At 45.6% G+C, this 57,671-nt stretch carries 51 protein-coding genes and 2 pseudogenes (2 of these 53 cut by a window edge); 19 read left to right on the top strand and 34 right to left on the bottom strand.

Annotation, left to right across the window (positions count from 1 at the left end; genetic code table 11):
* On the top strand, positions 1-135 hold the 3' portion of the coding sequence (radC, locus tag QHH26_08360; GenBank protein MDH7481967.1) for a DNA repair protein RadC. Its footprint begins 561 nt before the window's first position; the window shows 135 of its 696 coding nt (coding positions 562-696); its start codon lies off the left edge, out of view; its stop codon occupies positions 133-135.
* A 7-nt stretch (positions 136-142) separates the two neighbouring features.
* Here the strand turns inward: radC and QHH26_08355 are convergent, their stop codons facing one another.
* The 4 genes from QHH26_08355 to QHH26_08340 all read right to left on the bottom strand — a co-directional run bounded on the left by QHH26_08355 (position 143) and on the right by QHH26_08340 (position 6,087).
* Entirely contained in the window at positions 143-2,959 is a 2,817-nt protein-coding gene (locus QHH26_08355) for a hypothetical protein (protein ID MDH7481966.1), read from the bottom strand.
* A 271-nt stretch (positions 2,960-3,230) separates the two neighbouring features.
* On the bottom strand, positions 3,231-4,415 hold the full coding sequence (locus QHH26_08350) for an MFS transporter (protein MDH7481965.1): 1,185 nt from the start codon (positions 4,413-4,415) through the stop codon (positions 3,231-3,233).
* The gene (locus tag QHH26_08345) at positions 4,416-5,045 is read right to left on the bottom strand and encodes a nitroreductase family protein (GenBank protein ID MDH7481964.1); all 630 of its coding nucleotides are present in this window, start codon (positions 5,043-5,045) and stop codon (positions 4,416-4,418) included.
* A gap of 139 nt (positions 5,046-5,184) precedes the next feature.
* On the bottom strand, positions 5,185-6,087 hold the full coding sequence (locus QHH26_08340; protein MDH7481963.1) for a pseudouridine-5'-phosphate glycosidase: 903 nt from the start codon (positions 6,085-6,087) through the stop codon (positions 5,185-5,187).
* Positions 6,088-7,111: 1,024 nt separating this feature from the next.
* On the opposite strand from QHH26_08340, the gene QHH26_08335 reads away from it, so the two are divergent.
* Positions 7,112-7,816, top strand: a complete 705-nt coding sequence (locus tag QHH26_08335) for an N-acetylmannosamine-6-phosphate 2-epimerase (protein MDH7481962.1) — start codon at positions 7,112-7,114, stop codon at positions 7,814-7,816.
* Between the two features lie 111 nt (positions 7,817-7,927).
* Here the strand turns inward: QHH26_08335 and QHH26_08330 are convergent, their stop codons facing one another.
* Genes QHH26_08330 through QHH26_08320 form a run of 3 tightly spaced genes read right to left on the bottom strand, consistent with a single transcriptional unit; the run spans position 7,928 to position 10,965 of the window.
* Positions 7,928-8,503: an SAM-dependent methyltransferase gene (locus tag QHH26_08330; protein MDH7481961.1), complete on the bottom strand. Its 576-nt coding sequence runs from the start codon at positions 8,501-8,503 to the stop codon at positions 7,928-7,930.
* Complete coding sequence (locus tag QHH26_08325; GenBank protein MDH7481960.1) at positions 8,504-10,249, bottom strand: glycosyl hydrolase; 1,746 nt, start codon at positions 10,247-10,249, stop codon at positions 8,504-8,506.
* A gap of 5 nt (positions 10,250-10,254) precedes the next feature.
* On the bottom strand, positions 10,255-10,965 hold the full coding sequence (locus QHH26_08320; GenBank protein MDH7481959.1) for an SIS domain-containing protein: 711 nt from the start codon (positions 10,963-10,965) through the stop codon (positions 10,255-10,257).
* A gap of 128 nt (positions 10,966-11,093) precedes the next feature.
* Between QHH26_08320 and QHH26_08315 the strand changes: the two genes are divergently transcribed.
* Positions 11,094-13,532: a glycosyl transferase family 36 gene (locus tag QHH26_08315; GenBank protein ID MDH7481958.1), complete on the top strand. Its 2,439-nt coding sequence runs from the start codon at positions 11,094-11,096 to the stop codon at positions 13,530-13,532.
* 112 nt (positions 13,533-13,644) lie between these two features.
* Positions 13,645-13,839: a DUF6485 family protein gene (locus tag QHH26_08310; GenBank protein MDH7481957.1), complete on the top strand. Its 195-nt coding sequence runs from the start codon at positions 13,645-13,647 to the stop codon at positions 13,837-13,839.
* Between the two features lie 103 nt (positions 13,840-13,942).
* Here QHH26_08310 and QHH26_08305 read toward each other — a convergent pair whose 3' ends face one another.
* The 16 genes and pseudogenes from QHH26_08305 to QHH26_08230 all read right to left on the bottom strand — a co-directional run bounded on the left by QHH26_08305 (position 13,943) and on the right by QHH26_08230 (position 37,106).
* Positions 13,943-14,959 carry an AIR synthase family protein gene (locus QHH26_08305; protein MDH7481956.1) on the bottom strand — a complete coding sequence of 339 codons (1,017 nt, stop codon included), beginning with the start codon at positions 14,957-14,959 and terminating at the stop codon, positions 13,943-13,945.
* A 47-nt stretch (positions 14,960-15,006) separates the two neighbouring features.
* Positions 15,007-16,860: an ABC transporter permease subunit gene (locus QHH26_08300; protein MDH7481955.1), complete on the bottom strand. Its 1,854-nt coding sequence runs from the start codon at positions 16,858-16,860 to the stop codon at positions 15,007-15,009.
* Between the two features lie 72 nt (positions 16,861-16,932).
* On the bottom strand, positions 16,933-19,479 hold the full coding sequence (locus QHH26_08295) for an extracellular solute-binding protein (protein ID MDH7481954.1): 2,547 nt from the start codon (positions 19,477-19,479) through the stop codon (positions 16,933-16,935).
* Positions 19,480-19,481: 2 nt separating this feature from the next.
* Complete coding sequence (locus QHH26_08290; GenBank protein ID MDH7481953.1) at positions 19,482-20,504, bottom strand: zinc-binding alcohol dehydrogenase; 1,023 nt, start codon at positions 20,502-20,504, stop codon at positions 19,482-19,484.
* A gap of 5 nt (positions 20,505-20,509) precedes the next feature.
* Positions 20,510-21,526: a Gfo/Idh/MocA family oxidoreductase gene (locus QHH26_08285; protein MDH7481952.1), complete on the bottom strand. Its 1,017-nt coding sequence runs from the start codon at positions 21,524-21,526 to the stop codon at positions 20,510-20,512.
* A gap of 97 nt (positions 21,527-21,623) precedes the next feature.
* Positions 21,624-22,889, bottom strand: a complete 1,266-nt coding sequence (locus tag QHH26_08280) for a DegT/DnrJ/EryC1/StrS family aminotransferase (GenBank protein MDH7481951.1) — start codon at positions 22,887-22,889, stop codon at positions 21,624-21,626.
* A 78-nt stretch (positions 22,890-22,967) separates the two neighbouring features.
* Entirely contained in the window at positions 22,968-23,669 is a 702-nt protein-coding gene (locus QHH26_08275) for a PIG-L family deacetylase (protein MDH7481950.1), read from the bottom strand.
* Between the two features lie 66 nt (positions 23,670-23,735).
* Positions 23,736-25,115 carry a cysteine--tRNA ligase gene (gene cysS, locus QHH26_08270; protein ID MDH7481949.1) on the bottom strand — a complete coding sequence of 460 codons (1,380 nt, stop codon included), beginning with the start codon at positions 25,113-25,115 and terminating at the stop codon, positions 23,736-23,738.
* 71 nt (positions 25,116-25,186) lie between these two features.
* Positions 25,187-26,002, bottom strand: coding sequence for a sugar phosphate isomerase/epimerase family protein (locus QHH26_08265; protein MDH7481948.1), 816 nt, complete (start codon positions 26,000-26,002; stop codon positions 25,187-25,189).
* A 168-nt stretch (positions 26,003-26,170) separates the two neighbouring features.
* Positions 26,171-27,112: an aldo/keto reductase gene (locus tag QHH26_08260; GenBank protein ID MDH7481947.1), complete on the bottom strand. Its 942-nt coding sequence runs from the start codon at positions 27,110-27,112 to the stop codon at positions 26,171-26,173.
* Positions 27,113-27,189: 77 nt separating this feature from the next.
* Positions 27,190-29,418: a tetratricopeptide repeat protein gene (locus QHH26_08255; GenBank protein MDH7481946.1), complete on the bottom strand. Its 2,229-nt coding sequence runs from the start codon at positions 29,416-29,418 to the stop codon at positions 27,190-27,192.
* A 50-nt stretch (positions 29,419-29,468) separates the two neighbouring features.
* Positions 29,469-31,742 (bottom strand): glycosyltransferase, encoded by a 2,274-nt coding sequence (locus QHH26_08250; protein ID MDH7481945.1) that lies wholly within the window; start codon positions 31,740-31,742, stop codon positions 29,469-29,471.
* Between the two features lie 84 nt (positions 31,743-31,826).
* Positions 31,827-32,939, bottom strand: a pseudogene (locus QHH26_08245) (glycoside hydrolase family 99-like domain-containing protein).
* Positions 32,940-33,752: 813 nt separating this feature from the next.
* Positions 33,753-34,517: pseudogene (locus QHH26_08240) on the bottom strand (CDP-glycerol glycerophosphotransferase family protein).
* 258 nt (positions 34,518-34,775) lie between these two features.
* The gene (locus tag QHH26_08235; GenBank protein MDH7481944.1) at positions 34,776-36,545 is read right to left on the bottom strand and encodes an NTP transferase domain-containing protein; all 1,770 of its coding nucleotides are present in this window, start codon (positions 36,543-36,545) and stop codon (positions 34,776-34,778) included.
* Positions 36,546-36,611: 66 nt separating this feature from the next.
* On the bottom strand, positions 36,612-37,106 hold the full coding sequence (locus tag QHH26_08230; protein MDH7481943.1) for an HAD hydrolase family protein: 495 nt from the start codon (positions 37,104-37,106) through the stop codon (positions 36,612-36,614).
* Between the two features lie 235 nt (positions 37,107-37,341).
* Here QHH26_08230 and QHH26_08225 point away from each other — a divergent pair, with 235 nt between their 5' ends.
* The 15 genes from QHH26_08225 to QHH26_08155 all read left to right on the top strand — a co-directional run bounded on the left by QHH26_08225 (position 37,342) and on the right by QHH26_08155 (position 49,692).
* On the top strand, positions 37,342-38,022 hold the full coding sequence (locus QHH26_08225; protein MDH7481942.1) for a flagellar hook-basal body protein: 681 nt from the start codon (positions 37,342-37,344) through the stop codon (positions 38,020-38,022).
* A gap of 12 nt (positions 38,023-38,034) precedes the next feature.
* Positions 38,035-38,823: a flagellar basal-body rod protein FlgG gene (gene flgG, locus QHH26_08220; protein MDH7481941.1), complete on the top strand. Its 789-nt coding sequence runs from the start codon at positions 38,035-38,037 to the stop codon at positions 38,821-38,823.
* Between the two features lie 6 nt (positions 38,824-38,829).
* Entirely contained in the window at positions 38,830-39,804 is a 975-nt protein-coding gene (gene flgA / locus QHH26_08215) for a flagellar basal body P-ring formation chaperone FlgA (protein ID MDH7481940.1), read from the top strand.
* Between the two features lie 2 nt (positions 39,805-39,806).
* Positions 39,807-40,388 (top strand): flagellar basal body L-ring protein FlgH, encoded by a 582-nt coding sequence (locus QHH26_08210; GenBank protein ID MDH7481939.1) that lies wholly within the window; start codon positions 39,807-39,809, stop codon positions 40,386-40,388.
* Positions 40,389-40,421: 33 nt separating this feature from the next.
* On the top strand, positions 40,422-41,525 hold the full coding sequence (locus QHH26_08205) for a flagellar basal body P-ring protein FlgI (GenBank protein MDH7481938.1): 1,104 nt from the start codon (positions 40,422-40,424) through the stop codon (positions 41,523-41,525).
* Between the two features lie 27 nt (positions 41,526-41,552).
* Complete coding sequence (locus tag QHH26_08200) at positions 41,553-41,846, top strand: rod-binding protein (GenBank protein MDH7481937.1); 294 nt, start codon at positions 41,553-41,555, stop codon at positions 41,844-41,846.
* Between the two features lie 148 nt (positions 41,847-41,994).
* Positions 41,995-42,291, top strand: a complete 297-nt coding sequence (locus QHH26_08195) for a flagellar biosynthesis anti-sigma factor FlgM (protein MDH7481936.1) — start codon at positions 41,995-41,997, stop codon at positions 42,289-42,291.
* A gap of 14 nt (positions 42,292-42,305) precedes the next feature.
* Positions 42,306-42,749 (top strand): flagellar export chaperone FlgN, encoded by a 444-nt coding sequence (gene flgN / locus QHH26_08190; protein MDH7481935.1) that lies wholly within the window; start codon positions 42,306-42,308, stop codon positions 42,747-42,749.
* A gap of 13 nt (positions 42,750-42,762) precedes the next feature.
* Positions 42,763-44,154, top strand: coding sequence for a flagellar hook-associated protein FlgK (gene flgK / locus QHH26_08185; protein MDH7481934.1), 1,392 nt, complete (start codon positions 42,763-42,765; stop codon positions 44,152-44,154).
* Positions 44,155-44,159: 5 nt separating this feature from the next.
* Positions 44,160-45,074 (top strand): flagellar hook-associated protein FlgL, encoded by a 915-nt coding sequence (gene flgL, locus QHH26_08180; protein MDH7481933.1) that lies wholly within the window; start codon positions 44,160-44,162, stop codon positions 45,072-45,074.
* 26 nt (positions 45,075-45,100) lie between these two features.
* Positions 45,101-45,565, top strand: a complete 465-nt coding sequence (locus tag QHH26_08175) for a flagellar assembly protein FliW (GenBank protein ID MDH7481932.1) — start codon at positions 45,101-45,103, stop codon at positions 45,563-45,565.
* A 341-nt stretch (positions 45,566-45,906) separates the two neighbouring features.
* Entirely contained in the window at positions 45,907-46,722 is an 816-nt protein-coding gene (locus QHH26_08170; GenBank protein MDH7481931.1) for a flagellin, read from the top strand.
* 110 nt (positions 46,723-46,832) lie between these two features.
* Positions 46,833-48,806: a flagellar filament capping protein FliD gene (fliD, locus tag QHH26_08165; GenBank protein ID MDH7481930.1), complete on the top strand. Its 1,974-nt coding sequence runs from the start codon at positions 46,833-46,835 to the stop codon at positions 48,804-48,806.
* Positions 48,807-48,835: 29 nt separating this feature from the next.
* Entirely contained in the window at positions 48,836-49,246 is a 411-nt protein-coding gene (fliS, locus tag QHH26_08160) for a flagellar export chaperone FliS (GenBank protein MDH7481929.1), read from the top strand.
* A complete protein-coding gene (locus QHH26_08155) occupies positions 49,243-49,692 on the top strand; it encodes a hypothetical protein (protein ID MDH7481928.1) in 450 nt (149 codons plus the stop codon). Before fliS ends, QHH26_08155 begins: the two co-directional genes overlap by 4 nt.
* An 11-nt stretch (positions 49,693-49,703) precedes the next feature.
* Here the strand turns inward: QHH26_08155 and QHH26_08150 are convergent, their stop codons facing one another.
* The 11 genes from QHH26_08150 to QHH26_08100 all read right to left on the bottom strand — a co-directional run.
* Positions 49,704-49,985 (bottom strand): hypothetical protein, encoded by a 282-nt coding sequence (locus tag QHH26_08150; protein ID MDH7481927.1) that lies wholly within the window; start codon positions 49,983-49,985, stop codon positions 49,704-49,706.
* A gap of 6 nt (positions 49,986-49,991) precedes the next feature.
* Positions 49,992-50,282, bottom strand: a complete 291-nt coding sequence (locus QHH26_08145) for a hypothetical protein (protein MDH7481926.1) — start codon at positions 50,280-50,282, stop codon at positions 49,992-49,994.
* 16 nt (positions 50,283-50,298) lie between these two features.
* Positions 50,299-51,072, bottom strand: coding sequence for a FliA/WhiG family RNA polymerase sigma factor (locus QHH26_08140; protein MDH7481925.1), 774 nt, complete (start codon positions 51,070-51,072; stop codon positions 50,299-50,301).
* A gap of 25 nt (positions 51,073-51,097) precedes the next feature.
* Positions 51,098-51,319 (bottom strand): hypothetical protein, encoded by a 222-nt coding sequence (locus QHH26_08135; GenBank protein MDH7481924.1) that lies wholly within the window; start codon positions 51,317-51,319, stop codon positions 51,098-51,100.
* A 12-nt stretch (positions 51,320-51,331) separates the two neighbouring features.
* Positions 51,332-52,360: a flagellar brake protein gene (locus QHH26_08130; protein MDH7481923.1), complete on the bottom strand. Its 1,029-nt coding sequence runs from the start codon at positions 52,358-52,360 to the stop codon at positions 51,332-51,334.
* A gap of 8 nt (positions 52,361-52,368) precedes the next feature.
* Positions 52,369-54,459 (bottom strand): flagellar biosynthesis protein FlhA, encoded by a 2,091-nt coding sequence (gene flhA, locus QHH26_08125; protein MDH7481922.1) that lies wholly within the window; start codon positions 54,457-54,459, stop codon positions 52,369-52,371.
* A gap of 67 nt (positions 54,460-54,526) precedes the next feature.
* Positions 54,527-55,603 (bottom strand): flagellar biosynthesis protein FlhB, encoded by a 1,077-nt coding sequence (gene flhB / locus QHH26_08120; protein MDH7481921.1) that lies wholly within the window; start codon positions 55,601-55,603, stop codon positions 54,527-54,529.
* Positions 55,604-55,625: 22 nt separating this feature from the next.
* Positions 55,626-56,408, bottom strand: coding sequence for a flagellar biosynthetic protein FliR (fliR, locus tag QHH26_08115; protein MDH7481920.1), 783 nt, complete (start codon positions 56,406-56,408; stop codon positions 55,626-55,628).
* Positions 56,409-56,678 (bottom strand): flagellar biosynthesis protein FliQ, encoded by a 270-nt coding sequence (gene fliQ / locus QHH26_08110; GenBank protein ID MDH7481919.1) that lies wholly within the window; start codon positions 56,676-56,678, stop codon positions 56,409-56,411.
* Positions 56,679-56,688: 10 nt separating this feature from the next.
* Entirely contained in the window at positions 56,689-57,435 is a 747-nt protein-coding gene (gene fliP, locus QHH26_08105) for a flagellar type III secretion system pore protein FliP (GenBank protein MDH7481918.1), read from the bottom strand.
* Positions 57,422-57,671, bottom strand: partial view of a flagellar biosynthetic protein FliO gene (locus QHH26_08100; GenBank protein ID MDH7481917.1) — the 3' portion only. It continues 677 nt past the right edge of the window; the window shows 250 of its 927 coding nt (coding positions 678-927); its start codon lies beyond the right edge, outside the window; it ends in the stop codon at positions 57,422-57,424. Before QHH26_08100 ends, fliP begins: the two co-directional genes overlap by 14 nt.

Raw genomic sequence — 57,671 nt, 5'->3', positions numbered from 1 at the left:
ACTCCTAGCCAGGAAGATATAAACGTAACTAAAAGACTCGTGCAAGCTGGCGATTTCGTAGGCATCGAAGTTCTTGACCATCTCATTATTGGTGATGGAAGATGGGTTAGTCTCAAAGAACGCGGGTTGATGTAGGGGGAGCCTATCGTTGGCTGGGTTTGACTGAAACATGAAGTGGTTTTGTGCCATTGCCGAGATTAAATGCGATAGCTTGACGTCCCAAACCATCAGCAGTAAAAACCATAGACAGCTCTCCGTTTTCCCTAACACTATAAATTGTCATTGGTTTCAATTCGAACAAAACTTCAACTTTTCCCACGCCAATTAATTCACATTCCAATCCACCTTCAGAAGTGGGCTTGCAGACTATAGATACGCCTGGCGCTCGAACTGCTGCTACTTTGCGAAGCACTTTAACCCCATATGGCTCGATAGTAAAATCCCTAATCTCTGCTTCACCATTTGGGCTGAATGCTGTTGTAGTACCTTGGTATATATTGCCCGATGTATCATTTAATTTAAGGACAACTTCGGTTTTTCTGCCAAATCGCTCTTTTAGCAAAATTGCTGACCTGTCATCCGAGACATATACACCCAGGTTGTCTGGCGCGCTGAGCGTTGGCTTCACATCAACAAGGCTCATCATTCCCTGATAGAGCAATAGCAGGGCATTGTTTGGTGTCTGTTCCTTTTCCGCACCCCATACCGGGTCATATGCGATGCCCAATGGAAAACCGCACGTGTATATTGAATTGCCATTTACCACATTGCGGACGACGACAGCTTTTTCGTTTTCGCCCAAAGTTACTATTGGTTCGGCGCTCACTTTATTCGCGTCAAAATAGCCAATTTCAGCGTCTTGCGGTAACAAGATTTCAAGTTCATCTCCTCGAGCCGCCGAGCCAAAAAATCTTGCATACCTAAGGCACAACTTTCCCGACGCTGAAACCCTCGAACTATACCCATGCGTTCCTGTCAGGGCACCAAAGGCAGGATGAACCTCCTCCGGCTTTATTGGATTAAAATAGCAATCTAGATCGCCAAACCATCCCAGACAAAGACCACGCCGTCCGGCATAGCGGGGGTCAGTTAACCAATCAAACAGCATTTGCCATGTTCGACTGGGAAGCAATTGGTATTGGCATGGAACAAAAATAAATCGATATTTACTGAGATTGACCTTCCCTTCTTCAAATGAACCAGGGGTTATGTCTGAATCGGGCAAGATATCAAAGGGGATATGCAACTGATGGAGGATGCTAGCAAGGTAACGCGCGTTGCCGTAGTCGTAACCTGCACTCATCCCATAGGCTGCATGCTTATTGCGAAGTATGAGCACTTCGGCATTTCGATTGAAACTAAATGGAACATTTTTTATCTCAGCTAGAAAATTCTGAATTGCATCGAGTGTTTTTGAATCATAATCCGTTGGTTTCTCAGTAGACCTACCGGCAATGTGGTTCCAATGGTAGCTTTGGAAGAATGCGCCGCCTCCTCCAACGATATCCGTCAACCACCACGGATAGTATTTTGCGGTACCATCGCGAGTTCTACCACCCTCGCCTTCGCCGCATGCAAAACCTCTCGGAAATCCTTTTTCAATACAGATGTAGGGTCCATATGACGCAACATTCTGGACATATTCCCTGCAAGTCGCCCATTGAGGGACTTCGGGGGGATCTAGACTTGAGTCATGTTGTCCAACCCCAATCACGTCGAACCGAAGCCGTGCCCTGTCAAAGCAGTGTAGAAAATGCCAAGCTGGATTAAAGTCGTAGGGATTCGAGTAATAGAGAATATGATTTGGGTCTGCCTTGCGCAGTGCATCAGCAAGCTGATTTAAGCGCGCAATCAGTATCTCTTCCTTCATCTGCATGAAGTCTATCCAAATTGGGTCTTGTAGGAGGTTCCTTTGATAAGTCGGCATATCTTGAATAAAAGTATTCGGCGAATCTGGTGAGCGGTAGTAATCCAACAAAGGCAATCTTACATCGTCAAAAGATTTCCAGGAATCGAATTTTCCGGATACCAAGGGATATATTGGATAAAGTACTTTTTTGCCGCCAACCGTCTGTTCTTCTAATTTTGGATTATCATAATCATAGCCCCAACGCCAAACTCGCTGAAGGTTCGAGATAGTGCCATAGGTCCTTCTTAGGTATCTTTTGAAGCGCTCAAGCATCATTGGTTCGCTTAAGCAATGGTCGAAAACCAAATCTTCCTCACCAATCATCACTGCAACAATAACAGTTCGACGGCTAAAATAATTCAGTATCTTGGAATAAGCTTCAACTGAAGCATCCCAAAGCTCATCATAAAGGAGTATCTTTCCTCGATATTCGGGCGGTATAACTTCTGGTGCCAAACCCCAGTAAAATGAGGGCTCAATGTTTACATAGAGTCCATGGGCTTGTGCTCTGTCAAGAAAGTAATCATAAATTTGGAAAACATACTTGAAGTAAGGCAGACCTCGTCCCTTTGGCTGCTTATTGACTTTTCGCCATGTACCATCGGGGTTCAGCAACTCCGACCAGCTCCAAAATCTCGGCTGAACATTGATGCCTGCTTGCTTCATTCGAGCGAAATCTTTCTCCAAAAGATCGAAGTCTAAATCTGGGATATTTAATATCCAGCCACCACCAGGTTTAGGCTGGCTATAGACGGTAAAGAATGGCCTTATTACCTTTCCCTCATACTCAAGGAGGCCAGTTTGAGGATTCAGCTTTATAAAAGATCGATATTGAGAAGCATACTCCGGTCGAAGATACTTACCTTTAAACTGTGAGAACCCTGGGGAGGCATTTGTATCGGCCATGGTCTTCATGGTTTTCTGGCGTTCGGCGAGCTTTGCTTTAAGTTCCTGCCAAGAAATACCTTCTTCGCTCCATGCAAGAGCACACGTGAGACAAAATAATACAACCGAGGCAACCAACACCAAGAATCGTGAGAATAACCTCAATGTCATAATCCTCCTTGGCAAGATGCCGACTAGCAATCTTAGAGGCGGTCAAATACTAAGCATACGTTAGTCGTGAAAAAGATGTTGTCCTGCATTTTAGATGCAAATGGCTAGACATTCGTTTAATTCAACAAACACTGTTAACTAGAAAGGATGTTTTATCTGCATGGCAAACAGGACAATAGTGCAAGTTTAGGTCAAATAGCTGTACATATTTAGAAAGTCGGTTGCTCAATGCTTTGAGATACTTTAATTCTATTTCCTTTTCTCATTATCCGTCGGCCATCTTAGGTATGCGCATCCTAAGTACTGCCAACACCGAAATCGCAACAACAAATGCGCCGCCAAAAAAGGTAGCTTGATAACCCAATTTTGACCAAAGCGTGCCACCAATTAAAGGCACTGCCACCGCTGCGGCATGATTTACTGAAACACCCATTGTCAGACTTGGCATCACGTCAGCAGGTTCTGCGATTTTATGAAGGTAGGTATTCAAGCCAATGCTACCCAAATAAAATAAATTGTCAAGGCAATAAAGGACATAAAGAACCGCGGGAATCTTTATCGTTGCATAACCAACAAACACGGGAATCAAGCTAGTGTAACAGAACATTAACACCCACCGCTCCCCGATTTTGTCAATCAAACGGCCAACACTAGGCGCTAGGAGAAGGTTAACTATATTGTTGATTATCATAAGTGTTGCAACTACGCTGACTGGTGTGCCGTAGTTTCGCACTAAGGCAAATATTGCAAATGTGATGAAGACTTGCTTCCGGCAGCCCTCGAGAAAAACAAGAAGGTAATACAAGGAATATCGTTGCTTAAAAACAAATCTCGGCTTTTCCGCATGGCCGATGTCCCTGCGAATGAACGAAACCGCTAAAGCTCCAGCCGCAACAACTATGCCAGCAATAATAAAAATGTTCTGATACCCTATTCGCCCGCCAAGCTGCTGAACCAACGTCATTCCTAGAATTGTACCAAATGCCCCAACTGCGCCCATCTGACCAAGGCGCTTACCTTTGCTATGCTCATCAGCCAGACTTAGAGCCATTGACGGTTGAAGCGGCATCCATGCATGCAACCCAATGCTCCATATCAGCGAATAAAAAAGGAGTGAATTAACGTTGTCGACTGTATAGTATGCCCCGAGTCCAACCGCCAATAATAAAAGCGCGATTCCAGCAAGAATAGGTTCGGCCACTCGCATTGTTAGAGCTGCGACGGCAAACATTAGGAAACCAGGCATTTCTCGAAGTGCTTCGAGTCTGCCTAGTTGAATTGGGGTCAAACCGAGCGACTCAACGGCAAAGTTGTTGAAGGTGGAAAAATATGCTCCAAAACCAAAAGATACACAAAATACCGTAAATGCAAGCAGGCGGAGATCGCATATGCCCCGCTTGGCAAATAATTTAAGTTGAGCGAGATTGCTCTCACCAGTTTCACATTCCATCTATCTAACGAACTCCAGAACTTCTTCCAAAGGCTTTCTAGGGCGCATCGCTGGCAATTCGTCCGCAATACCAACCGGGACAAGCGCGATTACCTCCCATGGCGGCTTTATGCCTAATATTTCCTTGATTTCCGCCCCTGCCACGCATGGCGCCGACATCCAACACGTCCCATAGCCCATTGCATAAGCAGCCAAACATAGGTTTTGAATTGCGGCTCCAATACTTTGGATGTCCGGTCTTTGTCGAAGCTCGTCAATCTCCAACAGGCTAGCCCCTCGCTTTTCCATAATTTCATCTATTGTTGACCGGTATCTCTCGCCAAGAACAACGATTGTGACGGGGGCTTCTTCAAAAAAAGCACTCCATTTCTTTGCTGCCTCAAGCTGGTCCTTATAAGAACTCCCTTCTGGTAAGGATGCAAACTCATCTAACTTTTTCCGAACTGCATCAGCCATTCGTTTAAGGATTTGCTTATTCAAAACAGCAACAAACTTCCACATTTGCTTATTGCCTGCACTCGGTGCAAGCGTGGCTGCCTCAAACATCCGTCGTATGTCTTCTTCGGGCACTGAATCAGGCTTAAACTTGCGTATGCTTCTACGACCTCGAATGGCATCAAACAAATCCATGACGCACATCTCCTCCTCAGAAATTATAAGGTATACTATCTCATCAAGCTCTTGCTTTGCAATGAATCTCCCAGAAATCTACCATGGTGAGTCTCTAATTTTGAGCTCAGTTAATACAGGTCTTTAAGAACTGTAAGTCTTAGCGAGAAGCAGTTAGAGCCTTGGCAATCTGAGCACCTACGCGGGCATTAGACTCCAATAGTTTTATGTTCGCATCAACTGATGCTCCATTGGTAAGCTCAGCAATTCTAGCAAGAAGCCATGGTGTAACCTCCTTGCCACGGATATCCGACTCGCAGGCGGCGGCAAGTGCCTGATTTACTACTTGCTCTGCATCGAATTCAGCCTCCTCTGGAGGAGGCACACCAACGATGATTCCATTTGGAAATCCTAAGCGCCTCTGAGTCAAAAATATGTCAACTACTTCTTCAGGTGTGTGCACCTTTTCAACAGGCAATCCGGACCTCTTTGTATAAAATGCAGGAAACTCACTCGTTTGATACCCGACTACAGGGATTTGGTGGGTTTCAAGCCATTCGAGAGTAGCCGGTAAATCAAGGATTACTTTTGCTCCAGCGCAGACAACAATAATACTTGTTTTGGTGAGCTCCCACAAATCCGAAGAGACATCAAAAGTATGGCTGGCATTCCTATGGACGCCACCAATGCCGCCGGTAACAAACACATCAATACCAGCCTGGGCAGCAATATAAGCAGTAGCACTCACCGTCGTCGCGCCGGTCCACCCGAAAGCAATGGCTAGCGGCAAGTCACGTGTGCCAAGCTTCCTAATGGCTTGCTTTCCTGCAATTTGCTCAATCTCATCAGCACTAAGACCCACCCGAAGTTTGCCGTTCAGGACAGCAATCGTAGCAGGAATGGCTCCAGCAGCACGAATCACCGACTCCACAGCCAACGCTGCCTCTACGTTTGATGGATATGGAAGACCATGCGCAATCACGGTTGATTCCAGCGCTACCACGGGCTTATTGTTTCTTAAGCCTATGCTTACTTCTTCGGATATATCCAAGTATTTCAGCATCCTATCACACCACAAACATTATATCGAATGTTTACCCAAACTGCTATTGTTAGGAATTAGAAAGTTCTTGCATAATCCTCCCCACCATTCATCAACCAAAAGTCATGAATCACATAACGTGTGGGAGTTGACCATCGGCAAAAGGGTAAGCGCAACTCAAGATAACTTGTTCCTATCTTATCAATGTTAGCCAGTCGCCAGACGTTTGCAGAATGCCTAGTGGGCGTGTGCCACCACGTAAACACTCTCCACTGAGGTTTGCACTGCCTTAACACCTATCATCTTGGGGTAACAAGGGGATTGCCGCCGCTTGATTCTGAGAATGCCGAAGGATTCCGCTACCAGCTATAACAAAAAGAGGTAACCTTTTGCACTCAAAGTTAAGGGCAATGGAATGCGGAATATTAGCGTCTTTTAGTAAGTATACTTGTGTATACCTAGTAAATTTACCTGTTTTTCCAAAACACTACACCTGGTAACAATACTGGCATGAATTTTGCAAGCTTTATTACTAGGAAATGCCTCATCTCCACTGCAAATGGTGGGGATATAATCTGAAGCTCGTTACTCGAAAATACAAGGAGTTTCAGGGAGCAAGCTTAGGGGTAAAACTTAAGCGCTATCCCGCAATTTTGGAAGGAGCGGGTACAATGATAAAATGCTTCTGGTGTGGTGCGAAAAATAGCAAAGAGCGCGAGACGTGCCATCTTTGCAACAGGAGCCTTCAATGGTCTCCATTCCTTACCGCAATGCTCAGCCCCTCGATAGGTAGCCTTTTAGGAGTTAAGCTAGAAGCTCGTCCTATCGCGGCAATGAGCTTTGGTCAACATTAATAAATCCCATCCCACGGAAGGGGTCGGGTTAACTAGCGCCAACAGTTGCGCGAAACATATGATGCAATAATTTTCTGGCTTTTGTGCTGGCGGCCGCAGTATTAGAAAAAATACGAAAAGCGGCCGTTTTTGCTTTCCCAACTTTGAAGGAAAAAAGGCAACAAACATTTAACCTCCAAATGGAGGTAATTATGAATCAGCAAGCAACCAACAAAAGTGTGATTGAATCCCTAAAAGGCGGACTGATAGTTTCGTGCCAAGCAGGCATTGGAACGCCTCTTCATGGGCCAAAATTCATGGCCGGAATGGCAAAAGCTGCCGAAATGGGTGGCGCCGTTGGCATTCGGGCTGATGGTCCGGTAGACATTAGAGCAATTAAAGAGGCAGTTCGGCTCCCAGTAATTGGCATATACAAAATTCACTACCCCGACGCCGAACCTTACATTACTCCTACCTATGAAGCCGCAGAGCAAATTGCAGCTGCTGGCGCCGATATAATCGCCCTAGATGCGACAAATAGACCACATCCAGGAGATACATCGGCAGACGAACTAATCAGCCGCGTTAAGCAACTTAACCTTCCTATAATGGCAGACATTTCTACAGCTGAAGAAGGAATTGCGGCAGCAGAGGCAGGTGCGGATTTAATTTCAACAACTCTCAGCGGCTATACGCCCTACAGTAGACAGACCCCAGATCCTGATTTTCAACTTATAGAAGAGCTAGTCAAGGTAGTAAATGTTCCTGTTATCGCAGAGGGCAAAATATGGACTCCTGAGCAAGCTCGGAGGGCGCTTGATGCGGGTGCATACGCCGTTGTAGTCGGCACTGCAATTACGCGCCCGTGGATTATAACGGAACGGTTTGTAAAAGCACTTAGGGAGGCAAAACCTTAAACGACCAACATATTCTGGGTTTGCCATCTCTGTGCTGTGCGAAAAGCGATAATTCAAAGATAAGGTAAGTCAGTGCAAAGAGGGATTTAGATTTGCAACTAACTATTACAGCTACCTCTTCAATCTCCACCAATACTCAATATTTCCGCCTGCGCCGAGGTATGGCGAGCGAACCTCGGCTAGTAGAACAAGTTCACTAGGGATTTTCGAGCGAGCTAGTTCCAAAACCGCAGATAGGTGCTTTTCTGGCAAAACACCTTTCACAAGCCAGGATTTCGGCGCTTCATATTGCGGCTTGACGAGCGATAGAATTTCACCGCCGGGTTTAATCATTCGGCAAATTGCCCTTAACGCTTGTTCTTGTTTTGTCCAACCAAGGTCGCTAACAACTAGGCTTAATGTGTCATTTGGCGTCCAAAATAGCGCATTTGTTCTTTCGCAAACTATTACCCGCTCATCGGTTCGGAGTTTCCATGCTAAAATTCCATACGAAGTATCAACAGCATATACTTTAGCGGCACCAGCCTGAAGCAGACAATCGGTAAAACCGCCAACATTGCACCCAAGGTCTGCACAAATCAATCCGCTTACATCTATACCGAAATAATCAAGAGCAAACTTTAGTTTGAGACCGCCCTTTCCTACGTACGGACATTCATGCCCATGGTCAAATTTTGCCTGCTCCACCTACTCCTCCACGAGCGCAATGTCATCGAACCATACCTTGCCGCTGTTCTTTTCGCTAATCAGGTTTACCCGCACGAAAGCCGAACCTTTGGGAGCAACAGCAGTTACGCCAATTTTTTTCCAACCGTTTGTACCGGTAACTGATTCTGAACGGTCTTCTCGGATGTAATGCCACATATCACCAGAATACCAAAAGAGAGCAATTTGATTATTCCCTGTTGCATTTTCAGTTCGAATCCAAGCCGTGGCACGATATCGTCTGCCGGGGCGGACTGGAATTGGAGTAGCATCCCATGCGGCACGTTCGCCAGATTGCGAAATTGAGACACATACGGTACCCCAACGGCCTTCGGTGCTGACCTCAATTTTTCCCTCTTTTGCGGTTCCATCAAAACGGCCGGGGTTCCACCATCCTGGCTTGCCATCATGGATGACGTTTAAGGTGCCATTGTTAACAAGATTCTGACGTTTCGATTCGATATAAGGGCTTGTTGAACTTATCGGACCTATCCGTGATAAGCCACTACCACTCACTATAATTGGAGTTGTGCCAACAGTAAGCCGCCCTCTGTTTATTTCAACCTGCCTACCAAGGATATCCTCAGCTTTTAGCTCGCCATGTCGTGGAAGTTGAACATCTCGCGAAATATATTCCGTGGCCCACAGGATAAGGATACGCTCTCCCGATGGCTTCCTAAAAACATAGCACGCTACGCCCGCAGGCATCTTTAAATAGCCCTCAAACTGAGCGGCCCTCCCTGGCGATCCCAAATAGCGTGTCATGCGCTTGTAAGCTTCATATGACGGCTTGGGTTCAAATGGATCAAAGTTACGCACAATCCCCCATTTTTCACCCCAATCGTCCAGGCAAAACCAGAAGTATTTTTCAATTCCATTTGCTAACGAAATAATGTAAGATTGCACGAGATACGACGCCTGCGGTTCGTCCATGCTACTATCTGGCGTTGTCCACCCCATCTCAGTAATCCAAATGGGTTTGGCATCACCAGTAGCAACTAACTGTTCGCGAAGAATCCGCAAAATTCGGTCAAATTGCTGGGCAATCGGCCCACCTGACATTGAGTATGGATGGATTGAAATAGCATCGCAGTAATCCCATCCACCGTTTTCATAAATGCCTAAAATAAAGTCATTCCCAGGGCCACTTGTACAAGCTGCGAGAACAGTGCATTCGGGGTCTGCGCGCTTTGCCGCTTGATATGCTTCCTTAAGCAATAAAGTGTACGCTCTGACATCGGGCTTTGCCCAAAAGGTTGGAATGTTTGGTTCGTTCCATATTTCCCATACTTTAAAAGTGTCCTTGTATCGCTTGACAGTCTCGTAAACGTAATTTGCGAATCTTTTCCGCTCGGCATCATCGATAGGCGGGGTATTCCTCGACCATGCAGATGAATAGCAAAGAATTACAATGCCATTTAAGCCATGCTCGCGATAGAATTTGGCAACCTTGTCATAGTAGCTCCAATCAAACTTCCCCTGCTCTGGTTCGACTGAAGCCCACCAGATCTCCAAACGGTCCCAGTAAATTCCTGCCTCCTTCATTACTCTTGCTTTGACAGCCGCATTTGACCATAAATTGGGATCATGGCGGGCATGCGCAAATTTTAAGCCATTAATACCAAATGGCGAGGCATCATACGCTAAAGTTATTGTGGAAAGTGACAAAATCAATAAAACGCATAGGGCAAATGCATAGATAATCATGGTATCTTTTATTTCCCTCACAACTTTTACAACCCCTTAATAAACCTCTGGTATTTTTTGAAAATTCTCTTGTTATGCTCATCGCCGCCTTCGACGTTAGCGCTAATAAATACTGGCGGCTCTATACCGCGATTAATAAGGTTCTCTACAGTCTGGGCCATAATCATATTTACTATCATTGCACCTGCAATGGTAGAGGTCGCACAAATCCTCCCAGGAAGGCCTTCAACTTCCAGAATGGCATCGCCAGGAATGCCGCAGTTATCTATAACAATGTCAGCAATCTCAAAAAGTCGCTTGCCCGAAGGATGTCTTGCGGTTACAGACTTGGAGTGAGCAAGCGAAGTAATAGCAATGGTCTTAATGCCGCGAGCTTTGCATTCAAGTGCCATCTCGATTCCAAGAGCATTCCGCCCAGAATTCGAAATAATAATAACAACCGAACCTGAGGGTGGGTCATACCAATCAAGAAGTTGCTTTGCATACCCCTCACAGCGCTCAGCTCTGCCAAAGCTCTTATCATGAATTATATCAACTGGCGCAAGGCCTCCAGCGCGGTGATACGCCTCAGCCGCAACCATTAAAGAGTGCCCGCCGCCTAAAAGATAGAGGATGCCGTCACGTGCTATCAAGTCGGTCACTACCTCAGCCGCTTCCTGAATCTTTTCTGCCTGAGTCTCGTTAATTCTTGCAAGAATTTCAGATATTTTTTGATAGTATTCCTGGGCTTTATTCATCGCATTCCCTCTCTCATTGAATTTCAAAGAACATATTTGCCGAAGTTGCTTAGGAATCCTGCATTCTTGACTTAAGCGCGCCCATGATGTACGCTTTTCCAGGTAATTGATTTAGGAGGAGGAAATTCATGGGGCTGGAGAAATACGGCCATTTCTCAGAAGACGGCAAGGAATTTGTAATTACTAAACCAGACACACCTGCGCCATGGGTGAATTACATCTCTAACACAAGATACACTGGGCTCATAACAAACACAGGCGGTGGGTATAGCTTTTACATTTGTCCAAAGGATTCTCGCATTACCCGTTGGCGTTACAACTGCCTACCTTGGGATCGCCCTGGGCGCTATATATACATCCGCGACGAAAATGGCGAATATTGGTCTCTAACGTGGCAGCCGGTAGGAAAACAACCTGACTTCTATGAATGCCGCCACGGAATGGGCTATACATCTATTGAACAAGAATACAAGGGTATCCGTAGCAAAGTCCTTTATTTTGTGCCGCTCGAGGATGATCTCGAGATTTGGCGCGTTACGCTCAAAAACAACACAAACAAGGCTTTTAGGGCGGATGTTTTCTCTTATGTCGAGCTCTGCTTAGGACATGCGCTAGTAGACCTTATTAATCAACCAAACGACCAACATTTCAACGTTGTTAAATTCGACAAAGAAAACAATTTTCTGTATGCAACTAAAAACTACTGGGTTACTTATCGAGGCGCAACCGTCAAGCAGCCCAATCAAGCCTGGAATAAGTATGTCTTCTTTGCCTCATCCCTGCCAGTGAAAGGTTTCGATGGAAAAAAAGATGCGTTCATTGGCCCCTGGCGCTCTGAGTCAAATCCAATTGCAGTAGAGGAAGGCAGAAGCAGAAACACCGAAATCACCGCAGGCGATGCATGTGCAGCTCTTCAGAGTGAAATAATGCTTAATCCAGGTGAGACAAAAGAATTCGTTATTTTATTAGGAATTGTAAATCGAGATGGTTACGATAGTCTTGCCCCACCGATTGTTAACAAATATCGGGACTTACAGAATGTCAGCACTGCCTTCAAAGAATTAAAGGCATATTGGGATAACTACCTATCGGTTGTCAAAGTAACTACGCCGGATTCCGAAATGAACCTCATGCTTAATTTCTGGGCAAAGCGCCAAGCATGGGTAACTTTTCACATGCACCGCACAGCCGGCTATTACCATGGCGGCCTGCTCTTTGGAACAGGTATCCGTGATCAATGCCAAGACCTCCTCGGCCCTTTAATTGCCGAACCTCAAGTTGTTGCCGAGCGTATTTGCGAAGTCCTTTCCCACCAATTTGCCGATGGAAGCACACTCCATAATTACTTCCGCCTCACTGGTCAAGGAGAAAAAACGGGCCACTCGGACACTCCTTTGTGGCTTCCTTTCGCCATTGTTGCATACCTAAAGGAAACAGGCGACTTTGGCTTTCTCCAAAAAGTTGTACCGTTCCACGACAAAGGCGAGGCAACTGTTCTCGAGCATCTAATTCGGGCAATTGATTATCCATTAAGCAATCTAACACCCAGACACCTACCAAAATTTGGGCCAGGTGACTGGAACGACACACTCGATTATGTCGGCAGAGAGGGAATCGGCGAAAGTATGTGGGTTGCTGAGTTCTTATGCTATGTTTTAAGAGAAGCGGCGGAACTGCTAGAAAAATGCGGTTCATCTAAAGAAATTTCTTCAAACATAGGACTCGACCACACGGAAATCCTGAACAAGGCAAAACAGTACCGCTCAGAATATGCTCAAATTGCAGATGCGCTCAATAAATACTGCTGGGATGGAGAGTGGTATATACGCGGAACAAGAGATGACGGCAGCGTAATTGGTTCACATACCAACGAGGAAGGCCGTATATTCTTGGAGTCAACAACATGGGCTGTAATTAGCGGCATAGCTCCAGAGGACCGCGCTCGCATGACTATGGATTCCGTCTATAAATACCTAAACACACCAAGAGGGCCCAAGATTTTGCATCCAGCTTATACAAAGGTAGACTCAGGGATTGGACTTGCGACAAGATGTGTACCCGGCAAGAAAGAGAATGGCGCAATTTTCAATCATCCTGCCGCATGGGCAATTCTTGCCGAATGTGTTATCGGAAATGGCGACAGAGCGTATGAGTATTTCAAGAAGACTATCCCAATCAACCAAGCATACGATCCAGATATTTACCGAATGGAACCATATGTATATTCGGAATATGTTACTAGTCCTGATCATCCAACCTTTGGTGAAGCAAGCCACTCATGGCTGACAGGTTCAGCAGTCTGGATGTACCGCGATGGTCTCGATTGGATTCTCGGCGTTCGTCCTACATACGATGGTCTCACTATTGACCCTTGTATTCCGCATGATTGGGATTCCTTCAGCGTTATTCGAAAATTTAGGGGAGCGATTTACGAGATTGAAGTACAAAATCCAAATCATGTGCAACATGGAGTCAAAAGCATCCAAGTAGATGGAAAGCCAATCGCTGGAAATACCCTTCCGGTTTTCACAAGCGGCGTACATAAAGTCCACGTCATAATGGGATAGAAACACCATTCCCAGAAGAATAACCTTTGAAGAAAGCGGAAGGAATATTGTACATTGGGCAACCTTTTGGTAGAATTAGCCTGCCAATATCGAATTAGGAGGTTTTTATAATATGTCTTGCCCCAAAATGAGTACCAACCTTGAATTCTGCAATTGTAGCTACCCAAGTTGTTCACGAAAAGGAAATTGCTGTGAGTGCCTGCGCTATCACCTAAGCAATAACCAGCTCCCGGCTTGCGCATTCCCGGATGACGTCGAAAAGACTTGGGACCGTTCGTTCAAAAGATTTGCGCAAATATACAAGTAATTAAGCAATTGCGCAGTCTTTTTGGCCAAAAAGGAAGGCAACATTTGCGACTTCCAGAGGTTGCATGCAAGAATTGAAGAACACCGTGGCTTTAAATAGATTTTCACATCTCCTCGAAAAATCGAGCTATTTCATCTCTTGCAAATGAAGGCAAATCAACAACGCCGCTGGGAGTACGCATTTTTAAGCCGTGTTCTTTTGGCATCATTTTCCCAATCACATTGGCTCGTATTCCCGCCTGTCCAAAGGCATCGAGAAGACGCGGAGTATCGGAAGGAGAAACTGTAAGGATTAGACAGCCAGACGCAATCAAACCAAGCGGGTCGAGACCCAATTCGCGACAAAGGCTTTGCGTTTCGGGTATCACTGGAATGGCATCTTTTTCGATTTCGATTCCGAGTCCCGACGCTTGTGCTATCTCCATCAAACCAGTAGCAAGTCCTCCTTCCGTCGGGTCATGCATTGCGTTCACCTTGACCGATTCTACTGCAATCCTCGCGTCTTTCACCACGCTAATACCTGGGTCAAAAAGAAAGTTGGCAGCTCGTTTCAGAAACTGTTTAGTAAACCACATCTCCCTAAGTCGGTCGTATGCTTCGCGTGCTAAAATTGCCGTTCCTTCGATTGCAATACCTTTTGTGATTATTATGTCATCACCTACTTTGGCACCCGAGCTAGTAACTAAACTTGATCGGTCAGTTTCACCTAGCATGCAACCTACGACGATTGGGCGACTAAGGTCATGTGTTATCTCGGTGTGACCCCCAATAACACTTATCTGCAATTCTTCACACGCCGAAAGTATTTGATTAAAAATTTGCTCTACAGTCTCCGATGAAACACCTACGGGAAGAAGGACGGTCGCCAACATCCACTTTGGTATAGCGCCCATCACTGCGATGTCGTTTGCATTGATATTTACCGCATACCAACCAATTAAATCAGTGGCGAAGGTAATTGGGTCGGTCTTTGTTACAAGCAATCGGTTGCCGTAATCAATTACTGCCGCATCTACTCCAACCGCCGGACCAACGACAACCCGTTCATCTAGGTCAATCTTAGACAACATCTTTGCGAGTAGGTTATGTGGCAGCTTGCCAGTGCGTAGTTTAAAAGGCATAATAGCTCTCTAAATACAAGTAAATTAAACAATCAAGGCTTATCATATTATTTCTCGGAAGGAACAATTATTCCCCTCATTATTATATTTTGGCAGAAAATGAAAACGAGTAATGTCGGGATTGCGGCCAGCACCAGCCCCGCATAGACCAAAAACTGAGGCGCCCAAATCTGCATTTGATATAGCCAAACCATCAGTGTCCACATTTTGGGATTTTGCAATACGAGGAAAGCCCACATAAACGAACCGTATGCGGCTGTGAATGCTCCGAGAGCTATCACCGCCAGTACTGGCTTTGACAGCTGCAAGGTAATTTTTCGATACATTTGCATCTCAGTAGCCCCATCCATCACAGCGGCTTCATAAAGTTCCTTTGGCAAACTATCAAAAAATCCCTTGAGCAAGAAAATCGAGTATCCATTTGCCAAGCCAGGCAATATTATCGCCCAATAGGTGCCCAGCAGGTGAAGCTCCTTGATAAGCAGGAAGCTCGGGATTGCACTAACCTCTGCTGGGAACGCCATTGTAGCCAGCAAGAAAAGCAAAATTTTGTATGTAGATTTGAGGTTAAAACGCGAAAGTGCATAGGCGCAGAGCGGATTGACGGTCAAAGTTGTTAGCACTAATGCAATGCACAGAATTGCCGTATTAATGAGAGCCCTACCATGAAGCGCTATATAATCAATAACCTCACGATAGTTGCGGACGATGAATTCGCGGCGAATTGCACCTGTGTTTTCTAAAAGCTCAACAAAGTCGTTTTCAGCATAGGGTGGCGCAACAGCTTGGAAAGAAGCAAACCTAGTGCCCAGTGCCTGATTCATCTTTTCGATTGTCCCAAACTTACGAGCTAGGTGAGTTCTAAAAAGCACCTCTGGCGACTGAAGTTCCACCATCTTGATTGGAACAGCACTCTGGAGGAACTCAATCCAGTCTACCAGCAGCATGCCGCTCTTGGGCGGCTTCTGAGGAAGACTTACCTGTCCAAACGAACTCAAATTGGTTCTGTATGCTTTACTAAGATAAGCAATTGTTCCATATTTTTTCCTTAAAAAACTTTGGAATAGCGGCGTAGCCTCGGCATCCATTCGGATAAAATGGACAGGACATTCTTTTCTGACAAAGCTTTCCCATTCGTCCGCCATGGGTGAGTTTGGAACCCGAGCAGTTAGATGGATATCCGCGCGCTTTTTATAATGGCTGCCAAGCGCTTTGTTGATGGTATTTATATCACCACAGCTCAACCTCAGGTGTTCTTGGAAAAGACCGTCGACCGATACCGTAATTAAATAACGTGGCTCTTGTGACTTTTTAAATTTCAAAAACTCCCAATATTTTTTGGTTTGCTCTGGTATAAAATTGCGCTGAGTCCAATCCTCGACAGGCATCTGAACTTCCATCCAAGTCTCGTTTGCCTCGATATAGGTTTTATTGAGCTTTTCCAAATCACCATGAAACTTTTCTTTCAAGAAGTTTCTGTATTTATAGACTATCTCGGGCGTTATTCTGGAAAGCGAAAACGAGTGGGCAAGCATCATATGGTCAATTGGGAGTGAGTCCTTAAATTGCCGCCATTCTTCCACAAACTGGCGGTTTACACTCTTAGGTGGCTGAAGTTCCTCGAATGTTGAAAGGTCTTCGCCAAGCCAAGCGTTATATTTAACGATTTCCTCGCCATACTTCGCTTCGACATATTTGCGGTAGAGCTCATCATCTGAATAAAAATAGCGCGGAATAATTCGAAATTGGTTTTGGTCGACTGGGCTAGTAAACGAAGTCGAAACCATCAGCAAGAAAGGGTAGACCATCGTTACCGCTCCAGCCGAGAGTATTATATAAAGTGCGGCTATAAGTATGCGAATCTTTCTCTGTTTTCTACCAACAACAGTGATGATAGGCATATGGAAGAGCCTCTACTAACATCAGTTGCTAAACTGAATGATTGCCAATTAGCAAATAACAACGAATATTTCTCATGCGCCTGCGGTCTTGAATTGGAGACGCGAAAGAATTCTCAACTGAAAAACCGTAAACCCTACAAGAAATGATCCCATCAGCCAAGCCATTGCAACTGCGTATCCGAATTTTAGGTAAAGAAAAGCGTTATACCAAATTTCTAGCCCAGCGACATGTGTAGCATGCATTGGGCCGCCGCCTGTCATTACAAATATGAAATCGAATGACCGAAATGCGTGTATAAACGCACCAACAAAGTTGATAATAATCAATGGCCTTAAATATGGGATTGTGATATGCCTAATTTTTTGGAGCACCCCTGCTCCATCGAGGTCAGCAGCTTCATATACGTCTTCAGGCACGCTTTTCAACGCGGCAAGATAAATGATGCACCCTGGCCCGACATGCGCCCATATAATCGGGAGTACAACACACAACATTGCGAGCCTTGGATCTTGCAACCAAGTCAACGGTTCGAACAATGGGATTCTGGCAGGGATATGCATAATCGCCATAGCAGAGTTCAGATGTTTTATGACGTAGTCGTTTATATTAAGCAAAAGCTGGTTTAGCAACCCAGCTGGACTTGGATTGTAAAAGAATTTCCATAAAAACATAATCACAAGACCTGTTGTTACCGCGGGCAGGTAATACAGCGTTCGGAAGAGCATCTTGCCTTTTGGTACTTCGTGAAGCATTAGTGCTAAAACAATTGGGCTAAAGAATCCAAGGCCCAGGGAAAGAAGCATAAATACAAAGCTGTTCCAAAATGATTTCCATACCTGCGGCGTGAATAAGACCTCGCTAAAATTATCTAGTCCGACCCACCTAGTGCCAGCCACTATTCGATAATCTTGAAATGCCATCACTGAGCCGCGAAGTAGAGGGTAGTATGCCCACAGTGCAACTGAGATTAGGGCAGGAGACATTAACAAAAACGCAAAAGCAGTTCGCTTGTACTTCACCCAACGAGACTTTTTCCCTTTTGCGGGTATTTTGTGTGGGGATTCATAATCCTTGCTGAAGCTTTTAATTACAAAGCGAAACACTAGCGAAAAGATAATAAAAAGAGCAATAACAACCACCCATGCAACACGACGCCTAACTGTTAGTATTTTGGGGTCAACTACACCCATTAACTTTTCATTGCAGTGGGCAACAGCATTATCGAGCAGCCTCTTATAGTCTGTGCGGTCGCTTAACCATACAGCATCAAGAGGCGGTGTCATCTCCTGATAGATGTTCTCGCAGTTACGCCCATACGGCTCAGGCCGCCCTGAGCGAAGTGCCTCTTCAAGGGTTTCTGACCAGCCCTTCGGCACCTCTTTAAGATATTGAGTATAGCCGTATTTCTTCAGATATTTAGGTGCAATAAACCGAGCAAAGCCCGACTCAACATAGACTTTGCATCTTATTCGAGCTGCCTCATCGCTTGCCCAAAACTTAATATACTCCCAAGCGGCGTCGCGCACCCGCTTATCCTTGACCGTTGCGTTGATACCCATCATAGCGCAATTAAGCTCGTTTCCGCGCTTACCAGTGGGACCGACGGGAACCGGCGCAATGCCAATCAGATTTGGATTGACATTGGCAATCATTTGGTCATTTATATAGCCGAAGACCATACCTATCTTGCCCAACTGCCAAAGTTTGCCGTAATCTGTATCGCGATAAGCCACACCGCGGTAAGTTTTGCCATTTCTTGTCCACCGAGCACGTCCGAGCTTCTGGTAAAACTTCAGAGCAGTAACTGCCGCCTCATCGTTAAAAACAGCACGCCAATTTCCGTTTTCGTCTTGGGCTACTGCCTCACCGCCTGCCGACCATAGGAGATCTATAAACCACCAAGCCGAATGGGGACCTGCAAAAAGCGCCATACCATATTGGCCTTTCTCAGGGATTGTTAGCTTCTTAGCATACTCAAAAAGTTCATCCCAATTCCTGGGAGGTCTTTCTGGGTCAAGGCCAGCTTCGCGGAACAAATCTTTGCGATATTGTAGAGTCATCACATAAGTCTGATAAGGAATCGCCCAGATGTGACCATTGCGTTTGATTACTTGCCAAACAGGAGGGTAAATTAACTCATCCAAATTCTCCTCTTTCGCCCATTTTTCAACATACTCGTCGAGAGGATAGAGGAACTTTTGCTGGATGTAGCTGTCGGAGATACGGAAATTGACGTAGAGTACATCTGGAGCGACCCCACCTGCCATCGCAAGAAGAGGACCGACCTCCATATCGAGTCCAGGCGCAGTAAGCCCACGGAAACCCTCAAGCTTGATATTTGGGTGAAGCTCCATGAAGCGCTGGACAATAGCCCAGTTTGCTTTATCCGGAACACTTCTAGCTTCTTTGAGTGGAAGACGATGAACAGTTAGGACAATCTGGTCCTTCTTATCAGCCTTCGCGTATGCAATCTCAATCGCAAAGCACAACAGCAGTACGACCGAGAGTTTCTTGATAAACGACAAATCTTTCACTAGACAAGAATCAAACGCCAGCAATATTCGATTTTTCACATTCTGGCTTAAGAGGAGAAGAAATTGCCTTACTTTACTTGACATTGCTAATACTTCAACAAAACCGCAAGCGTTTCCTGCGGGTGGTTCAATACCTGGTCATAAGCTTTTGCCGCATCTTCAACAGGAAATTCATGGCTAATGAGGTCATCTACTCGAACGCGCTTCTCCGCCACCAGGCGAATAAACTCACCGAGGTTCCTTCCTTCGGTCCATCTAACAAATGGATACGGCATGTCCACACCATCACGTTCATAAACTGGATCGTATCTGCCTGGACCAGCAGCACGTGAAATAACAAAATCTGCCTCTTTTGCAAAGAAGAGATTGCGGTCAATTTCCATCTTTGCCACGCCAACCATGACAATGCGGCCGCCAAAGCGTATCATTTTAAGCGCTTGAGTTATTGGCTCCGAAGACTCGGAGGCTACAACAATTAAAACGGCATCTGCCCCCTGCCCATTCGTTGAATCCATAACCGCAGATACAATATCTTCATTTGCGTTTATCGCATGAATTCCATTTGACTCCGCAATGCTCAGCCGAGTTTTAATGAAATCTGTAGCCATGGTTCGATAACCCACAGCATGGCTAATCCGGGCAATCAACTGGCCAAGAACCCCCAATCCCATCACAACGGCGGTTTCGCCAAAAGTTAAGTTTGCCCGCCGCAAGGCTTGCACAGCTATCCCCCCTAAACCTGTGAACGCTGCCTCACGAAGGTCAACGTTTTCAGGAAGCTTTACGGCAAGGTTGCGGCCAATACAACAAACCTCAGCATGCCCGCCGTAGCATGAGGGACTTCCATAGTTGCCGACACGGTCCCCCACAGAGAACTCCGTAACGTTCGAGCCGACTCTAACTACAATGCCAGAATTCGAGTATCCTAAACTCGAGTCGGAGCGATTTGGATCTGGGTTCCTGCGCCGTGCCAATAAACCCATTGTCTCCGTTCCTGAGCTGATAAGAGAATAGGCTGTTCGGCACAAAATGCCATTTTCTACGAGGGGCGGTTCCTCAACCTCTTTGACAACTACTTCACCAACTCCATTAATGAATACTTGTTTCATGGCCATTACAACAGGGGTAATTTAACAGGACGACCTTCTGCCGCAGAGATATCAGCCGCTATGCAAACTTCATGCGTCTTTACTGCATCGTCTAGATTAACGTGAGACTCCCTATCCGTGAGAATGCACTCAACTAAATGGTCAATTTCTGGCTGGAACGGATGGTGAGTTACGTCACCGCTGTCGGGAAGAATAGTTGGAATCTCTAAAAACTTTGTTTGGCCAGGGAGGAGTGCCTTTGAAAAAAGCTTGTTGTCTCGAATAGTGCCATTCTCTCCCAATAGCTCAATGTTGAATATGTAAGGCGAAGCGACATCCCAACTCGCTGAGACCTTGCCAATTGTACCATTCTGGAACTTCATGGCAACAACGATATTTGCATCATATTCGCATGGCCCCATATTATTTGAATATGCTGTTACTTCCGCTACCTCAGATTCAACAAAATACCTAATCGCATCAACTGCATGACAACCTGCGGCTAAAAGCATGCTACCGCCAGACGCCTTGGTAATTACCCAATCAAATCCCTTATACCAGCGGCCAAGAGGATGCCAATAATCCACCTCAGCATAGAAGATGCGCCCAATCGCAGGAGTCTTCTGCAACCCCTTTATACATTGAAAAAGTGGATTCCATCGGAGAACAAAACTCACGACAGTTTTCACCCCGGCCTTTCGAACAGCATCTCGCATCTTAACTAAGTCATCAAGATTCAGAGCAACCGGCTTCTCGATAAGGATATGCTTGCCAGCTTCAGCCGCCTTGATTGTCTCAATGGCATGGCGGTCGTTTGGGGTGCAGATAGAAACAATATCCACGCGCTTGTCTTTCAGTAGCTCATCATAGTTGGTGTATATTGTACATTCAACATTCGCCTCAGCCGCCTTTGCCTTCGCACTCTCTGCCCTTCGGCTCCCAATGGCGACTACCTCGCAATGAGGATTGTTCTTATACGCTTTGATATGTTCACCAGATACCCATCCGGCGCCCCATACCGCAGCACCAAGTTTCCTTTCCATATCAGGCAACCTCCCAAGCCGAAAAGCAACTAAAATTTTTTGCTTGCTTCGGCTTAAAAAATAGCGGGGGTTAAACCCCCGCTTCTTTTAACTCCATTTACTTCGCATAAGCCGTCGCAACCTTAGCGACAGCTGTTGCCATGTCTTCAAGACATTGCTCATCTATCGTTGGATGTACTAACAACCAAATGGTCTGCATGCCAATCCTTCGTGCAGTTGGGCAGTCAACCTTGCTGTAATCTACATTGCCTTTATACCACGGGCACTTAAACGGGCATTTGGTATTTCCATAACCAACCATTTTTAGGAAAACTTCTTCTTTGTAGTTTTCCGGTGGAACACCAGCAACACACGGAATGCCTTCAGCACGTAGGGCATGGATGAACTCGTCTCGCGTGCAATTCAGCATCTCAGGTTTTATCTTGAAAGCATACTTATAGAACGCATGCTTTACATCCGGAGACTCATACGGCGGCTCGACCTGTGGAATCTCTAACAACCGCTTAGTTAGGAAATGAGCATTAGCCCGTCGCTTTTCAACCCATTCATCAAGACGCTCAAGGGCCGCCATTCCAATAACTGTTTGCATTTCAGTCATGCGGTAGTTAAATCCCATCCGATGGTGGATATATGGATAGAGTGCCTCCATCTGGAGAAGGTCCTTACGCTCTTCTTCCCAATAACCATGGTCTTTGAAACTGCGCGCAATTTCAGCATAATCATCGTTGTCAGTAGTCACCGCCCCGCCTTCGCCGCCGGTTGTTATAATTTTGTCCTGGCAAAAGCTGAATGCTGCCAAATCTCCAAGAGAACCTATTTTCTTCCCCTTATACTCAGCGCCGTGTGCCTGAGCGGCATCCTCTATCACCACTAATCCGTGCTTTGCGGCAATTGCATTAATTGCGTCCATGTCTGCCGGATGACCATGAAGATGAACTGGCACAATAGCCTTCGTGCGCTCAGTAATGAGGGCTTCAACCGACTTTGGATCAATGTTCCACGTCTTTTCCTCGACATCAGCGAAAATCGGGATAGCATTCTGGTGCAAAACAGCAGCTGCAGTGGCAATAAAGGTATAAGATGGAACTATGACTTCGTCTCCGGGGCCAATTCCTGCGGCGGCATATGCTACATGCAGTGCACTCGTGCCAGAATTCAACATTATTGCATGCTTAACTCCGCAGTAATCAGCATATCGCTTCTGGAACTCCATTCCGCGAAAGCCTGTCCAATAGTTGACTTTTCCGCTATCCAGAACTTCCTTTACAGCAGCTTTCATATCATCCCAAAAATAGGGCCATGGTGGAAATGGAGCTGTTCTAACAGGCGTTCCACCATTGATTGCTAGTTTATCTGCTGACATAGCTGTACCTCCAATATCGAAATTAAAACGAATAAAATGATTGGATTTTTGGAAAGAGATCTTTCCAAGCGTATAAAATCAAGGCAGCAACCGCTGAGTTCTCAATCTAGGCCAGCGGTTGACAGTACGGAAAGCTTCTGCGTATTTAACACCACACTGCCATCCTCGGAACTTAGCGCAATCTTCTATAAACTGAATAACATCCAGGTTATCGTGCTCTTTTAGCCAGACGACTTGACTCTGATGACACATCATCATTTCCTTCTTTTTTTCAATAAAATCCGTAATATCCACATATTCGCCTGGTTCAAAGTCCACCCCAGCAACGTTATCCATATAGATAACCGGTGGAACTTTGTCGTGATATTCGTGCTCTGTCTTCCAATTAGGCAACGAGGCATGGAAGGATGCATCATAAACCAAGCCACTAACTACACAATGATCAGGCATATAGTCAGTTGGCGAGTGCGTAATTATCAAGTCGGGCTTAGTTACGCGAATCATATCAATGAATACCGCCAAAGTCTCTCGATTATTGAAAATTTCACAGTCTGGTATGCCCAGCGATATGCTTTCGGCTCCAATCCTGCTTGCCGATAGCTGAGCCTCTTTGCGCCTAATTTTCGCAAGCTCATCATTTGGAATGTGGAAATGCCCTTTATCTCCAATACATGCATGGCACATAATAATGTCATGGCCTTGGCTTGCATACTTAGCAAGTGTGCCAGCGCATAGGATTTCTATATCGTCGGGATGCGCCCCAACTGCTAAAATTCGCATAATTAGCCTCCTCAAACTTACTGCTCTATTATCGCTTGGAGCCCATGGTTAAAAATTGCAAACCCCCTATTTCTTCTTTACTCTGGGACCCTCGGGGGTATCCTCTACTATGTATCCGGCAGCTAGAATCTCATCGCGGATGCGATCGGCGGTAGCAAAATCGCGTGCCTTTCTTGCCTTCTGACGTTCTTCGACGAGTCTCATTATATCCGAGGGTATTTCCACTTCAAAAGGCACCCCTCGCTCGGAAAGCTTGAGACCTAGAATTCGGTCAAAGTTCACCATTGCAGCGAAGACTTCTCGACCACCACGGCCGTGAATATTGACCTCTTTAATCAAACTAAACACCGCAGCCAGTGCAACAGGCGTATTCAAATCGTCATCCATTGCTTCATCAAACGCACTAGTCCAGCGGGCGACCGCGTCATCAAGTCCAGTTGGGTTTTCCCTGTCGAGCCGCGCTACGAATTCATATAAATTCTCAAGCGCTGTTTCAGCCGCATCCAGCGCTTGCCAAGTGAAATTCAATTTTGACCGATAATGTGCACCAAGGACCAAATACCTAAACGCAAGTGGATCATACCCTCGAGCCATTACATCTCTGAGCGTGTAGAAATTGCCAAGTGATTTGCTCATTTTGCGATTTTCTACGAGGAGGTGCTCTGAGTGAAGCCAATAGTTGACGAATGGTTTTCCGGTTGCAGCCTCAGACTGGGCTATTTCGTTTTCATGATGTGGAAAGATGTTATCAACGCCACCAGTATGGATGTCAAATGTTTCGCCCAAATACTTCATGCTCATTGCTGAACATTCGATATGCCATCCGGGTCGGCCTCTTCCAAGCTCAGTGTCCCAATATACATTGCCGTCTGCCTCATCCCAAGCCTTCCAAAGAGCAAAATCGGAAACCTGCTCTTTTTCATATTCATCGGAGCTAACCCGTGCGCCGGCTTTCAACTCTCCTATCTTAAAATGAGAAAGTTTGCCGTAGCCAGGAAATTTTGAGATGTCGTAGTAAATCGAGCCGTCTTCAGCTTTATATGCTATACCTTTGTCAAGAAGCTTCTTTATCAGGGCAACCATCTCCTGAATGTGCTCGGTCGCCCTGGGGTATACATGCGCCGGCTCGATGTTTAGATGGTCCCTGTCCTCATAAAAAGCCTCAATAAATGGAAGAGTATACTCGTTGAGACTTATGCCTTTTTCCCTAGCACCGCGTATTGTCTTGTCGTCAACATCCGTGATATTCATCACGTGTGCTACTTCGAAACCGCGGTATTCGAGGTGTCGCCGAAGAATATCCTCGAATAAGTAAGTGCGCCAGTTTCCAATATGGGCGAAGTCATATACGGTTGGCCCACAGGTATAGAGTCCAACCTTCATGTCATTTATTGCTCGAAATTCGTCTTTTTCGCGGGTTAATGTATTGAAAAATCTGATAGTCATGGCTGAATCATCTCAAAATTAAGTTTTTTGTTCTCTTCTATTACTGGAAAAGAAAAATCCTCAGCGAATATCTAACAACCAAACGTTTCCCTCAAATAAGCTAAACTTTGCTTTGCAATTGTTATTGGGTCGGGCTTGTAATCGAAAACCTCTACCGAGACATAGCCATTATACCTGATTTCGCGAAGGGCTGACGACACAACATGAAAATCTGTATCGCCCATCCCTGGCCCTCGTCCACTTGCGTCATTAGCATGAACGTGCATGATATGTTCACCTGCGCTACAAACAATCTCCGGAATTGACCGAGCCTCGGAGCACATGCTTTTTACATCAACCATTGTGCGAAAGTTAGGCTTACCAACTGCACGAACCATTGCCAGCGCTTCCTCAACTGTGTTTATGAAGTTGGTCTCCCGCGGAGGTAGCGCCTCTATGCAAAGGTAGACATCATTTTCCCGTGCCTTTTCCGCACAATGCGAAAATGTTTCGCATGCGTAATTCCAAGCCTGCTCGTAAGTTAGGCTTTCGTGCACGTTCCTCTGCTTCGGCGAGCCGAAAATGAGAACGCGACCACCGAGATCACTGCACAAGCAAATCAGCGCATCAAGGTAGTCGCGCGTTCGCTTGCGAACATCTGCATCTGGATGATTGATATATAATCCTTCTGGTTTCACCAGCAACCAGTGAAGCCCAACAATCTCAACACCAGCATCAGCGGCAGCTCGAGCAATCTCTCGGCGTCGTGCATCTATGATTTCGTAAACCGATGTTGCGAGAGTGAACGGGGCAATCTCAACGCCATCATATCCGATTTCGGCAGCAGTAACGAATACTTTCTCTATAGGCCAATTTTCAAAAAGCTCGTTGCAAATTGAAAACTTCATTGGCATCTCCAACCCAATATGACTTGCTTATTATAACAAGTGTCCTCCAAAATGACGAGTTTATCGGTCCTTACCAAGTTAAACGAAGACAAAGCAGGAGCGCATGCCACTGGATGCTTTTAGTCCTTTGTCTTGTTTGCAAAAAAGACCTTTCTAAAAATTAGTCGCCTACAATATTTTAATCGCCATCGCAGGACATTCGAAGCCGCAATATCCACAAAGTATGCACTTCTCCTCATCCGCAACTGGCGTTTTCTCGCCCATGCGGAGTGCTCCATAACGGCAAGCGGATATACAAGCCCCACAACCTCGGCAGAATGGACGGACATGCCAGCGTCTTTTACGCTGCTTTAGACTCGTTTCTACGGAAGGCGGAACAGCCTCGCCCTTGCACACAGCCACATTGTATATTACTTCTTGGAGGCTATGCATTCCAACGGCAACCGAATCAGCTTCTTCAACGCTAAATGCGAACTCCAAAGCTTCCCTAGCATTCGCGTACAGTAGCCCACCGCCAAGTGCCTTCATAATGTAGACACCCTTGCCAGCGCTATGGGCTGCCTTGATGCCATCCAGCATCTCTGCCATTGTTCCTTCCACAACACCCTTAAAACCTCTATTAAAAACCACTAGAACAACGTCCAACTCGGGCCAACTAATGACTTCCTCTAACACGCGGCAGGAATGTGTAGATACACCAATTGCACGAATTAATCCCTTTGATTTAGCCTTAACTAGCTCTTCCCACGCAGGCAATCTACTATTCAAGTCCTCGACGCTATCCACGTTATGAAGCTTGAAAATGTCAAGCCTTGGTACGCCAATTTCTCGAAGCGCAGTGTTGATTGAAGTAATCATGGAGCTTGCGTCCTTTGCCATGGACTTGGCGGCAATTATAGGAGGTAACTCCATATGCTTAAGAGCTTTCTGCATGTGAGGATATGAACCATAAATTTCTGCGAGGTCAAAAAAATCGATGCCCATTTCTGCCGCAGAAACAAGAAGTTCCGCGCCATCGCTAATTGGCATTTCGTGGAGTTTGAAAGGCAGCGTCCCGAAGGCAAGCCTTGATACCCAGATACCTGTTCTCCCTAATTCGCGGCGTTCCATTTTAGTCAATCCACGGATGAATTACATCAACCGCAAATTTATTAAACACTGGCGGGAGAAAAACCTTCGGGTTTGGTTCAAACTGAGGATTTTACATGCTGTAGAGCCTTAGAAAGATTAGCTTGGGCCTCAGGGTAATTCGGGCGAAGAGCCAAAGCTTGGCGGTAACCCATAATAGCGGCTTCATACGCCCCCATGCGGAAGTAGCAATTTCCTATGGCAAGGAATGCAGCAGGATTATTTGGATAACACATTAACCCATTCTGATAGACATTTATAGCATCCTCATAACGGCCAGCCGAATACAGAATATCCCCTGCATTAAAATAAGCATTCGCATACCCCGGGTCTATTTCCACAGCGTGTGCAAAACAAGCAAGCGCTTCAGAGATTCGCCCTTGTTTCGCGTGACACCGTCCTAAGTTGGTATGCGCCTCGACAAAATCAGGCTGCAATTCAATTGCCCTGGTAAAATGCCGACTAGCATCTTCAAGCTCATTGAGTGCCTCTGCACAAACACCCAAGTTGAAATGAAGTTCAGCAGTTTCGCAATCCAAATCTAGAAGCGAAACATAGAGATTCCTTGCCTCTTTAAATTGACCGCTTGCCTGCAAAACCTGGGCAAAACCTATCACTGCCCGGGCATCACCCGGCGATAATCGAAGCCACTCCTTTCCATGTTTTTCAGCCTGAGCCATCTTGCCTAAACGAAGATAAGCAATGGTTAGGAGTTCATGTGCCTTAGCGTCACCAGGGTTTTCTTTTACCACCAGCTCGGCATATTCAGCAGCCTTCTGGTAATCTTGCAATCCCATGCAAGCACTAGCTATTCCAAAATATGCCTTATATCCAAATGCACCAGGATCACCAATCCATCCACCACTCTGGCCGAGCTGGACAGCAGACACAAACTCAGTGATTGCTTCTGCATATCTCCCAAGGACTAGAAGAGCATTCCCCTTCGCAAAATTCAATTCAGGATGGCATATGCCTTTGTTTTGCGCCCGCTCCAATGCGTTTATAGCCTCTTCTGGACTCCCAAGTTCACAAAAGGCATGCGCCATATGCGAATAAGTGGCAGCAGCAAATTCATGACTTCGCGTAATGTATTCCTCAGCCTTCTTAAGATATCCAAGCGCCTCCTTATAGTTGCCTTTTGTTATGTAAACAGAAGCTAGATTGTAGAGGCAATATGGATCATTTGGGTTCTCCGCAAGGTCTGCTTCAAGAAGGCGAATATATCGCTCGTGCTTGCAACGTTCTAACATTACAGCAGGCCTATAGCCAAAATGGTGGATTACCGCATCGAGATATGCCATTTTTCCACCCGACCGCTCAATAGAAGGGACTATGCGTTCATGCACTCGTCCTTCATACCGATATTCGGGTTTGTTGCGGAACAACCGGCAAGTGCGATGGATAAACATATCAGGACCTTGGCTTTCGGACATATAGTTGTGGAAAAGCAATGCAAACGCATCAGCAACGGGTTCTTTTATTGCCTTAAGAATTACTTGGCCTGCAGATTTATCAAGCTGCTCATCAGCATCCAGTATGAGAACCCACGTTCCAGTTGCATAGCTTAGTGACTTATTCCGAGCTTCGGCATAGTTATCAGTCCATGGAAAATAATAAACTTTTGCCCCATGAGATTGTGCAATCTCTGGCGTGCGGTCTGTTGACCCGGTATCAACAATGATTATTTCATTCACGATGCCTTTTACGCTACGAAGACAAGAATCGAGATTTGCTTCTTCGTTTTTTACAATCATGCATAGTGAAAGAGTAGGCACTTGTTCGCTAATAGACTGTGTCCTTTTAATAACTGAATTAATCTTAGCAAGGCGCGCATTAATCTCGGTGCGCGTTGGTCCTCCAACACGCCGGTTTAACTTCTTCTCTTTCTTTGTCGAATGTGAAAGCTTTCGAACCAGTTCTTGTACTTCTCGAAGCACTCGGACATTTTCTGGATTAGAAGGAGAAAGTTCGACTGCTTGACAAGCATTATCTGCCGCTTCCAGTACCCTGCCCTCGCGCGCAAGTAGCACCGCAAGATTTTTATATGTTTCGGGATATTCTGGCGACACCCGAACTGCCTGCCCAAGTATTGTGCGAGCAGCTTTGCCGTTACCCAGTGCACTATATGCAACTGCCAGTGCATTCATAATTTCAACATCTGCTGGCGAACCATTGAGTGCTCTTTCCAGATAGTCGGCTGCCTCTGCCCACCGTTTTTCCCTTAGTGCATCAAGCCCTAACTGTTTCTCATTACCGACTGTCATGGCTTTTGTAACTCGTACAGGCATTTTAATACCTCGCCTCCGTCTCAGATCAACTATTGCCTTGTCACACCTAATTACGCTGCCTTGCGCAACTCATCTATGCGAATGCATCGGCCAGGGTACTGAAATTGCAAAAATTCGTCCAACCCGCCGTTCGATAGTATAATTTGCACATTCCCGTTTTTAGGAAGCTCCCCTGTTATTTCAATGTCGGGAGTTTGACCCTCATCTACACCTAGCGTTGCCAAAAAGTCAGCCACCAGTTCGGCTGCCGCACTTGAGTCACTTGCTGTGCGTGGTCCAGCATACATGCTAAGAAGCGCATCTTTTTTTGATACATTTGACCGCAAATATTCTTCAATTACCGGACACCATGTTTCGGGCTTATCCCACTCTGGTGCAACAAACCAAACAATAGATGAGCTCGAGATTTCCAGTGGGCAACGATGGCGCTCCGGATTGAACGCTTGCTTGAGAAGAAACGACATGTTGTACGGTATACCTAAAGGTAGCTCAGCTGGTATACCCCACTTTGCTTTAAAAAGGTCCCAATTTTTTCGCATGAGTGCATCATGATTAATCTTTTGACCAACAAAAGTTCGACTGCCAGTGTGGTGAATAAAACAGTCCTGCGCTACCACAGAATAATATCCTGCAATCGCAGCACGAATTGAGAAATCATCATCCTCGAAGTTACCTATCCCAAATCTTGGGTCAAAGCCGCCGATTGTTTCGATTACCTCACGTTTTATCAACATACAGAAACCAACAACTCTCGTTATTGGTTTAATCTGCCTATCATGCAAGGCAGCCCACTTCTTGGCAAATTCCTCAAGCCCCTCTAGAGTAGACTGGTCATAATCAACGCTTTCGACTTGTTGAGAACCTGAAACATTATTGCTCACAGGCCCAACAATACCAATGCGTGGGTCATCATCCGCACATCTAACCAGACGCTCAAGCCAGCCAGGAGTAACTACTGTATCGTTGTTTAGAATAACAACATATGCACCCTCAGAGGCCAAAATACCTGAGTTGTTGCCTGCCGCATAACCAAGATTAGTCTCATGACGTATGACTTTGATTGCCCTGCAATGTTTTGAATTCCATTTGGTCTTAATCTCTTCAAGATACTGCTCCGTGCCATCTGTGGAGCCGTTATCCACCACCACAAGCTCATACGGCAGATTTGTATGTCGCCTTATGCTTTCCAAGCACTTTCTTGTGTCATCGAGCTGGTTGTGGACTAGAACTACAATTGCAATCCTTATTTCGCTATTATCCTCGGATAGTTCCACACCAGCGAATCTCTTATGGATTTGGCGGCACACTTCGTCTCTGTCGTATTGGGTAAGCTGAGACTTGTCCCATAGGAATCTCTTATTTTCCCGAGTGATATCGTTATACTGCACATGCCAGTTAGCGGCTTTTTCATTTTCATCAAAGCGGTTTTTTCGTTGGCTGAAGATCTTAGTCTCTCCATGTGCTTCGCTTCTAATTGGGTAATGCCTGAGGATAAACGGGATAGGAAATACGCGCCTGCCTTCGAATTGAACTAGATGACCACCGGTATGCCAAAGTTTGAAATCCTGGCCCCAATACTTCCAACACCTTGCCTGCATTTTGTCCCACGAAACGGCAGGTGCTGAGTAACCGGTCAAGTATTTGCGGACATCATCGCCAGGCACAAATGAATTATCAGTTGGCTTAAAATCAAAAATTGCAAAATTGATTGTATTGTATCCCAATGCGTCTACACGTTCGATTCCCTCACGGAGATTCAAACCAGGCCAAGGCGACTCGCGGAACTCATCGGCATCTGCATTGATGTACCAACCGGGACCAAATTGTCGAACAAGCTGCTCCTTGCGCATAAGAATATAGCGAAGAGCAAACACATCATTTGGAATGTCGAGACCACTCTCTTCAGGAAACAATTCTATGCCAATAAGGCCCTTGCCCAACCATTTTGATGCTTCTTCAACTGTATTGTCTGTTGAATGATGGTTTAGAAGGTATACTTCAATATCTTGCTCGATTAAATCCCGAATTACATGGTATATAACGTCGCCTTCATTGTAAGCGGCAAGTATTGCAATTATCCTAGGTCTGGCAGACTTGCAGCCTGGACAACTAGAATCCTCTTGGGCATTGCCAGTTAGCTTTGCTGCTCTTTCCGATTGCCCGCAAGCAAGATAAAGGTCCACAAGGTTTTTCCGAACAGTATCATCGGTCTCATCTAGCGCAAGCGATTTCTCAAGACAATATTGCGCTTTCTCAATTTCGCCTTTTTCGAAATACAGGACGCCAAGGTCATTGTATGCCTGAGCATCATTCTGGTCTGCCATGATATGCTCTTCCAGTAGCGAAACAGCTTCGTGCAACTTACCCATTGAATAAAGCCTTGCTGTTTGAGCACCAACAATTGCTCGCTTGGTCGCCTCGAGGTAGCCGTGCCCGAAGCGAACATCTGGCTCCAGATGATTGCCCTCACCCCATTCATTCCATGCATTGATAAAGACAATCCGCTGTTCTGGAGGTCTACTGCTCACACGCTCAATTTCAAGTTTGAGCCACTCGCCATATGCCTTAGGCGTAGAATCTCTTAGAATGAAAGCACCATATTTTCTACGCGGAGTGTTATCCCAAGAAGGAACTACCGTTCGCAAACAGTTGCCTTCCATGCTAGCCATTACATGCCATGCGTCATTGTAATTTAGAATAAGCCCTGGCTCGCCATCACCTTCGCCATATTCATTAAGAACCCCCGGGATTTCACCCGCTCCATATTTATCCCATAGCCTTCCAAAAGATGGCTGAAATAATAGCTCGGCATCGAAACCTTGCTTTAACCAGTACCCGTCTACCGTTTTGTCGAGACTAATTCTGATGGCGATTACATACAAGCCTTGCAACCCAGCACTCCCAGCTAATTGCCGCCACAATGCAAGCGTGTTTTCAACATTTGGGATATCCATGGGTCTGTATATGAGGAATAAGGGCTTCCCGTCTACTTTAATGTATCTTGGGTCTCTAAACGCCTTTAGCAACCATTCGAAATGAGCAAAATCATCAGCCTCTCCACCATACTCTTGAGGCTGAAGAATTAGGTTTTCGTGCCCATCCCAATTTCGCGTCCAATTTTCATTAGCCCATGCGAGACAGAAGGGGAAATCAGGCTTTCCTGACTCAAGCACTTCATTAAAAGGTCTCTCAAGCAACATTTTTCCATTAAACCAATAATGCCAGTAACAAAAGCCTTCTATCCCATATTTTTTTGCCATTTCAGCTTGCGCTTCACGAACTTCAGGATTGCGAAGGTCATAGTAGCCTAGGTCGGCCGGCATGTGTGGTTGGTAGTGTCCCTCGAATAATGGTTTAGCTTTTCGAACATTATCCCAATCTGTAAAGCCTTTTCCCCACCACTTATCGTTTTCAGGTATGGGATGAAACTGCGGCAAGTAGAAGGCAATTAAACGAACTGGGCATTCAGTTTGTATATGTTTATTTAAGATTTGTGCATTTAGTTTTACATTGTTAATCATTACTGAAAGCCTTCTGGGGTCGCCGTTTATGCCAATCTCGCGAGGAACATAGGACTCATCGCTTATAAATCGAAGAGTATGGGGCCCTTCAATACAAGGAAGCAAAATCTCAACTTTTTCTTTTTTATAGGACTTGTCAAAACGAATCTCTTTAATCGTTGCTTCGCCATCGTATATTTTTAGACTAAATGGGAAGTTTGGATAATGCTTGGAATTCGAACACACAACATCAAATGTGAGGCATAAAGGTGGGAATTTCTCAACATCGCACACACTCCATCCAACGCGCATAACTGCTTCTTCTGCCATCCATCGCACGCCGTGTTCCTCGTCATAAAAGCCACTTTCAAACCTAATCACCGGTCTATCGTCCCATGCAGAGATTACTTTCCAACCTTTCTCTAAAAGCCTCATGCATAAGTCAGAATCTGACTTGGAGAATCCTCCCACGTCCAAAACCTTTTTTCTATCAAAAATTGCAAAACTGCGTTCAACCCACCCGTCTACCAACCTGCCAGCAGCTGCAACTGATGGGTCTTGCGACATAATTTGTAGCGAACGGCTAATGAAATCTGCACATTGCAACCTCTTTCCCCTGTCATAATCAATCACCATAACAAACTGTGAATCGCTCTTCTCAAAAAAGGCATTTAGCTGAGAGTCTTTTCCCTCAGGTTCTATGTCTTCAAGAACATGTATGGTGCTATTTCTGAGAATATTGCTTAACCCTTCGTAGAACTCTTTTACACGGCTAGCATTTTTATCCGTTAGAAGCGCTATATCCAGATAAGGCAGATTTCTGATGCTTTGGATTACTCGTTCTGTTGATTGCCCATCTTGGTAGTTGCCATAAAGAATATTCGTGTACTGCTTCTGCTTTGTGCTTTGTATTTCGGAATGATTGACAAAAGCGTTCTTTAAAGCAAAAATGAACTCCTCTTGCGTAGTGAACTCCGTTCCCACATCGCGCCAGGCATTGCCGAGCGCCCTTGAATCATACTCCCATATTCCTACTTTCTCAGGGCTCGTATACAAAAGAATTGGGCGATTTAGCACCATGAACTCAAATATTAACGAGGAGCCATCAGAAATTAAAATATCCGCATCTGGAAAGAACTGACTAATTGATGCTGCAGGGTCATCGATTAATGTAACAAGATTTGAATCCTGGCATATAGCAAGCCACTGTCTAATCCAACGACGAAATATTTCACGATGTTGAACAACATACGGATGGTCGTATTGTAGAATAGCAGGATGTGGTTTGATAATGATTTTACTTCTTGGATATACGGAGTGGATAAGATTTGCTAGCTTATCTTCGAAAAACCTAGCCGCACTGACCTCAGGATTATAGGTTGGAGCAAATAGAATTGTAGGAGCATCCTTGCAAAGTTTGCGCTCGGGAATTTTGAATACGTCGTCTACCCAAGGATTGCCGGTAAGCAAGAAACCTCGCTTCGGTCTAACGCCAGCCTTCGTAAAATCGTCCACATCCCAGTCGCTAGCGCAAACATAGTCTGCGACGGAGTATTCTTTTTCAGGAGAAGTGTATTTTGTAGCTGGACCATGTCTCATACCTATTAATAGGACATTGTGGGCATCGCAGTACTCACGGAAAAGAGGCAGCTGAGAAACATCAGCGGTAATAATAACATCTGGCTGCCAATCCATTATCTCCTTATGACTATAGCTAATAAGTGAATCCTCAAATCCATCAGCAATTGGCTTGAGAGACCGCAATTGGAACGGTAATGTCGCATAACAAGCTACTCTTCTCTTATGCCTTCCTAGAACCTTTTCTTCTCCCATTCGCACTTCTCCGTTTTGGTATTCTCAAGCTGCTTTCGCTTGCGCTTTATTCAAATCCGACTTAAACAGGCTTCGTGCGTATGTAAAGTCCTCAATAGTGTTGATATTAACCAACTTATACTTCAAATCTTCTTTCTTGAGGTCGGGTGGGACCATTTCCCAAAAGTTGTTCATCTGCTGAACGCCAACAAGAAACATGGCAATTGCTTTCGACTCTATGCCATCTCCTTTAATATGAAACGGCTGAAGGCAATTAAAATGAATTGCCTCGATGAATTTCATGCGCAAATACCAGTTTGGGTCGCTCTCAAAAAACTGTGAAACAATTGTTGGAAAATATTCATTAATCTTTTGAAACTCTCGAAGGGCAGCACAGTTGTGAATTTGGAATTCGGCTTCAAAAACATCACCTTGCACCTGCCAATTCAAATCAAACATGTATTCATATATGAAGTCATAAAGACCTTGAAAATCGTGGAAAAGCTTGGATATATCGTACATGGGGTCTCCGGCACAGAAACCCTTCGGGTCTACCAAGCGGAAACCACAAGGCGTCTGCGACGTGTCAATCAGCAGGTTATCGAAATGTGGATCGCCGTGAATCATGCACAGATACGGCGGTTGAAGAGTGCTCACCAATTTTACACGGCTTCTAATCTTTTCGATTATGTCAAATGGATTCTCATACTCCAAGCCGTTAATTATGAACTTCTTTGCTCCAAAAACCTGTTTTAATATCGGGGCTTGCTTTAAAGCCATTTCACGACGAACATCAACCCTGTTAAAGTGCACAGACGCAGTGTAGCTTGCTGGGGCATCAATGCGACGCAGTACATAAACCTTTTCAACCAGGAATTTAACTATTCTAGTAAGAACTTCTACTGCATCAAGTGCGGTAAACTGGCCTGAAAGAATGAGCTTCTTAAGCGAAGGCTGAGGATAATGTGGCATCGTATACCAAACAACTGGTCCTTCGACGTTGTAATCCAAAAGCTCTGTAAAATGAGGCCGAAGTTCTTCAGGCAAGTCACGGAGATAATATATCTCGTTTATTAGCCTTTCAGTATCCTTCGCGCTTTCCTTCCTTATTATATTGTCCTGCTCGGTTACTAATACGTCAGAAAATGAACCTCCATCGAGAAAGATGTCCCCTGTTTTTCGTTCAACCCGTGTTTTCTCCATATTGATTGCAAGAATTAGTCTTTTCTTGCACAATTCGTTCAAAAGAACATGCATTTCGGTTGTGCGGAACGTATCCTGATTGGCAAGATACTTGTAGTAATCAAAGTCAGCCGAGCTAATATGAGTAATCCCGCTGTGGATTTGCCAGGGGAATAACGGCGAAATATAGCGTCCAATTTGAACGACTCGGCCATCTTTAACATTCACGCGGCTGCCTGGCTCCAGCTTAGATTCGGCAGTGGAGGTAATAATAAAAGACCTGTCCCCCATTTTGAGAATTTCCTCGAGCACACGATCCTCGAAATAAATATCTGCATCCATAACAAGAACAGGTCCATGAGGTACTCTTTCAAGACCAATGCGGAGGGAATAAGGAGGCTGAGTAGTAGCATAATCCTCGTTCACCAAGATATCCGGAACAATTCGGCGCACTTGGTCATGGCGATAACCAGCAACGACCACGATATTATCAAAGTTAAAGCGTCGGAGCTTCTCGATGGTGTATTCTAGAAGCGTTTTGCCATTAAAGGGAATAAGGCATTTAGGCAACTTTTCTGTCATTGAACCAAGCCTTGTCCCCATTCCTGCTGCAAGCAACACTACGCTTCTCATCGGCTACTCCTTTGCTTTGTGAAATTTAGAACGCCACACATTCAATTGCGATAATAAGCAACGTTTCTAAAAGATGAAACGGTTTATCCGCAGAATTAATTCTGCCGCCTCACGCCCAGCACCCGAGCCACCAGCACGGCGAAGCCGAAACTTTGCTATTCGACGAACTTGCCGCGATGCATTTGCAGGAGCCATTGAATATCTAACAAGCTTCATGGCTTCAAGATCCCTCAGGTCATCTCCCACGAAGGCAGCCGATTTGCCATCATATCCCTTCTTGTCCAATAACTCTGCTACAGTTTCTGCCTTGTCAGCTGTGCAATAGAAAGGCAGGCTTTGATGTTCCGCCCAATTTCTATTAACGCGCTCATCGGCGGAAATGATAATGACCTCCACCCCATTTTGGGTTAACATTCGCAAGCCTGTGCTATCTTGGTCGTGAAAAAGCTTAGAAACTGTGCCGTCTTCGTGATAGAACTTTGTTCCATCAGTAAGGACGCCGTCAACATCGAAGAAAGCAATTTTTATAGGTTTGTAATCAGAATGCCGCTTAATATCCATTTGCCTGGAGAATATCTCCCCACATACGTATTAGTTATCATTCCCGATGCAAACAGCACTTTTCGATAGCATTCAGAGCACTGAATATACAGCAATTACTATGCCAGGGAATTGTAGGACAGCATTTGCTTAAACGATGTTGAACTTACGGCATTTGGCTGCTGGCAAGGCATTTAAAAATACCGCTAAAGTTGCATTGCCAGACGGTCGAAAAGTAATGCGGAGGTAACGCAAAGTGATTCAGGGTTTGTATGCATCTGCATCAGCAATGATGGCGCAACTAGACCAACAAGATATTATCTCAAACAACTTAGCAAACGTAAGCACTCCAGGATTTAAACAAACGCGGGTTTCATTTTCCAATTTTATAGCTGAACTTTCAGACGCTTATGGTGCTGAGCCTCGATCATCTGCCGCTCAAGTCAAATGTGTAATCCCAATACTTAACACCAAGCAAGACGAAACCATTGGTCAGGTGATTGACACGGAATCTAAGACCAACTTGGCAATTGATGGCCCTGGCTTTTTCGTAGTTAGTACATCCACTGGCGAAATTCTCACAAGAAGTGGAAATTTCAAGCTCAATCAAGCCGGGCAGTTGGTTACACAAGAAGGAAACCCTGTTCTCGGTGAAAATGGGCCAATAACAATAACCAGTGATAATTGGTCAGTGGAACCCGAAGGTAACGTGAAAGTTGGAGGCACAATTGTTAACAAGCTTCGCATTCACACCGATAGTTCAAATACCGCTGGGAAGGTTATACAAGGAAGTTTAGAAGGTTCGAATGTTAATGTTGTACTTGAGATGGTCTCTATGATTAGTGCGCTCCGAACATACGAAGCAAATCAAAAAGTCATCCAATCGATAGACCAAACACTCGACAAAGTCATCAACCAAATGCCTAGAACAGTTTAGGAGGATTGAGCAATGATAAGATCACTGTGGACCGCCGCAACCGGCATGGCAGCACAACAACTAAACATTGATGTAATTTCAAACAATCTGGCTAACGTAAACACGCCAGGCTTCAAGAAAAGCCGGGTTGATTTTCAAGATCTTCTTTATCAGACGCTTAGGACTGCAGGCACAACGGAAGCCCAAGGCTCAATGGTTCCCACAGGCATCCAAGTTGGCCTTGGCACAAGACCAGCTGCGATTACCCGAATATTTTCGCAGGGTGATTTCCAGCAGACCAACAACCCGCTCGATCTTGTGATTGAAGGTGATGGATTTTTCCAAGTACTGCTTCCCAATGGAACCACTGCCTACACTCGGGATGGCACATTTAAGCTAGACTCGCAAGGTCGCATAGTCACAGCAGATGGCTATCCTCTCGACCCGGAAATTACAATTCCAGCCGAAGCAACAAGCATTAGCATTGGTTCAGATGGAACAGTATCTGTCACAATGGCTGGCCAAACTACCCCTCAGGAGCTAGGGCAGATACAGATAGCTAAATTCATCAATCCAGCAGGTCTGAACAACCTTGGCCGCAATCTTTTGGCACCAACAGCCGCTTCGGGCGAACCGATAGTAGACACACCTGGTCTCAATGGGCTTGGAACAATTGCCCATGGGTTTGTCGAGATGTCCAACGTAAAGGTTGTTGAGGAAATGGTCAACATGATTGTCGCTCAACGTGCCTACGAGGTCAATTCCAAGGCTATCCAAACAGCAGACGACATGCTGAGCATTGCAAACAATCTGAGGCGGTAACGATAAATGTCTAAGCAAATTACCAAATATGTGCTAATTTTGGGGTTAATGTTGGCCATTGTTCCAGCAATCGGAACGCCGCAATTAACCATACAAGTCAGACCTTCCTGTGAAGTGGAAAGCCAAGCCATCACTCTTGGGGACATTGCAACAATAAAAGCGGATGACCAAGCATTTGCTGAAAAAGTAAAGAAAACCATCATATGTTGCTCACCACTCCCCGGCAAGTCTCGAGAACTAACACGCGCACAGATTACTACCGCCCTTCGACGGGTTGGCCTTTGGAGTGACTCAATTGTGTTCCTTTGCCCTGACTTGACTAATGTAAAAAGGCGTGCCTTACTCGTTACTGGTGAAATGCTTTTTGATGCTGTTCGAGAATACATATCTAAAAAGGAAGACTTGCCTGGCGTTGCATCAGCAGAAATTGTTCGATTGCCAACTGACCAGGAAGTCCCTATCGGCAAACTTGAACTAAGAGTCAAATCCTCAAATAAACAACTAAAAGGTCGCGTGAATGTTCCCATCGAGATTGTAATTGATGGCAGAACCTACCGGACGGTTTACGTCCCAGCTCTAATCAAAGTTATCGCACAAGTGCCAGTAGCGACGAAAACCATCGCAAAAGATGAAGAGTTAGATGCGTCAAATATCTCGCTTGAAGAAAGAGACATAACCACCCTTCCAAGTGACATCATAATTGGCAAGCCAGAAGCAGGATGGAGTGCATGTGTGCCAATTCCACAGGGTTCGGTACTTCGTCGAGGATGGATAGCATCCCCTCCAGTGATTAAATCAGGCGACCCAGTGATTATCTATGTAAACAACGGTCCAGTCAGTGTGAGCGACAAAGGCATTGCTGTGCAAGAAGGCCGCATTGGCGACCGGATTAAAGTTAGATTGTTTAGAGACTCCCAAGAAGTTCGCGGGACAGTAACCGCACCTGGGATTATAGAGATTTCACTTGACAGGAGGACATAGCAATGTTACTAAGAAGATTCGCAGTTTTAAGTATTATTTTGCTTATAGCTACAGTCACATCTCTCTGTGCTGATTCACTTTGGCAGCCAGCGGAGAAAAGCCTCTTTGCTGATTTAAGGCCAAGCAAGGTTGGCGATTTAATTACAGTATTAATCGTTGAACAATCCGCCGCTTCACAAAAAGCTGGACAAAGCTTCGACAAGAGCCTCGAGCATGATAATGCAGCAGGCATTGGCCCATTTCTAAAACTGGTCCCCGAGCTCGGCTATACCTCATCGCAGAATAGCTCGACATCCGGCGAAAGCGTAGTAAGCAATAAGTTCGAAACCCGACTTGCCGCTACCGTAACAAATGTTCAAAAGAACGGCAATCTCGAAATTAAAGCCGAGCGATCGCTCAACATGAATGGTGATAAACAAACCATAATTCTGACGGGGATTGTTCGGCCTCAAGACATTAGATCTGATAACACAGTACTTTCAACTAATTTGGCTGATGTTAGGATTGAAACCATTGGCAAAGGCCCGGTAGGTAACCGTACAAAAGAAGGCTTTATTAGCAAGATACTTAGGTTTTTATTCTAGACCGCTTACGACCTTGTTGATGGAGGAAGCATTATGAATCGCACTATGGCTAAGATATGCTTTGCCTTTTTGATTATCTTGACGCTAGAAATGGCAACGGCCGACCAGACTGTGAAAATTAAGGATATTGCCCGAATTGAAGGAGCCAGAAGCAATCAGCTCTTCGGCTACGGGCTAGTAGTAGGCCTCGACGGTTCTGGCGACACCCAGCAAACACTTTTCACCGCCCAGTCTGTAGCCAACATGCTTCAAAAATTTGGCATTAGTGTGCCGCCAGACAAGATGAAAGTGAAAAATGTAGCTGCTGTCATGGTTACAGCTGACCTTCCGCCCTTTGTTCGCCCAGGAAGCAAGATTGACGTAACGGTTTCCTCACTGGGAGATGCTCGAACGCTCCAAGGCGGCACATTGCTACAGACGCCGCTTCAAGCAGCTAATGGTTTAGTTTACGCAGTTGCCCAAGGTCCAGTTTCAGTCGGTGGGTTCACCGCAGGTGGAGGCGGCACCAGCGTAACGAAAAACCACACTACCGTAGGGCGCATCCCTGGCGGAGCAATCATCGAGCAAGCGGTCCCAACGACACTTGTTGAGGACGGCTGTATCAATATATTGCTGAACAACCCCGACTTTACCACTGCAGTCCGTATCGCTGAAGCAGTAAGCAGCAAGTTCGGGGCGGGCACGGCTACAGCTTTGGACGCAGCAACAGTCCAGGTTAAAGCAGGCGAACAAGATGTGATAAGAACAATTGCCGACGTTGGCGAGCTTTCAGTTGTTGAAGCTGAGGTGGCAAAAGTCATTGTAAATGAACGCACCGGAACAGTCATCATTGGCGGCGGAGTCAAGTTATCGCCAGTTGCTATATCACATGGCAATTTAAGCATTGAGATAAAGACAGAAAAGCAAGTTTCGCAACCTGGTCCATTCGCCAAGAAAGGCGAAACAGCGGTCGTTGAGCAAACTACGGTTGATGTAAAGGAAGAACGCGGATATTTGATCAACCTCCAGCCAGGCTCAACTTTGAGGCAACTTGTGCAAGCATTAAACGAACTTAAGGTAACACCCAGAGATATTGTAGCTATTCTTCAGGCTCTCAAGCAGGCAGGCGCTCTTCATGCAGAGCTTGAGATTATATAACCGACTTGTCAAAGTGAGGTCATTCTCATGCGCATTAACAATCTACCAATAAGCAAATCAAATACATCAGCGGTCATAGGCGACGAGCAAAAATTGAGGAAGGCATGTAAGGAGTTTGAATCCGTTCTTATCCATCAGCTCCTAACAATAATGCGCCAGTCAATTCCTAAAACCGATTTGTTTGGTGACAGGCGCGAAGAAGAACTTTTCAACAGCATGCTTGATGAGGAAATAGCCAAGCAGCTTTCTCTTACAACCCCTCTGGGCATAGCAGACATGCTGTATGCCCAGCTATCGAAAACTCGTAATGACAAGGACTAAGCAAGGGTTGGATAAAACCTAGATGGGTTTTAATTTACTAGGCAATCGCTTGCAATATTAAAAAACGCTAAAGTTTCGGTGAAATGAGTCGAAACATACTTTGGAAAAGAGTAACTAAATTGGCAATTGCCAACCCTAAAGGGTGTGTATGATGCATATTTCAAACAGTCAAATCCATAAAGTTCTCGAATTGCATACGCATAAAGTCAATACAATTAGGCCAATAACCGGGGTTGTTCCTTCATCGCATCCGGATAAGCTAATCCTTTCAAAACAGGCAACCGAAATGCAGAAAATTAAGCAAGTTATTGCAAAACTGCCAAGTGTTCGCGATGATGTCATAGCTGACATCAAAAGCAGAATTCAATTTGGCAAATATGCAGTGAACGAGGATGAGCTTGCACGCCGAATACTGACTGACATATTCCAAGGCAGAATAAAGTAAGTGGGAGAATTAACATGGACTCGGAACGCCTTCGGGATGAATTGATTGCAACAGCAGAGCACAAGCTTGAGAAACTACGCGAATTAATAAATCTTTCAAAAGAGCAACAATCTATTCTCAAGGATGGCATGCACGAGGAACTTGCTGAGAACGTACGCAAGCATGATTCAGTTTTGCTCAACTTGGACAAACTGGCTCGGCGAGAAGAAGCCATTACAAAGCTTCTTGCCCAGGAAAAAGCAAGATATGACGATGATAGGCTTAATGCAATTCGCCATGAAACAGCCGAAGTAGCTCAAAGGCTTCGATCGTTAGTCGCCGCTAACACCGAACTACTCAGAAATTCTTTAGGATACACACGATTTTCACTCGAGCTGCTTTCAAAACTCGTTACCGAGCAGCGCGCAGCTAACGAGGGTGAGTGGAACGGAGCACTCTTGCTAGATAAGAAGGTTTAACTGGAGGTAAAAATTGTCGTTTTCTGGGCTTGATATAGCCGTTAGTGCTCTTCGCGCTCAACAATATGCATTGAATGTAACGGGGCACAACATCGCCAACGCCAACACTGAAGGCTATCGGCGTCAGGAACCAATTTTTGTCACCAACAATCCTGCACAAGGTTCGTATGCCCTCGGTGGAGGTATCATTCCACAATTTGGCACAGGCGTTGTTATCCAAACAATCAGACGCGCTCAGACGGACTATTTGGATGGGTTAATCCGACGTGCTACTGACCAACTCGGCATGTGGCAATCAAGAAATGAAGCCTTGGGGCAAATCGAATCAATTTTCGGTGAGCCAGGAAGCATGGGGCTCTCAGGAGTGCTTGATCAATTTTGGAATTCTTGGGAAGAACTAGCCTCCAGCCCCGACAGTCTGCCAGCGCGATCTGCTGTAGTGGATGCAGGTGTTGCATTGGCCGACCGTATGCGAAAGCTCTATGGCGACTTGCTCAGCCTTCAAAAACACACAGACCAGACCATTGCAGACTGTGTTGCACAGGTAAATACATTAGCCCAAGAGATAGCGAAAATTAACAACGAAATCACTGGCGTAGTGAGCGCCGGCAATAGCCCAAACGACTTGCTTGACCGACGCGCTTTGCTGATCGAAGAGCTCTCAAAATTCGTGCGTGTCGAAGTACATGGGCTCAATGGCTCTGAACTAATGCTTTCAATAGGTGGCAAAAACCTGGTGCAAGGTACACACGTTAACGAGATATCAGTCGTTCAGGGCACCGGAGCATGGTCGGACATCGTGTGGAGTAATGACAATTCGCAAGTTTTGATAAATGGTGGCCAGATAAAAGGCCTATTATATGTGCGAGACACAACAATCCAAGAGTGCATTGATTCGCTAAATACTATTGCTAGTGGGTTGATAGAAGCAGTAAACGCAATATATTCTGAAGGGCGCTTACCTAATGGCAATCCCGCAGGCAACTTTTTTGCTTCCGGCCGCAATGCATCCAACATTGAGGTAGAGTGGGCTCTGATTTCTGATCCGAGAATGGTTGCAACGGGCACAAGTGGAACCATTGCTGACAATTCCATTGCCCTAAATATCTCGGACCTTCGCAACCAGCCAGTTATCGATGGGGAAACCATTGGAGATGCCTACAACAGCCTGATTGCCCGTATTGGCGCGAATGCACGAGAAGCAAAAAACCAACACAGCGTCCAGGAGCTTTCCACCCATCAATTAAAGCTGCAAAGGGCATCCATGTCAGGCGTATCAATCGACGAAGAAATGGTAAACATGATCAAATACCAACAGGCTTATAATGCCGCTGCCCGAATCATCAGCATTATGGACGAAATGCTTGATACCATAATAAGCCAAATGGGGATTAGCGGGAGGTAAGTACCATGCGACTCACCCTTGGGATGGTAGCTGAAACAGTGCGAATGAATCTCATGACAAACTCCGAGGCTCTTCTAAAAGCACAGGATAGAGCTTCCTCAGGAAAGCGCATAAGGCAACCGTCGGACGATGTTGTGGGAACCGGACGAGCACTGGGATTGCGATCATCCATTGCTTCGATTGAGCAGTATACACGAAATACCGACATCGCACGAAACAGATTATCGATAACATGCAGTGCTCTCGACTCGATAGTTTCAGCTATCCGCACCGTGAGGTCGCTAGCTATGACATCAGCAAATGCAAGTATAACTGACGAAGCAAAAATGGCAGTTGCGGCACAGCTGGACCACGTTTCATCCGAAATTGCTGATTTAGCAAATACACAATGCTTAGGCAAATACATTTTTGCAGGAAGCTTAAGTGACAAGCCGCCGATAATCAGCAATCCAGCAGGTCAGCCGCCATATATATATCAAGGCAATAGCAATCAGCTACTTATCCGAGTTGGGCCTGGCATATCAATCCCCGCTGGTGTGACGGGAGATATGGTGCTAAATATGGGCAGCGTTGCAGTTCCAAGCTCGCCCGATATATTTGAAACAATACGTTTGCTTAAAGAAGAAGTACTCGCCGGAGACTGCAAAGCAATTTCTGCAAGGATAGCCGACATCGATGCACTTCTTGATAATGCCATAGCAGTAAGGTCAAAAGCGGGTGCAAGCTTGAGTAGGCTCGAAGCAACAAATGAAGCACTGCTTAATTCTAAAGTAACTATGGCGGAATTATTATCGAAAACAGAGGATGCGGATCTTGCGGAAGCAATTGTAGATCTTCGTACTCGAGAGAACGTTTATCAGGCAGCAATTGCAACTGCTGGCAGAATAATGAATCTTACGCTGGCAGATTTCCTTAAGTAGCTTGCTGAGGAAGGAGTATTCACAATATGAAAATTGAAACAACAAGATTCGGAACTGTGGAAGTTTCCAAGGATTCTATTGTAAACATGCCAGATGGAATGCTTGGCTTCCCAGCATGCACGCGCTATGTGTTATTGCATGATCGAACCGATACGCCATTCAAATGGCTTCAGGCAGTGGATGACCCTGCTGTGGCATTCATTGTAATCAATCCAACTGACTTTTTTCCCGATTACGAAATAGTTCTTAATGATGACCAAGTAGCATCACTTGATCTCAAGGAGGCAACTGAGGCTGTAATGCTAACCACAGTAACGGTTGACAGGGAAAACGGCAGAATTACAACCAACCTCCTTGGGCCAATAGTAATCAATGCTCGCACGTTCCATGCACGCCAAATAGTTCTTGATGATGAGCGATATGGAACAAAACATGTAATCGGCGAAATTCCAAAGGAAGAGCACTCTAATTGCTTGGCCAAAGCAGCCTAAAAGTTATTTATCTAGCTTAATAAATATCACAAATATTTGCTTAATTATGGAATAAGAACTTGGAAGTAATATCCGTAATAATACTTGCAAGAAAAAGCAAAACCAGTTTGTTTGCGATTTAACTTGGAGACGCAAAACATTGCTTTCGAAAGGAGAGTGATGCGTATGTGCAGTTTGGGCGCAACATGACTCATGAATGTGCGCCCATGAGAAAATCCGATTCCGATAATAGCAGAGTGCTAATAGCCGGCGGTCGGAATCGGCTGCACTACTCAGCCGGCTAAAATGGAGCAGGATGCTCCAAAGTCCAAAGGACAAAACTTCAAGGAGGAGGATAGAACATGTCTTTACGGATCAACCTGAATGCAGCAGCGCTCAATGCGCACCGTCAGTTGCAGGGCACTGACTCTGCATTAGCTGCGTCAATCGAACGGTTGTCATCTGGTTTTAGAATCAACCGAGCAGCAGATGACCCGGCAGGACTGGCAATTTCTGAAAACCTGCGCAGCCAGATTAGTGGTCTAGGCCAGGCGATAGCAAACTCAAGCGATGCAGTCAATATGATAAAGACAGCTGAGGGCGCTCTGGCCGAAGTCCAGAACCTGCTTCGCACAATGCGCAACCTGGCACTGCACGCGGCAAACGAAGGTGCAAACGATGAAACCGCTTTGCAAGCAGACCAGACGCAGATTGATTCTGCGATATCAGCTCTTAACCGAATTTCTGCGAACACGCAGTTCGGTACGAAGAAGCTATTGGATGGTACTGCTAGCGGTTTAGTTTTCCAGGTAGGTGCAAACGCCAACCAGACGACAACCATAAGCATTGAAAACGTCTCTGCAGAAGCTCTGGGTGTGGCCTCAATAGACGTTACTACTGACGCTCAGGGCGCTATCTCACTGCTTGATACCGCAATAAACACGGTATCTACAATGAGAGCCCAGTTAGGTGCGGCACAAAAGGACCTCGAGTCCAACATAGCGTCCCTTGGCGTAGCAAAGGAAAACATCGCCGCATCTGAAAGCTCGATTAGAGACAGCGACATGGCAGCGGAAATGGTAGCGTTTACACGCAACCAGATTCTACTGCAGGCTGGCGTTGCAATGCTTACGCAGGCGAACGCAGCGCCGCAAGCGCTACTGGCACTAATCAGGTAGCGCCTAAAGCTCACCAAATAACAACGTGGCCGCCTCATGGCGGCCACGCTACTACACGATAAAATTAGAATCGCTACTTCCACAAATACTTAAACATTTGGAGCTGGAGAATGCCAGGGACAGCGTCAATAAACGGCGTAATATCAGGGTTAAAAACGGATGAGATTATCGCAAAACTTATTGAGATTGAGCGAATACCTATAAAACGACTGGAAGCACAAAGAGCGACCCTGAACTCAAAACTTGCCGCATGGCAGGAAGCGAATACACGTATACTCGCTCTTAAAACAAAAGCCGATTCTTTAGCCCTTAGCTCGACCTTTGACGTAAAGAGTCTCATCTCAAGCGATGAAGACATAATTCGCGGCTCAGCTTCCTCCTCAGCACAAACAGGAACCTACTATCTCAAGGTTAATACTCTTGCCCGCGCACATCAGCTTAAAACCGAAGGATTTGCAGATACAACTACAACTCGCGTTGGGACAGGAACAATTACCATAGCCGTGGGAACGGGCACTCCAGTTCAAATCACAATTGATGAAACAAATAACACTCTTGCTGGAATACGCAATGCCATCAATAATTCAAATGCGGGCGTTACTGCTAGCATTATAAACGATGGTTCAGAAACTAACCCTTATCGGCTGGTCATAACTAGCAACAAGACTGGGACGGTTGGTACAATTACCCTCAATGTTACCGGCACTTTGCCAACTTTCACTGACCTGCAGTCAGCGCAAGATGCTAGTCTAACACTTGGTGATGGCGCTGGTTCGGAGATTACCGTTTATAAAAGTAGCAATACCATCACAGATCTCATTCCAGGTGTGACCCTTAACTTGCAAAAGGCCGACCCAACAAAGGTTATCACAGTTACAATAGAAAACAATACAAACGCTGTGAAACAATCCATTAAGGACTTTGTTGACCAATACAATAACCTGATGGATTATATCAATCAGCAATTTAAATACAATACTGAGACCAATTCTGGTGGGGCACTCTTCTCGGATTCATCTTTGCAATTAATCCAGTCGGACCTTGCAACAAGAGTAGGTAAACCTATTGAAGGATTGAGCCAATCTGTAAAACTACTATCGCAGATTGGAATAACATCCACAACCAGCGATAATAAGCTTTTGATTGATGAGACTAAATTAGATGAAGCCCTAAAAAACAATATAGACACCATCAAGCGCCTTTTTGCCGCCGTTGGGGATACAACTAATGGAGCTATATCATACGTCTCATCCACCGAAAGGACAAAAATATCAGGCACCAACGGATATGAAATTGTCGTCACAGCTGTGGCAACGCAATCACGGATAACCGCAGGCGTTGCTCAAACCGGCGTCCTCACACAAGATGAAGAAATCACCATTAACAATACCACCATAAAGCTCACAACCGGCATGAGTGCTGAACAAGTAGTCGCAAAAATAAACGAGTACTCCTCCCAAACTGGCGTCATTGCGTCAAGGACTGACATCAACGGCCAAGGGACAGGAGATTACCTAACACTCACCAGGATTGGATATGGCAACCTTTCGATTCGTGCCATTTCCAACCTCTCTAATACCCAGCCGGGGCAAATAACATCTGGCTTGGGTAATGTATTGGTCACCCAGGATGACTACGATGGCGAGGCAGGAACTGGAACAGGGGCTGCTGGTACAGATGTTGCGGGCACAATCAACGGCGAACCAGCGACTGGAAATGGTCAATATCTAACTGGCAACGTAGGCAACGAAAACACCGAAGGATTAAAGATTAAAATCACCGCGACTACCCCTGGAAACTATGGGGTTATCTACTTTACAAAAGGAGTCGGAGCAATTTTGTCCGACTACCTAAGCTTCATTACATCGGCAGATACTGGAGCAATAGACGCTGCTCAAGACACAATTAATTCTCAGATAAAAGACATAAACGATTACATCGCTGAATTAGAAAAGAGAATAGCAGCAAAAGAAGAGCAACTCGTGGCTAAATTCACGGCTATGGAGAACGCTCTCAGCAAACTGCAATCGCAGGGGCAATTTCTTGCAGGCCAGCTAGCACAAATAGCAAACGGCTGGAAATAAACTTAATAGGAGCAAAGAGGCAGGATGCCATGTCAGTAAACAGTCCATACTCGCAATATGTAGAAAACCAATTCAAAACCGCATCCCCCGGCAAACTACTCCTCATGGCGTACGATGCGGCCATCAGATTTGCCAAAACGGCAGCTGAAAAGATGAAAGAAGGTAGGCTGGACCAGCAAAGCGAGAATATACGCAAAGTGCAAAATATCGTTCTAGAACTTATGTCAAGCCTTGATATGAATGTTGACCGCCAGCTTGCCGAAAACCTTTATAGCCTATATTCCTATATATTCGACCGTCTGACGCATGCCAACATAAAAGACGACCAACGGGCTTTGGAAGAAGTAATCCAAATTCTTTCTGAACTTAGGCAAACTTGGGCAGAAGCCGAATTGCTTGCACGCTCCGGCCAGCCTAAACTAGAGGCAAAGGCAGCATGACCACCGACGCTATTCAAGAAGCAATTCAAATTGGGATTAGGTTCGACCGGTATTTGCAACGAGCGTGCGATTTGTCCTTGCAACTCATGGGGAAAATTGGCAATTCGGATATCGGCTCTGTTGCAAGCATACTTGAAGAAAGAGCCCGGGTATGTGAAGAAATCAAGCGGTGTTCAAATCAACTCCAATCAATCGCCAAACGACTGCCACCTCGGAGCCAAGACGGCATCACCAAGCATCCCAATTTGGAGCAAATAATAGAGCAGGTATCCAATGGTCTAAAATCGCTGATGGAGAAGCAAACTGCCTGTGAAGATGCTTTACATGCGCTGCTTGGCGAATATAGAAGAAACCTCGCAAGGTTAAGACAACACCACAGTCTCATTAAAACATACGAAAAGCAACCCCAAATGCAAAGTTCGCGCTTTCTAGATAATATGCTTTAGGCAAATATTGCTCATTTTCTAGCGATTACCGAGAGCCGTTTGTCGAACTCTGCGATTAATTCAGCAAGAACTTCCCTTCGTTGCTCAACTTCTGCAATCATTCGTTCGGTTTCTGACCTCAATTGCTCTATCAAGAAGACAGTGGACTCTTCGAGCGCTCGCAGGTTATCTGTTATAAGTGCTTCACGTTGACGCTGGATAGCAACTGTTCGCATAATTGCAGCTGCAAGAACGCACCCAGAACACAGAATTATGGCAGCAACCAAACAAAATGTGAACCAACCTTCGCTCATATATTTCTATACCCTCACATCAAGAACATGGTGTTCAATCTCTGTTTCGGACACATTGGATTGTTCGGACTCTTGCTCTACTGCAAACTGGTTTCTTGTATGTTCTTCGTTTTTCTTGCCTCTCTTGAGTTCCTTTGACAATTTTGGACGTGATACTTGTCCGTCGACTTGAGAAGCGGCGTGGGCTGCAAATGGATCATGAACCTGCCCCTGTAAACGTTCCCTGACCGGTTCCCCACGCTTTAATTCAACCTGTTGAGCCGCCAGGTTTGAAGTATCTGACGCACGAACATCCACCTTAAACACCTCCACGTTATGCCGCGGCAACAAGCAAATCAGCATGTCTTGCCAATTTCCCTTGTAGCCTTACAACCGCTTTGGAATGCAATTGGCAGACTCTTGATTCAGTAACGCCTAGGACTTTTGCAATCTCTTTTAGCGTCAACCCATCATTATAGTATAAGCTAATCACAAGCTTTTCTTTCTCGGGAAGGTCGGTAATTGCCTTAGCAAGCAGCTGGCTTCGTTCATTCAACTCGGCAGCCAAAATGGGATCGTCCGAGGGATCGTTTAAGGAATAGATACCATTCTCGCCAAAATTTTCTTCTCTAAAAGATAAGAGCTCTTCAAACGAGAGAAGCGCCGACTGAGCTATATCCGCAAGCCGTTCATTCAAAGCATCAACAGTTATTCCAAGTGATGAAGCTACCTCTTGATCAGTTGCTGGACGGCCAAGTTCCGCTTCTAAGCGTGCGAACGTTTGTCTAAGCTCTTGCTCTAGTGAACGAATGGTTCTAGGCATCCAATCAAGACTTTTAATCGCATCAAGTACGGCCCCTCTAATTCGGGTTACGGCATAGGTTTCGAATTTGACATCTCTAGAGGGGTCGAATTTCTCTACAGCATCGATAAGCCCTACGACGGCATGCCCAAGCAAGTCGTCGTAATCCATAACCGCACTGGGCCGAATGGTCAAACGGTCAACAACATACTTTGCCAGATACGCATAGTTTAAAATCAATTGCTCTCGCGCATCTAAATCCCTACCCTGTTTGTATCGTTTCCACAGAAGGTCTGTCTTTGGCAAGTTCGCAAACCTCCGCAAAGTCTATCTAGGTATTATCCCTGTTTATTTCGTTGGTGTTTTCAGAACAGGCTACTGCGTTAAAAAGCTTGCTTAATACACCTAGAATAATTTTGAGCGCTACAAAAGCCAGCACACCCTTAACTGCGGTGACAAGAATGGGCTCACCTCGTATCAGCAACACCCCTATGACTATCATGAAACCTGCAAGCGATATCAGCAGGCACACTAACTGATAAAATCCATCCATAGTTCTTCAGTCCTATGCTGCCTTATCATCCAGCTGGTTATCTTCCGTCCGTGCGCCAGAAAGAAAATCAGCAAGCAAGGTCCTTGATTCTGAATCAATCTTGGTAAATTTTATACCTATTTGCTGTTCCTGAGCTGAAGTTTCTTTTCCATTCCCTACCCAGACAACTTCACCGGTTGCTCCGATAATTGTCGAGTTGGAAAGAACAATCCAAATGTCGAGGATATCACCTGTGTTGAAACTCTCACCTGACAAAGCCACCAACCGCAAGCCACCCGTGCTCATATCCAGAGTGTATCCTCTCTCAAATGAATGTTTGTTTGAGCGTCTGTAGGAAACTTCCACGCGTTGCCTTATACGAACGAAACTCCGGCGCGAATCAAGCATCTCTGCTTGCTTTTTGAAGACATAACGGACAATTCGGTCGCGCTCCGCCGAATTTATTTCTGTAAACTTAATGCCAATTGTCTGATCGCTGAGTATTGAAAAATAGCCCTGTGCTGCACGGACAACCTGTCCAACTGCACTGATAGGTTCCTCCCCGGGCAAAAAGAGCTCTATCTCCAAGAGATCTCCAACCTCTAGTCCACAATGCCTTACAGTCAATTGGACCCCGCCGCCGCTCAAGTCGTTTGTTATTCCGTTGAACCAAGGCCCGCCACTCTTAGGACCTGAGAGTAGCCTATAACGTATAGGAAGTTTCTGCGGCACCCTAACATACTCTCTGCGTTGAACTGTGCCTATCGCCTTGAAATTCGACAAGACAACAAGCGGGATTCGGTCTGTTTCCATGCGAACAACGACGGCAGAGAATTGCTGCAGTCCATGAGCTGCAAACAAGCTAACCGTGACCTCACGTCCTATCGACAGCATCCTTACTCGGTTCTGCTCTACAGGGGCGCCAACAAACAATTCCTGCCCTCGAATATCTTCAACACGACTTAGATATGCGCGGCCATAGACTTTCAATTGAATTCTGTCGTTGACCCTCACGAGGGAAAAGATGTTCACTCTGTCTTCAGTTTTCTTGCGCCAAAACACTTGCTACCTCACTTTACTGCATAAGAACTTTCATTTGCCAGGCTCACCATTCCCTGTGTTTCAAGCTTGGTACCTGGACTTAGCTCATTGAACGACAAAACAGCTAGCGTTGGAGCCATTCGTTCAATAAGCCGCCTAAAGTGAATCCTCACCCTAGGCGAGCAGAGTATGACAGGTTGATATCCTAATGCTGCCATTCGCTCTGCTTGGTTCCGAGTCTCCTCAAGAATTCGCTGAGCAATTCGGGGCTCCAGAACCAATTGGTAACCCGTATCCGTCTGCCGAATACCTTCTGCAAGTATCTGTTCGACAGCCGGGTCAAGGGTAATTACATGAATATAGCCTTCTGGTGACTGATATTGTTTGCTAATTTGCCTGCATAGAGCCTGGCGCACATACTCAGTCAACAAGTCGGTATCTTTTGTAAGCCGTGCGCCATCGGCTAGCGCTTCTAAAATGACACCCAGATCTCGGATTGAAACCCGCTCTGATAGCAAGTTTTGGAGGACCTTCTGGATGTCACCGATGCCAAGAAGATTTGGAACAAGTTCTTCAACTACTGCAGGTGACTTCTCCTTAACAGTATCTATTAGCGTCTGCGTGTCTTGTCGCGTTAAAATTTCTGCTGCATGTTTCTTAATAAGTTCACTTAGGTGTGTAATCATAACGGTTAGTGGATCAACAACCGTATAGCCGGCCATCTCAGCTTCTGTCTGTTGGAGTTCAGAGATCCAAATCGCCGGAAGTCCGAAGGCAGGTTCAACAGTTTCTATACCTTGGAGCTCAGCAGTCGCCGTCCCTGGGTTCATAGCTAACAACTGGCCCGAATATACTTCGCCTGTGCCAATCTCGATACCGCGAAGCTTAACTGAGTAAGCGTTCGGTTTAAGCTGCATATTATCTCTAACTCTAATTGCAGGAACAAGAAGACCAAGTTCGAGCGCTGCCTGCCTTCGTACTGCAGTAATTCTATCTAGGAGGTCGCCACCTTGCTTTGGATCAGCTAGCGGTATTAGACCATATCCTAGCTCAACCTCAATAGGATCAACCGCAAGCAAATCGGTCATGGATTCAGGAGGCTTGGGAGTTTTGATTTCCTTCTGCTCCTCAGTACGAGGTTGCGCTTGCCCCTTGATTAAGAATGCCAGCCCAATTCCAAATAGACCAGCAAGAATAAATGGCATTTTTGGAAGTCCGGGAATTAATGCGAGTATTGCGCATATTCCCGATGTAATCCAAACTGCTTTTGGCTGGCCAAGCATTTGCGAAGTTAATTCGCTACCCAAATTGCTTTCTGATGATACCTTTGTAACCATTAAGCCCGTCGCAGTCGACACTAGCAAAGAAGGTATTTGCGTAACAAGACCCACACCAATTGTCAACAGCGTATAGTTTTGGAGAGCGGTTATAAAGTTCATATGCCGTTGAAGTACGCCAATCATGATTCCGCCAAGGATGTTGATTATAATCATGACAACCGCGGCAAGAGCATCGCCGCGAACAAACTTGCTTGCACCATCCATGGCACCATAAAAGTCAGCCTCTCGTGCTACCGCTTTTCGGCGGGCTTGAGCTTCCTCTTCATCAATAATGCCTGCATTGAGGTCCGCATCAATAGCCATTTGCTTCCCTGGCATTGCATCTAGCGTAAACCTTGCGGCAACCTCAGCAACTCGACCTGTGCCGTTGGTTATGACTATGAATTGGATAATTACAAGAATAATAAAAATTACGACACCGACAACGTAGTTACCGCCGACAACAACCGTACCAAATGCCGAAATGAGTGCTCCAGCAGAACCGCTAAGGAGTACTAGTCTTGTTGCTGAAATGTTAAGGGCAAGTCGGAAAAGCGTAGTAACCAAAAGCATAGACGGAAAAGAAGCAAACTCAAGCGGCTGTGGGGTATAGATTGTTGCCAGCAAAACGGTCATCGCCATTGCAATATTTAGTGTTAGGAGGACGTCGAGCAACCACGCAGGAATTGGCATTATCAACATCCCCACGACGATGACAGCAGTAAAAGCAACGAGATAATCGCTATATTTGGTTATTGTTTGAAGCCCTAATGGCTTCCGAGGTGCTATAACTGTTGCCATAATTAGTCCTTTTTGCCCTCATCTTATCATTCTAAATTGCGCTATTGTTTTGGAAAACGCAAATATATTAGGCAGCCGCGTGCCTGTTACCAGTTCTCTCGCTCATTCTATATACATAAGCTAGAATCTCAGCAACTGCTTGATACAAGCTTTCAGGTATCTGCTGACCAACTTCGACAGTCTTATATAGCAACCTTGCGACCGGCGGGTTTTCAATTATTGGAACGCAATGTGCTTCGGCGATAGCCTTGATCTTCTCAGCAATGAGCCGCTGGCCTTTGGCAACAACGGTTGGCGCAGCCATCTCATCCGAGTCGTATCTTAGTGCCACTGCCAGGTGAACTGGGTTGGTAATCACTACATCTGCCCTCGCAACATCAAGGAACATTCTTCCACGAGCTATCTCCCTTTGGCGCTGTCTAATCCTTGCTTTTATGTAAGGGTCTCCTTCCGAACGCCGGTACTCATCCTTAACCTCTTGTTTGGTCATCTTCATGCTTTGTTCGAATTGAAAGCGCTGATAGATAAAATCGAAAATTGCTATAGCCACCATAACAATCCATGCTCGTAAAACAAGCTGCCAGCAGAGGCTCCCTACAAGAAGAAAACCGCTGACAGGAGGCATAGCCGCCAAATTTACAAGCAAGGGATATTGGTTTTTTAAAAAAGCATAAACCACCCAAGCAACAATGCTTACTTTAGCCACTAGCTTTATGATTTCTACACCGCAGCGCCATGAAAACAACCTTGCAATCCCCTGCACCAGATTGAGCCTATTCAAATCGGGATTTAGCACCTTTGGTGTAACTTTTAAGCCGACTTGCATAACATTAGACGCTATGCCTACTGCACCTAACCCAATCGCCAAAGGAAGACAGATAAGCGCTCCGCGAACTCCATATGACGCTAAGTATGTTCCAACATTGCCCATCGTTACTTCGCTAGAATGCAAATGAGAAAATGCATCCGTGGCAATTGCCATCAATCCTCTTAGCATATATGGCCCGGCAACTTTGAGGAGGAGAATCCCAGCAAGCAGGACAACAACAGAATTGACGTCCATGCTTTTGGCAACTTTGCCCTCCTGCCTTGCTTCCTCCCGCCTTCGCGGGGTTGCAGGTTCGGTCCTGTCTTGTGAAGCCATTCCTAAATTCTCCTAGCTGTGCCTATTGACCAACAAACAGGCGGAGAATACTCCCCGTCTGACTGTATATATCACCAAATAATCCCTGAGCAGAAGCCATTATGACCGGCAAAGCAACAAGAATGCCAACAAGGCCAACCCCAATCTTCAAGGGGAAACCCACTATGAGCACATTCATCTGGGGAACAGCCCGAGCAATTAGCGCCAATGATATATCAGCAAGAAAAACAGCGCTAAGGACTGGCATGGCAATACGAATCGCAACCATAAATAAATGGACAAACAAATCCATAACTCCGTTAGCTACAGCCGAATTTATGACTAATTGGCCAATTGGAACCAGACTAAAGCTGTCTGCAAGGCCTTGAATCATCACATGGTGGGCGTTAGTCACAAAAAACAAAAGGCCTGCAATCAAATAATGAAGTCTTGCTACCACGGCAGTATGCGTTCCATTAACAGGGTCAACCATGCTTGCAAAGCTAAATCCTGACTGCATATCTACAAATTCACCTGCTATTTGAACAGTCGTTAGAACCAACGTAGCTACGAATCCGATTACTAATCCAACTAATGTCTCTTTCCCAATAAGCAACGCCATTTGAAGGGCATCGGATGCTAGCACTCCGTTAAGCCGGTAGAGAGGCACAAACACAATTGCAAGTCCCACCGCCATTGCGATACGTATCTGTAAAGGCACCTGATTTGAGCCAAACAGCGGCGTTATGGCAAATATCCCCGCCGTGCGCGACAGAATCAATATAAACGCTTCAAGCCTCTCAATGCTAAACGATGCTAGGTCCATCTATCTCACCATTGTTGGTATGCTTTGAAACAAAACAGTAGTGAAATCCACAACCTGCCGCACCATCCACGGTCCACAAGCAGTCAAGGCAGCAGCAACTGCCAGAATTTTTGGTATAAACGTTATTGTCATTTCATGAATTTGTGTGGCTGCCTGGAAAATGCTTACTACCAAGCCCACTACCAATCCAGCACCTAAGATTGGCGCAGATATGGCAACCGCCAAAGTTAATGCATGCTGTGCAATACTCAGAACGTTTGAATCAGTCATAGTCTACACCTCAATGAAAGCTCATTGTGAGCGATTGAGCGATTAAGTGCCAACCATCTACAAGCACAAAAAGCAAAATTTTAAAAGGAAGTGAGATTACCACGGGCGGAAGCATCATCATGCCCATAGACATCAGGGTTACTGCAATAACCATGTCTATGACCAAGAATGGGATGAAGATCATAAATCCAATGCTGAAAGCCTTATATAGTTCGCTAATTAAGAATGCAGGAATAAGCACATACATTGGCACATCAGATTCACTATTCGGCTGCTCAATACGCGCAAGATTTACAAAAAGTGCGATATCTTTCTCTCTTACCTGAGCGAACATGAAATCCCTTATTGGCGAGGACGCGCGGTCAAGTGCCTCATCGAAGCTTATTTCCCTATGCAGGTACGGCTGAAGTGCCACGTCGTTTATATTGATAAATATTGGAGCCATAGTAAAAAAGGTAAGGAAAAGCGCTAATCCAATCAGTACTGAGTTTGGCGGCACCTGGGCAGTACCAAGCGCACTCCTAGTAAACGAGAGAACGATTACAATTCTTGTAAACGACGTCAGCATGATTAACATTGCCGGCGCAAGCGACAGAACCGTAAGGATTAGAAGGATTTGCAGGCTCACAGAAACATCCTGGGGACTGTTTGCCGCTTCGATGCCAATATTTAGCTTTGGAATTACGGGCTCTGCCGCTGCGATACCGAAAAAGCCAAACAGCGCATACCCTGCCGTCAAAATTTTAGCCTTCATCATTCACACCTCTACCTGATGCTTTGGCAAAGATATGACTACGCTCGCGCAGATATGAAGTGCAGTCCCGCAGGAGGCCAGCAATTCGCCCAGCAGGACCGTTTTGCGCTTCTTCCTTCGAGTATTTCTCAAGATACTCCACAAAAAGACCGCTGGGTTGAGACATTCCTTCTTCAGATACGTCCCCCAGATCACATAGAAGACTCACTTGGCCTCCACCGCACCCGATTAAAAGGCTT

It is taken from the genome of Armatimonadota bacterium, from assembly GCA_029907255.1.
Taxonomy (GTDB): Bacteria; Armatimonadota; UBA5829; order DTJY01; family DTJY01; genus JAIMAU01.
Note: the sequence above shows the minus strand (reverse complement) of the source record. Positions and strands in the feature narration are given on the sequence as shown.

Excerpts from the sequence above, each read along its gene's own strand:
- QHH26_08350 (MDH7481965.1), bottom strand. The coding sequence starts at position 4,415 with ATGGAATGTGAAACTGGTGAGAGCAATCTCGCTCAACTTAAATTATTT.
- QHH26_08345 (MDH7481964.1), bottom strand. The coding sequence starts at position 5,045 with ATGGATTTGTTTGATGCCATTCGAGGTCGTAGAAGCATACGCAAGTTT.
- QHH26_08340 (MDH7481963.1), bottom strand. The coding sequence starts at position 6,087 with ATGCTGAAATACTTGGATATATCCGAAGAAGTAAGCATAGGCTTAAGA.
- QHH26_08335 (MDH7481962.1), top strand. The coding sequence starts at position 7,112 with ATGAATCAGCAAGCAACCAACAAAAGTGTGATTGAATCCCTAAAAGGC.
- QHH26_08320 (MDH7481959.1), bottom strand. The coding sequence starts at position 10,965 with ATGAATAAAGCCCAGGAATACTATCAAAAAATATCTGAAATTCTTGCA.
- QHH26_08315 (MDH7481958.1), top strand. The coding sequence starts at position 11,094 with ATGGGGCTGGAGAAATACGGCCATTTCTCAGAAGACGGCAAGGAATTT.
- QHH26_08310 (MDH7481957.1), top strand. The coding sequence starts at position 13,645 with ATGTCTTGCCCCAAAATGAGTACCAACCTTGAATTCTGCAATTGTAGC.
- QHH26_08305 (MDH7481956.1), bottom strand. The coding sequence starts at position 14,959 with ATGCCTTTTAAACTACGCACTGGCAAGCTGCCACATAACCTACTCGCA.
- QHH26_08300 (MDH7481955.1), bottom strand. The coding sequence starts at position 16,860 with ATGCCTATCATCACTGTTGTTGGTAGAAAACAGAGAAAGATTCGCATA.
- QHH26_08295 (MDH7481954.1), bottom strand. The coding sequence starts at position 19,479 with ATGTCAAGTAAAGTAAGGCAATTTCTTCTCCTCTTAAGCCAGAATGTG.
- QHH26_08290 (MDH7481953.1), bottom strand. The coding sequence starts at position 20,504 with ATGAAACAAGTATTCATTAATGGAGTTGGTGAAGTAGTTGTCAAAGAG.
- QHH26_08285 (MDH7481952.1), bottom strand. The coding sequence starts at position 21,526 with ATGGAAAGGAAACTTGGTGCTGCGGTATGGGGCGCCGGATGGGTATCT.
- QHH26_08280 (MDH7481951.1), bottom strand. The coding sequence starts at position 22,889 with ATGTCAGCAGATAAACTAGCAATCAATGGTGGAACGCCTGTTAGAACA.
- QHH26_08275 (MDH7481950.1), bottom strand. The coding sequence starts at position 23,669 with ATGCGAATTTTAGCAGTTGGGGCGCATCCCGACGATATAGAAATCCTA.
- cysS (MDH7481949.1), bottom strand. The coding sequence starts at position 25,115 with ATGACTATCAGATTTTTCAATACATTAACCCGCGAAAAAGACGAATTT.
- QHH26_08265 (MDH7481948.1), bottom strand. The coding sequence starts at position 26,002 with ATGAAGTTTTCAATTTGCAACGAGCTTTTTGAAAATTGGCCTATAGAG.
- QHH26_08260 (MDH7481947.1), bottom strand. The coding sequence starts at position 27,112 with ATGGAACGCCGCGAATTAGGGAGAACAGGTATCTGGGTATCAAGGCTT.
- QHH26_08255 (MDH7481946.1), bottom strand. The coding sequence starts at position 29,418 with ATGCCTGTACGAGTTACAAAAGCCATGACAGTCGGTAATGAGAAACAG.
- QHH26_08250 (MDH7481945.1), bottom strand. The coding sequence starts at position 31,742 with ATGGCAGACCAGAATGATGCTCAGGCATACAATGACCTTGGCGTCCTG.
- QHH26_08235 (MDH7481944.1), bottom strand. The coding sequence starts at position 36,545 with ATGAGAAGCGTAGTGTTGCTTGCAGCAGGAATGGGGACAAGGCTTGGT.
- QHH26_08230 (MDH7481943.1), bottom strand. The coding sequence starts at position 37,106 with ATGGATATTAAGCGGCATTCTGATTACAAACCTATAAAAATTGCTTTC.
- flgG (MDH7481941.1), top strand. The coding sequence starts at position 38,035 with ATGATAAGATCACTGTGGACCGCCGCAACCGGCATGGCAGCACAACAA.
- flgA (MDH7481940.1), top strand. The coding sequence starts at position 38,830 with ATGTCTAAGCAAATTACCAAATATGTGCTAATTTTGGGGTTAATGTTG.
- QHH26_08210 (MDH7481939.1), top strand. The coding sequence starts at position 39,807 with ATGTTACTAAGAAGATTCGCAGTTTTAAGTATTATTTTGCTTATAGCT.
- QHH26_08205 (MDH7481938.1), top strand. The coding sequence starts at position 40,422 with ATGAATCGCACTATGGCTAAGATATGCTTTGCCTTTTTGATTATCTTG.
- QHH26_08200 (MDH7481937.1), top strand. The coding sequence starts at position 41,553 with ATGCGCATTAACAATCTACCAATAAGCAAATCAAATACATCAGCGGTC.
- QHH26_08195 (MDH7481936.1), top strand. The coding sequence starts at position 41,995 with ATGATGCATATTTCAAACAGTCAAATCCATAAAGTTCTCGAATTGCAT.
- flgN (MDH7481935.1), top strand. The coding sequence starts at position 42,306 with ATGGACTCGGAACGCCTTCGGGATGAATTGATTGCAACAGCAGAGCAC.
- flgL (MDH7481933.1), top strand. The coding sequence starts at position 44,160 with ATGCGACTCACCCTTGGGATGGTAGCTGAAACAGTGCGAATGAATCTC.
- QHH26_08175 (MDH7481932.1), top strand. The coding sequence starts at position 45,101 with ATGAAAATTGAAACAACAAGATTCGGAACTGTGGAAGTTTCCAAGGAT.
- QHH26_08170 (MDH7481931.1), top strand. The coding sequence starts at position 45,907 with ATGTCTTTACGGATCAACCTGAATGCAGCAGCGCTCAATGCGCACCGT.
- fliD (MDH7481930.1), top strand. The coding sequence starts at position 46,833 with ATGCCAGGGACAGCGTCAATAAACGGCGTAATATCAGGGTTAAAAACG.
- fliS (MDH7481929.1), top strand. The coding sequence starts at position 48,836 with ATGTCAGTAAACAGTCCATACTCGCAATATGTAGAAAACCAATTCAAA.
- QHH26_08155 (MDH7481928.1), top strand. The coding sequence starts at position 49,243 with ATGACCACCGACGCTATTCAAGAAGCAATTCAAATTGGGATTAGGTTC.
- QHH26_08150 (MDH7481927.1), bottom strand. The coding sequence starts at position 49,985 with ATGAGCGAAGGTTGGTTCACATTTTGTTTGGTTGCTGCCATAATTCTG.
- QHH26_08135 (MDH7481924.1), bottom strand. The coding sequence starts at position 51,319 with ATGGATGGATTTTATCAGTTAGTGTGCCTGCTGATATCGCTTGCAGGT.
- flhA (MDH7481922.1), bottom strand. The coding sequence starts at position 54,459 with ATGGCAACAGTTATAGCACCTCGGAAGCCATTAGGGCTTCAAACAATA.
- flhB (MDH7481921.1), bottom strand. The coding sequence starts at position 55,603 with ATGGCTTCACAAGACAGGACCGAACCTGCAACCCCGCGAAGGCGGGAG.
- fliR (MDH7481920.1), bottom strand. The coding sequence starts at position 56,408 with ATGGACCTAGCATCGTTTAGCATTGAGAGGCTTGAAGCGTTTATATTG.
- fliQ (MDH7481919.1), bottom strand. The coding sequence starts at position 56,678 with ATGACTGATTCAAACGTTCTGAGTATTGCACAGCATGCATTAACTTTG.
- fliP (MDH7481918.1), bottom strand. The coding sequence starts at position 57,435 with ATGATGAAGGCTAAAATTTTGACGGCAGGGTATGCGCTGTTTGGCTTT.